This window comes from Alcanivorax sp. (assembly GCF_014762765.1).
In the GTDB taxonomy this organism is placed as follows: Bacteria; Pseudomonadota; Gammaproteobacteria; order Pseudomonadales; family Alcanivoracaceae; genus Alcanivorax.
In genome coordinates this window covers 1-56,525 of the sequence record NZ_JABURH010000100.1, presented here as the reverse complement: position 1 = coordinate 56,525, position 56,525 = coordinate 1, and the positions used below count along the sequence as shown (strand labels likewise).

The 56,525-nt window shown below is 59.0% G+C and carries 52 protein-coding genes and 1 pseudogene (1 of these 53 running past the window's edge); 28 read left to right on the top strand and 25 right to left on the bottom strand.

All coding sequences use genetic code 11. The features are described from left to right. On the bottom strand, positions 1-679 hold the 5' portion of the coding sequence (gene htpX, locus HUJ17_RS05695; protein WP_290509773.1) for a protease HtpX. The gene continues 218 nt to the left of window position 1, outside the view; only the first 679 of its 897 coding nucleotides appear in the window; its start codon is at positions 677-679; its stop codon lies beyond the left edge, outside the window. Positions 680-788: 109 nt separating this feature from the next. Here htpX and HUJ17_RS05690 point away from each other — a divergent pair, with 109 nt between their 5' ends. After that, positions 789-1,721 (top strand): class I SAM-dependent methyltransferase, encoded by a 933-nt coding sequence (locus HUJ17_RS05690; protein WP_290509772.1) that lies wholly within the window; start codon positions 789-791, stop codon positions 1,719-1,721. A 94-nt stretch (positions 1,722-1,815) separates the two neighbouring features. Here HUJ17_RS05690 and HUJ17_RS05685 read toward each other — a convergent pair whose 3' ends face one another. Together HUJ17_RS05685 and HUJ17_RS05680 are read right to left on the bottom strand one after the other, a co-directional pair. Beyond that, the gene (locus HUJ17_RS05685; RefSeq protein ID WP_290509771.1) at positions 1,816-2,331 is read right to left on the bottom strand and encodes a hypothetical protein; all 516 of its coding nucleotides are present in this window, start codon (positions 2,329-2,331) and stop codon (positions 1,816-1,818) included. A gap of 73 nt (positions 2,332-2,404) precedes the next feature. After that, on the bottom strand, positions 2,405-3,634 hold the full coding sequence (locus tag HUJ17_RS05680) for a pyridoxal phosphate-dependent aminotransferase (protein WP_290509770.1): 1,230 nt from the start codon (positions 3,632-3,634) through the stop codon (positions 2,405-2,407). A 105-nt stretch (positions 3,635-3,739) separates the two neighbouring features. Here HUJ17_RS05680 and HUJ17_RS05675 point away from each other — a divergent pair, with 105 nt between their 5' ends. The 5 genes from HUJ17_RS05675 to djlA all read left to right on the top strand — a co-directional run bounded on the left by HUJ17_RS05675 (position 3,740) and on the right by djlA (position 9,063). Further along, positions 3,740-4,408 carry a DNA-3-methyladenine glycosylase I gene (locus tag HUJ17_RS05675; RefSeq protein WP_290509769.1) on the top strand — a complete coding sequence of 223 codons (669 nt, stop codon included), beginning with the start codon at positions 3,740-3,742 and terminating at the stop codon, positions 4,406-4,408. Between the two features lie 93 nt (positions 4,409-4,501). After that, the gene (locus tag HUJ17_RS05670; RefSeq protein ID WP_290509768.1) at positions 4,502-6,415 is read left to right on the top strand and encodes an FTR1 family protein; all 1,914 of its coding nucleotides are present in this window, start codon (positions 4,502-4,504) and stop codon (positions 6,413-6,415) included. Positions 6,416-6,559: 144 nt separating this feature from the next. Beyond that, positions 6,560-7,459 (top strand): NAD(P)-dependent oxidoreductase, encoded by a 900-nt coding sequence (locus tag HUJ17_RS05665; RefSeq protein WP_290509767.1) that lies wholly within the window; start codon positions 6,560-6,562, stop codon positions 7,457-7,459. Further along, the gene (gene hyi, locus HUJ17_RS05660; RefSeq protein ID WP_290509766.1) at positions 7,459-8,241 is read left to right on the top strand and encodes a hydroxypyruvate isomerase; all 783 of its coding nucleotides are present in this window, start codon (positions 7,459-7,461) and stop codon (positions 8,239-8,241) included. Before HUJ17_RS05665 ends, hyi begins: the two co-directional genes overlap by 1 nt. A 3-nt stretch (positions 8,242-8,244) precedes the next feature. Continuing rightward, the gene (djlA, locus tag HUJ17_RS05655) at positions 8,245-9,063 is read left to right on the top strand and encodes a co-chaperone DjlA (protein WP_290509765.1); all 819 of its coding nucleotides are present in this window, start codon (positions 8,245-8,247) and stop codon (positions 9,061-9,063) included. A 72-nt stretch (positions 9,064-9,135) separates the two neighbouring features. Here the strand turns inward: djlA and HUJ17_RS05650 are convergent, their stop codons facing one another. Beyond that, the gene (locus tag HUJ17_RS05650; protein WP_290509764.1) at positions 9,136-10,080 is read right to left on the bottom strand and encodes an oxygenase MpaB family protein; all 945 of its coding nucleotides are present in this window, start codon (positions 10,078-10,080) and stop codon (positions 9,136-9,138) included. A 458-nt stretch (positions 10,081-10,538) separates the two neighbouring features. Between HUJ17_RS05650 and HUJ17_RS05645 the strand changes: the two genes are divergently transcribed. After that, on the top strand, positions 10,539-10,784 hold the full coding sequence (locus HUJ17_RS05645; RefSeq protein WP_290509763.1) for a YdcH family protein: 246 nt from the start codon (positions 10,539-10,541) through the stop codon (positions 10,782-10,784). Between the two features lie 105 nt (positions 10,785-10,889). On the opposite strand, the gene HUJ17_RS05640 is transcribed toward HUJ17_RS05645, so the two are convergent. The 8 genes from HUJ17_RS05640 to HUJ17_RS05605 all read right to left on the bottom strand — a co-directional run bounded on the left by HUJ17_RS05640 (position 10,890) and on the right by HUJ17_RS05605 (position 22,211). Beyond that, complete coding sequence (locus tag HUJ17_RS05640; protein ID WP_290509762.1) at positions 10,890-12,602, bottom strand: ShlB/FhaC/HecB family hemolysin secretion/activation protein; 1,713 nt, start codon at positions 12,600-12,602, stop codon at positions 10,890-10,892. Between the two features lie 87 nt (positions 12,603-12,689). Beyond that, a complete protein-coding gene (locus HUJ17_RS05635; protein ID WP_290509761.1) occupies positions 12,690-13,958 on the bottom strand; it encodes a hypothetical protein in 1,269 nt (422 codons plus the stop codon). 78 nt (positions 13,959-14,036) lie between these two features. Continuing rightward, the gene (locus HUJ17_RS05630) at positions 14,037-15,977 is read right to left on the bottom strand and encodes an acetoacetate--CoA ligase (RefSeq protein WP_290509760.1); all 1,941 of its coding nucleotides are present in this window, start codon (positions 15,975-15,977) and stop codon (positions 14,037-14,039) included. An 89-nt stretch (positions 15,978-16,066) separates the two neighbouring features. Continuing rightward, entirely contained in the window at positions 16,067-18,016 is a 1,950-nt protein-coding gene (locus HUJ17_RS05625) for a biotin carboxylase N-terminal domain-containing protein (protein WP_290509759.1), read from the bottom strand. 93 nt (positions 18,017-18,109) lie between these two features. After that, complete coding sequence (locus HUJ17_RS05620) at positions 18,110-18,883, bottom strand: enoyl-CoA hydratase/isomerase family protein (RefSeq protein ID WP_290509758.1); 774 nt, start codon at positions 18,881-18,883, stop codon at positions 18,110-18,112. A 54-nt stretch (positions 18,884-18,937) separates the two neighbouring features. Next, positions 18,938-20,545: a carboxyl transferase domain-containing protein gene (locus HUJ17_RS05615; protein WP_290509757.1), complete on the bottom strand. Its 1,608-nt coding sequence runs from the start codon at positions 20,543-20,545 to the stop codon at positions 18,938-18,940. Positions 20,546-20,658: 113 nt separating this feature from the next. Beyond that, positions 20,659-21,822, bottom strand: a complete 1,164-nt coding sequence (locus HUJ17_RS05610; protein ID WP_290509756.1) for an isovaleryl-CoA dehydrogenase — start codon at positions 21,820-21,822, stop codon at positions 20,659-20,661. Further along, positions 21,822-22,211, bottom strand: coding sequence for a MerR family DNA-binding transcriptional regulator (locus HUJ17_RS05605; protein WP_103916798.1), 390 nt, complete (start codon positions 22,209-22,211; stop codon positions 21,822-21,824). Before HUJ17_RS05605 ends, HUJ17_RS05610 begins: the two co-directional genes overlap by 1 nt. Before the next feature lie 117 nt (positions 22,212-22,328). Here HUJ17_RS05605 and HUJ17_RS05600 point away from each other — a divergent pair, with 117 nt between their 5' ends. The 4 genes from HUJ17_RS05600 to rraA all read left to right on the top strand — a co-directional run bounded on the left by HUJ17_RS05600 (position 22,329) and on the right by rraA (position 28,143). Next, positions 22,329-24,644 (top strand): MMPL family transporter, encoded by a 2,316-nt coding sequence (locus HUJ17_RS05600; protein ID WP_290509755.1) that lies wholly within the window; start codon positions 22,329-22,331, stop codon positions 24,642-24,644. A 39-nt stretch (positions 24,645-24,683) separates the two neighbouring features. Then, positions 24,684-26,897 (top strand): response regulator, encoded by a 2,214-nt coding sequence (locus HUJ17_RS05595; protein ID WP_290509754.1) that lies wholly within the window; start codon positions 24,684-24,686, stop codon positions 26,895-26,897. Next, entirely contained in the window at positions 26,894-27,589 is a 696-nt protein-coding gene (locus HUJ17_RS05590; protein WP_290509753.1) for an NAD(P)H-binding protein, read from the top strand. Before HUJ17_RS05595 ends, HUJ17_RS05590 begins: the two co-directional genes overlap by 4 nt. A gap of 71 nt (positions 27,590-27,660) precedes the next feature. After that, a complete protein-coding gene (gene rraA, locus HUJ17_RS05585; protein ID WP_290509752.1) occupies positions 27,661-28,143 on the top strand; it encodes a ribonuclease E activity regulator RraA in 483 nt (160 codons plus the stop codon). A gap of 1 nt (position 28,144) precedes the next feature. On the opposite strand, the gene HUJ17_RS05580 is transcribed toward rraA, so the two are convergent. Then, entirely contained in the window at positions 28,145-28,378 is a 234-nt protein-coding gene (locus tag HUJ17_RS05580; protein ID WP_290509751.1) for a DUF6316 family protein, read from the bottom strand. 211 nt (positions 28,379-28,589) lie between these two features. Here HUJ17_RS05580 and HUJ17_RS05575 point away from each other — a divergent pair, with 211 nt between their 5' ends. Continuing rightward, positions 28,590-29,000, top strand: coding sequence for a CBS domain-containing protein (locus HUJ17_RS05575; protein ID WP_290509750.1), 411 nt, complete (start codon positions 28,590-28,592; stop codon positions 28,998-29,000). A gap of 31 nt (positions 29,001-29,031) precedes the next feature. After that, a complete protein-coding gene (locus HUJ17_RS05570) occupies positions 29,032-29,619 on the top strand; it encodes a DUF805 domain-containing protein (protein ID WP_290509749.1) in 588 nt (195 codons plus the stop codon). Positions 29,620-29,687: 68 nt separating this feature from the next. Here HUJ17_RS05570 and HUJ17_RS05565 read toward each other — a convergent pair whose 3' ends face one another. Continuing rightward, positions 29,688-30,668, bottom strand: coding sequence for a malate dehydrogenase (locus HUJ17_RS05565; protein WP_290509748.1), 981 nt, complete (start codon positions 30,666-30,668; stop codon positions 29,688-29,690). Positions 30,669-30,855: 187 nt separating this feature from the next. Here HUJ17_RS05565 and HUJ17_RS05560 point away from each other — a divergent pair, with 187 nt between their 5' ends. Next, entirely contained in the window at positions 30,856-31,941 is a 1,086-nt protein-coding gene (locus HUJ17_RS05560) for a geranylgeranyl reductase family protein (protein ID WP_290509747.1), read from the top strand. Here HUJ17_RS05560 and HUJ17_RS05555 read toward each other — a convergent pair. Together HUJ17_RS05555 and HUJ17_RS05550 are read right to left on the bottom strand one after the other, a co-directional pair. Then, entirely contained in the window at positions 31,924-32,979 is a 1,056-nt protein-coding gene (locus tag HUJ17_RS05555; RefSeq protein ID WP_290509746.1) for an AraC family transcriptional regulator, read from the bottom strand. The two genes, HUJ17_RS05560 and HUJ17_RS05555, sit on opposite strands and share 18 nt — an antisense overlap. Positions 32,980-33,110: 131 nt before the next feature. Continuing rightward, positions 33,111-33,464: a poly(hydroxyalkanoate) granule-associated protein gene (locus HUJ17_RS05550; RefSeq protein WP_290509745.1), complete on the bottom strand. Its 354-nt coding sequence runs from the start codon at positions 33,462-33,464 to the stop codon at positions 33,111-33,113. A 276-nt stretch (positions 33,465-33,740) separates the two neighbouring features. On the opposite strand from HUJ17_RS05550, the gene HUJ17_RS05545 reads away from it, so the two are divergent. From HUJ17_RS05545 to modC, 6 genes are all read left to right on the top strand, one after another. After that, positions 33,741-35,264, top strand: a complete 1,524-nt coding sequence (locus tag HUJ17_RS05545; protein WP_290509744.1) for a carboxylesterase family protein — start codon at positions 33,741-33,743, stop codon at positions 35,262-35,264. Positions 35,265-35,389: 125 nt separating this feature from the next. Continuing rightward, positions 35,390-35,722, top strand: coding sequence for a BolA/IbaG family iron-sulfur metabolism protein (locus tag HUJ17_RS05540; protein WP_290509743.1), 333 nt, complete (start codon positions 35,390-35,392; stop codon positions 35,720-35,722). Further along, entirely contained in the window at positions 35,719-36,669 is a 951-nt protein-coding gene (locus HUJ17_RS05535; RefSeq protein WP_290509742.1) for a rhodanese-related sulfurtransferase, read from the top strand. The genes HUJ17_RS05540 and HUJ17_RS05535 overlap by 4 nt, the downstream gene beginning before the upstream one ends. A gap of 179 nt (positions 36,670-36,848) precedes the next feature. Next, positions 36,849-37,586 (top strand): molybdate ABC transporter substrate-binding protein, encoded by a 738-nt coding sequence (gene modA / locus HUJ17_RS05530; RefSeq protein WP_290509741.1) that lies wholly within the window; start codon positions 36,849-36,851, stop codon positions 37,584-37,586. Next, positions 37,576-38,259 carry a molybdate ABC transporter permease subunit gene (gene modB, locus HUJ17_RS05525; protein ID WP_290509740.1) on the top strand — a complete coding sequence of 228 codons (684 nt, stop codon included), beginning with the start codon at positions 37,576-37,578 and terminating at the stop codon, positions 38,257-38,259. The genes modA and modB overlap by 11 nt, the downstream gene beginning before the upstream one ends. Continuing rightward, positions 38,256-39,305, top strand: coding sequence for a molybdenum ABC transporter ATP-binding protein (gene modC / locus HUJ17_RS05520; RefSeq protein ID WP_290509739.1), 1,050 nt, complete (start codon positions 38,256-38,258; stop codon positions 39,303-39,305). The genes modB and modC overlap by 4 nt, the downstream gene beginning before the upstream one ends. Positions 39,306-39,416: 111 nt before the next feature. On the opposite strand, the gene HUJ17_RS05515 is transcribed toward modC, so the two are convergent. Both HUJ17_RS05515 and HUJ17_RS05510 read right to left on the bottom strand, forming a co-directional pair. Then, the gene (locus HUJ17_RS05515) at positions 39,417-40,526 is read right to left on the bottom strand and encodes a prolipoprotein diacylglyceryl transferase family protein (RefSeq protein WP_290509738.1); all 1,110 of its coding nucleotides are present in this window, start codon (positions 40,524-40,526) and stop codon (positions 39,417-39,419) included. A gap of 127 nt (positions 40,527-40,653) precedes the next feature. Beyond that, entirely contained in the window at positions 40,654-40,911 is a 258-nt protein-coding gene (locus tag HUJ17_RS05510) for a hypothetical protein (RefSeq protein ID WP_290509737.1), read from the bottom strand. Between the two features lie 151 nt (positions 40,912-41,062). Between HUJ17_RS05510 and HUJ17_RS05505 the strand changes: the two genes are divergently transcribed. Together HUJ17_RS05505 and HUJ17_RS05500 are read left to right on the top strand one after the other, a co-directional pair. Beyond that, positions 41,063-42,628: a GMC family oxidoreductase gene (locus HUJ17_RS05505; RefSeq protein ID WP_290509736.1), complete on the top strand. Its 1,566-nt coding sequence runs from the start codon at positions 41,063-41,065 to the stop codon at positions 42,626-42,628. A 117-nt stretch (positions 42,629-42,745) separates the two neighbouring features. Further along, entirely contained in the window at positions 42,746-43,312 is a 567-nt protein-coding gene (locus HUJ17_RS05500) for a hypothetical protein (RefSeq protein ID WP_290509735.1), read from the top strand. Between the two features lie 28 nt (positions 43,313-43,340). On the opposite strand, the gene HUJ17_RS05495 is transcribed toward HUJ17_RS05500, so the two are convergent. After that, a complete protein-coding gene (locus tag HUJ17_RS05495) occupies positions 43,341-43,895 on the bottom strand; it encodes a YecA family protein (protein WP_290509734.1) in 555 nt (184 codons plus the stop codon). Positions 43,896-43,964: 69 nt separating this feature from the next. Beyond that, the gene (locus HUJ17_RS05490; RefSeq protein WP_290509733.1) at positions 43,965-45,053 is read right to left on the bottom strand and encodes a GGDEF domain-containing protein; all 1,089 of its coding nucleotides are present in this window, start codon (positions 45,051-45,053) and stop codon (positions 43,965-43,967) included. A 172-nt stretch (positions 45,054-45,225) separates the two neighbouring features. Here HUJ17_RS05490 and HUJ17_RS05485 point away from each other — a divergent pair, with 172 nt between their 5' ends. The 5 genes from HUJ17_RS05485 (at position 45,226) to HUJ17_RS05465 (ending at position 51,890) form a co-directional block, all read left to right on the top strand. After that, entirely contained in the window at positions 45,226-46,320 is a 1,095-nt protein-coding gene (locus HUJ17_RS05485) for an acyl-CoA dehydrogenase family protein (RefSeq protein WP_290509732.1), read from the top strand. 9 nt (positions 46,321-46,329) lie between these two features. Continuing rightward, complete coding sequence (locus HUJ17_RS05480) at positions 46,330-47,523, top strand: acyl-CoA dehydrogenase family protein (protein WP_290509731.1); 1,194 nt, start codon at positions 46,330-46,332, stop codon at positions 47,521-47,523. 325 nt (positions 47,524-47,848) lie between these two features. Then, complete coding sequence (locus HUJ17_RS05475; RefSeq protein ID WP_290509730.1) at positions 47,849-48,646, top strand: SDR family oxidoreductase; 798 nt, start codon at positions 47,849-47,851, stop codon at positions 48,644-48,646. Then, positions 48,646-49,503 carry a tRNA 2-thiocytidine(32) synthetase TtcA gene (ttcA, locus tag HUJ17_RS05470; RefSeq protein ID WP_290509729.1) on the top strand — a complete coding sequence of 286 codons (858 nt, stop codon included), beginning with the start codon at positions 48,646-48,648 and terminating at the stop codon, positions 49,501-49,503. Before HUJ17_RS05475 ends, ttcA begins: the two co-directional genes overlap by 1 nt. A 227-nt stretch (positions 49,504-49,730) precedes the next feature. Then, positions 49,731-51,890: a malate synthase G gene (locus tag HUJ17_RS05465; protein WP_290509728.1), complete on the top strand. Its 2,160-nt coding sequence runs from the start codon at positions 49,731-49,733 to the stop codon at positions 51,888-51,890. A gap of 334 nt (positions 51,891-52,224) precedes the next feature. Here HUJ17_RS05465 and HUJ17_RS05460 read toward each other — a convergent pair whose 3' ends face one another. Continuing rightward, entirely contained in the window at positions 52,225-52,998 is a 774-nt protein-coding gene (locus HUJ17_RS05460) for a hypothetical protein (protein ID WP_290509727.1), read from the bottom strand. Positions 52,999-53,105: 107 nt separating this feature from the next. Here HUJ17_RS05460 and HUJ17_RS05455 point away from each other — a divergent pair, with 107 nt between their 5' ends. Beyond that, complete coding sequence (locus tag HUJ17_RS05455) at positions 53,106-53,774, top strand: methyltransferase domain-containing protein (RefSeq protein ID WP_290509726.1); 669 nt, start codon at positions 53,106-53,108, stop codon at positions 53,772-53,774. Between the two features lie 182 nt (positions 53,775-53,956). Here HUJ17_RS05455 and HUJ17_RS05450 read toward each other — a convergent pair whose 3' ends face one another. From HUJ17_RS05450 to HUJ17_RS05435, 4 genes and pseudogenes are all read right to left on the bottom strand, one after another. Continuing rightward, a complete protein-coding gene (locus tag HUJ17_RS05450; RefSeq protein ID WP_290509725.1) occupies positions 53,957-54,454 on the bottom strand; it encodes a hypothetical protein in 498 nt (165 codons plus the stop codon). Continuing rightward, complete coding sequence (locus tag HUJ17_RS05445) at positions 54,454-54,879, bottom strand: GNAT family N-acetyltransferase (RefSeq protein ID WP_290509724.1); 426 nt, start codon at positions 54,877-54,879, stop codon at positions 54,454-54,456. The genes HUJ17_RS05450 and HUJ17_RS05445 overlap by 1 nt, the downstream gene beginning before the upstream one ends. A 10-nt stretch (positions 54,880-54,889) precedes the next feature. Then, complete coding sequence (locus HUJ17_RS05440; RefSeq protein WP_290509723.1) at positions 54,890-56,023, bottom strand: cupin domain-containing protein; 1,134 nt, start codon at positions 56,021-56,023, stop codon at positions 54,890-54,892. Then, positions 56,023-56,525: pseudogene (locus HUJ17_RS05435) on the bottom strand (lyase family protein); the annotation flags it as partial. The gene HUJ17_RS05440 and the pseudogene HUJ17_RS05435, both read right to left, overlap by 1 nt.

The following is a 56,525-nucleotide window of genomic DNA, read 5'->3' as shown; positions in this document are numbered from 1 at the left end:
GGTATTCCCGAAAGCGCGAGAACCACATGACAATGGCGCTGGCAGCGATACCGAAGATGATCTCCGCCACGATCACCACAATGTAGTAACCGAAACCCAGACCGCCACCGCCGTCACGGCGCATGAAGCTGTCCACCACATAGCCCACCACGCGGGCGGCAAAGATGACGAAGGTGTTCACCACGCCTTGTACCAGGCTCAGGGTAACCATGTCGCCATTGGCCACATGGCCGATTTCATGGGCCAATACCGCGCGCACTTCTTCCGGGCGGAAGCGGGACAGCAGACCCTGGGAAACCGCTACCAGAGCGTCATTCTTGTTCCACCCGGTGGCAAAGGCATTGGATTGCTGGGCCGGGAAAATACCCACTTCCGGCATTTTGATGCCAGCCTTGTCAGACAGCTCTTTAACGGTCTGCAGCAGCCAACGCTCAGCGTCATTGCCGGGTTGCTCGATGATCTTCACCCGCGCAGACCATTTGGCCATGGGCTTGGAGATCAACAGGGAAATCAGCGAGCCGGCAAAACCGAATACGGCACTGAAAATCAGCAGGCTGGTCAGGTCCAGCCCGGAACCGCTGGCGGCAAAATAGGAATTCACCCCGAGCAGGCTCAGGGTAATGCTGGCGACCACAATCACCGCCAGGTTGGTCAGTAGATAAAGCGCAATGCGCATCATCGTCGGTTGTCTCCACGTTTCATCGGAAAACTTGATTATGGGGGCGAGGGGCGTGAAGGCAAGGTATACTGCGCGGCAAAATTTACCCGCCACATGCACTCCCGGTCCTATGCAACCCTCCGAACTGTCAGACCTGCTTTCCCCTTATCTGGTTCCCCGCACGCAACCACGCCACCGCCTTTTCCACGGCCGGGGAAAAACTGTGCCGGCCCTGGAGTGGCTGACCATCGACAGCTTTGCGCCGGTACTGGTGGCCACGGTATTCCGTGCCCAGGACGAGGCCATGCTGAAAGCGCTGGAGGCCTGCCTGACAAAATCACTGGTCGCCCTGGGCTGTGACACTCTGGTCGTCCAGCATCGATATGACGGCAGAGCGGAGAATGTGCTGGTGTGTGGGGAACTGCCCGCTTCGCCGCTGGCGCAGGAGGATGGGCTGGTCTACAAGCTGGATTTCCAGCGCGGACAGAATCTGGGTTTTTTTGCCGATATGGCGCAAGGGCGGCGCTGGATTCGTGAGCGCGCCGAGGGCAAGAAAGTCCTCAACCTGTTCAGCTTTACCTGCAGTTTTTCCGTGGCGGCCCTGGCCGGTGGAGCCGAATCCGTGGTGAATATTGATCTCTCCGACCCCGCGCTCAGACTGGGACAGCAGAATCATGGGCTCAACGGATTCGAGAATGCCAAGGTGCATTACCTGCCACACAACATCTTCCGCAGCTGGAAAAAACTCCACAGCCTGGGCCGTTACGACATTATCGTGATTGATCCCCCCAGCGCCCAGAAGGGCAGTTTCATGGTGGAGAAGGATTACCCCAAAGTGTTGAGGAAACTGCACAGGCTGTTGGCCCCGCAAGCGGAGATCCTGGCCTGTGTGAATGCCCCCTGGCTGGACTATGAATGGCTGGAAACCTGTATCGAGGAGAATCTGCCGGGGGCGGAACGGGCAGGACGGTTACCGGGAGCTCCGGGCTTCGACGAAGCGGAGGAACCGGCCTTGAAGACTGTGCATTATCATTACCGGCGCCCGGCAGAACTTGATAGTTGAGGCCAGATCGCTGGCTACTGTATTCGCAATAGCCTCCGTAGGGTGCAGTCCGTCTTCGGCTCAGTGCACCCTACGCATCGGCAAAGGAAGGGGATTAAAGGCCGTCTTCGGTGACGAAGTGCTGGCTGCCATCCTGTTTGATTAGATCGGCAAACTCTTCGGCCTGTACCGGCTCCGGGTTCCGTGATAACAGATAACGTACCACAGCCGTTGTTCGCACCGAATCCTGCGCACGGATGGCCTGCAGGAACTGTTCGGCAAGAGTTGCCTTCTCGTGTTTTACGGTGGCGGGGAGGGCCGGGTCGGTGTTGTCGAAGCGTAGTTCACTGATGGCAGTCAGTAGCACAAAAGTTTTGTTAGTCAGTACTGCCTGCTCAATACCTTCCTGAAAGATTGTCGCCTCATAACGCAGCAGCCCTTCTTCCGCCAGCCACAGCATGGCGCCCAGGCAGGCCATATGACGGCTGCTGTGCAATCCCACATCGTCCATCTCCGTGGGTCCGATAATGTCTTCAACGTACAGCGCGCCAGGGCGAGGGAAGCTCATATAGGCCTGCATTAGAATGCGGGCAACGTCGTGACTGAAGTCGTCGATGTGCAGGTGTGACATGGGCGGCTCTCAGGCAACGGTGGGCGCGGCGCCTAGAGACGCGCCCACCAGTCGGTTCGGGCATGAATCCCTGTTATTTTTTTCTTGCCCGATCAAGATAACGGGCAATGCGGCCGATGGAATCTTCAAGATCATCCACCCGAGGCAGGAAGACCACGCGGAAGTGATCCGGGTCTGGCCAGTTGAAGGCGGTGCCCTGGACGATCAAGACCTTTTCTTCGCGCAGTAAATCCAAGGCAAAGGCTTCATCATCCTCGAAGGGAAAGACCTTCGGGTCCAGTTTCGGGAACAGATACAGGGCAGATTTGGGTTTCACACAACTGACCCCGGGAATGGAATCGAGCATTTCCCAGGCCAGATCACGCTGGCGCCCCAGGCGCCCGGTGGGCAGCACCAAATCACCAATGCTCTGATACCCACCCAGAGCCGTCTGAATGGCATGCTGGCTGGGCACGTTGGCGCACAGGCGCATGCTGGCCAGCATATCCAGGCCTTCGATATAACTTTCTGCACGGTGTTTTGCGCCTGAGATCACCATCCAGCCAGCACGGAAACCGGCGGCGCGATAATTTTTTGACAGGCCGTTGAACGTTATAAACAGAAGATCGTCGGCCATGGAGGCGATAGAGGTGTGCTCTTCGCCGTCGTAGAGGATCTTGTCGTAGATCTCGTCGGCGAACACGATCAGGTTGTTCTCCCGGGCAATCTGCAACAACTCCTGCAACATGGCCGGTTCATAGTTGGCGCCTGTGGGGTTGTTCGGGTTGATGATCACCAGGGCCTTGGTGTTCTTGTTCACCTTGGCACGGATATCTTCCAGTGACGGTTGCCAGTCTTGCTGTTCATCACACAAATAGTGAACCGGGGTGCCACCGGACATGCGAACGGCAGCGGTCCAGAGAGGGTAATCCGGGGCCGGCAACAGCACTTCGTCGCCGCTGTTGAGCAGGGCCTGCATGGACATGACAATCAGCTCGGAGACGCCGTTGCCGATGATCACATCGTCTACGGTGACGCCTTCAATGCCCTTGGTTTGGGTATACTGCATGACCGCTTTTCGTGCCGGGAACAGGCCCTTGGAGTGGCAGTAACCGGTGGATTCCGGCAGGTTGCTGATCACGTCCTGAAGCAGCTCTTCCGGTGCCTCGAAGCCGAACGGGGCCGGATTGCCAATGTTCAGCTTGATCACTCGATGGCCTTCGTCTTCCAGGCGGTGAGCTTCACGCAGCACCGGGCCGCGGATGTCGTAACATACGCCGCGCAGTTTGTCGGATTTGTTGACGTGGTATTGGTCGATTGTCATGCCGGTCCTGTTCAATTGGATAGCGCAAGCCACCGATTCTACAATGTCGCTAAATTACTGTATATCAAGGGAACCTCTGGCTTCCTGACTTTACCGGAGCACACTGTGACCCCATTCAAGGATTTGTTGGCCCTGGCGGTGAACCGCAAAGGCTCTCTGCAGGCCGTCAAGGGGCAGCTGCCCACCGTGGCGGATGCAGATATGCTGCGCAGCCGCGATGATGCTTTCTATCTTTCCGCCCTGACCCGACGCATTTTCCGGGCCGGGCTCAAGCATTCCCTGGTGGACAACAAGTGGCCGGCTTTCGAGGAAGCGTTTTTCGGCTTTGACCCGGAAAAGTTGGTGCTGATGCCGGACACCATGCTGGACGAGCGTATGCAAGACACCCGTTTGATCCGGCACTGGGGGAAAATGAAAGCCATTCGGCACAATGCTCAGCTGGTGCTCGATCTTGCCGAGGAGTACGGCAGCGTAGGCAACTGGCTGGCGGACTGGCCGGCCGATGACACCGTGGGCATGTGGCTGCTGCTCAAGAAGCGCGGTAAGCAACTGGGAGGCAACTCCGGGGCGGCTTTTCTGCGCATGGTGGGGCGTGACACCTGGTACCCAACGGGGGATGTTATCGCTGCCCTGAAGGCCCAGAACATCATCGACAAGCCACCGGCCAGCCAGCGCGACCAGCGGGCTGCCCAGGCCGCGTTCAACGTCTGGCAAAAAGAGAGTGGTTGGCCCCAGGCGCATATCAGCAAGGTGCTGGCATTTACCGTCGGCTGAAACGTCGCATTTCTATTGCTATGCGGTCCTTGATGGCGCGCTGCATATAAATGATAATGACTCTCCTTTTCAAAATGAACCGGATTCATTTTCATGACTGCAGTTCCCGCTCCGGGGCGCCTCGCCGCCGTTCTGACTTCACTTATCTTCCTTTGCCTGCCCGCCTTTGCCAGCAACCAGACCGCCCTGGTGCAGTTGGTGGAATACGTGGGCGCGGATTACATCAATGCGGTAGAGGGTGGCGTTATCGTCAGCCCGGAAGAATATGCCGAGATGGAGGAGTTCACGAGCCTGTTGGCGGAAGGGGTAGCACAGCTGCCGGATGCTGAGGGAAAACAAGGCCTGCAGGATCAGGCAGAAGCCCTGCAGCAGGCGGTGACCGACAAGGCCGGGGAACCGCGTATCAAGACGCTGGCTCAGTCTATCCGTGCCACTCTGGTCACCGTTTATGGTATCCCGGTGTCACCAAAAGTGGTGCCGGATCTGGAGCGAGCGGCCGAGCTGTATCAAAACCAGTGCGCCGCCTGTCATGGTGCCGAGGGGCGCGGCGATGGGCCTGCTGGCGCGGCAATGGAACCGGCGCCCACCGATTTTACCGAAGTGGCCCGCTACAACGGCCGCTCCTTACTGGGTCTGCATACCACCATCACTCAGGGCGTTGATGGCACCGGCATGGCGGCTTACGGGGATACCCTCAGAGATGAGGATCGCTGGGCTCTGGCGTTCTACGTGGGCGCAAAAGCGGTCAGCGATGAGATGGCCGAAACCGGGAAGGCGGCTTTCAACACGATTCCAGGCATGAAGACCTCCCTGACCCTGGACACCCTGGTGGCCCAAGCCCCGGAAGATGTGCTGAAAGAGCAGGGCGAGCAGGCCTATGCAGCCCTGGGCTATCTGCGCCGGGAGCCGTCGGCACTGTTCAACGAAAACCGCTTTATTGCCTTGAGTGATGAGCGTTTGAAGGAAGCCGGGCTGGCGTACCGCAACGGTGATCGGCAGGCCGCCCGCAGCGCGGCTTTGTCCGCCTATCTGGACGGTTTCGAGATGATTGAGCAGCAGCTGGCGGCGGTGGATGGTGATCTCATGCGTCGTGCCGAGGCGGATTTCATGGCCGTGCGGGAAGCCATTGATCGCAGCCACCAGGCAGATATTGTCAGCGAGCGGGTGGCGACTGCGCGCGCCTCCCTGGCTGAAGCAACGGATGCGTTGTCCGGTGACGGCCTGAGTCCGGCGGCAACCTTTTCTGCCAGCTTTTTCATTCTGTTTCGCGAGGGGCTCGAAGCACTGCTGGTGGTGGCAGCCCTGCTTACCTTTACCCGTAAGGCCAATGCGATCAGCGCCACCCGCCATATTCATCTGGGCTGGATCGCTGCTCTGGTGGCCGGTGGCCTGACCTGGTACGCGGCCAGCTCCCTGATTACCTTTAGTGGCGCCTCCCGGGAAATGACCGAAGGGGTGGCCGGGGTGGTCGCGGCGCTGATCCTGTTCTACGTGGGGTTCTGGATGCACAGCAACAGCCACAGTCAGAAATGGCTGGGGTATATCCGCAACAAGGTGGACGATGCCCTGGGCAGCGGCACCATCTGGGTGTTGACGTTTGTATCCTTTATTTCGGTGTATCGGGAAATCTTCGAAACCATCCTGTTCTACCAGGCCCTCTGGAGTCAGGTGACTGCGGCGACCCAGGCCTTCCTGTTTTATGGTATCGGTGCAGCTGTGGCAGCCCTGGCGGTGGTCTGCTTCCTGTTTTTCCGCATTGGTATGAAGCTGCCCCTGAGCCTGTTCTTCCGGGTGACCAGTCTGGTGCTGCTGGTGCTCTCGGTGGTGCTGCTGGGCCGAGGCATTGCCGCCCTGCAGGAAGCAGGCGTATTGAATGCCTATTACCTGGGCGTGCCTACCATCGAGTGGCTGGGTTTCTTTCCCACGGTACAGGGCGTGCTTGCACAGGCTGTGGCAGTAGTGTTGGGTGTGGTGTTGTGGGTGCGGGGTAGCAAGCAACAGGCCTGACCCCCAGGCCTGTATGGGTGTGTAATCCGGCCTAATCAGCAATAATTGCCGCCAGTATCACTCAAGAGCGTCGGTTGAGGCGCTCGTGAGATTTTTCCTGTCGCGTGCATCTTTGACGGTGCGCTGTGTGAAAGTGGTATCCACATGTCACAACCCTCAATCAGTTTTCTCGGTGTCGGTCTGATGGGCGCCCCCATGGTGGCGCGCCTGCTGGATGCCGGCTTTTCCCTGACGCTCTGGAACCGTACCCCGGCAAAGGCGGAAGCTTTTGCTGGCAGAGTGCGCCTGGCTGCCAGTCCGGCGGAGGCTGTCGCTGACGCGGATGTGGTGATCACCATGCTTGAGAGTGGCCAGGTGGTGGAGCAGGTGCTTTACCAGAGTGGTGCAGTCAGCCAGCTTCGTCAGGGAGCCCTGGTGATCGACATGAGTTCTATCGAGCCTGGGGTTGCCCGTGGCCATGCGGCGCGCATCGAAGCACTGGGCGGTGATTACCTGGATGCCCCGGTGTCCGGTGGCACCCGTGGCGCAGAGGCCGGCACGCTGTCCATCATGGTGGGCGGCGGTGATGAGGCGTTTGTGCGTGCTGCAGAGGTATTCCAGCCCATGGGAGCGGTAACGCATATCGGCCCGGTGGGTAGTGGCCAGTTGGCCAAGCTCGCCAATCAGGCCATTGTCGGTATCACTATCGGGGCGGTATCTGAAGCCCTGTTGCTGGCGGCAAAAGGCGGGGCAAGGCCGGAAAAAGTCCGTGAGGCACTGCTGGGTGGTTTTGCCGGCAGCAAGATTCTCGAACAGCATGGCGAGCGCATGCTGCAGCGTAATTTCGAGCCCGGAGCGCCGGCGCGGATTCAGCTCAAGGACCTACGCATGATTCTTGATGAAGCTCGTAGTGAAGGCCTGACGTTACCGCTCAGCCAAAGGGTGTTCGAGGAATACCGGGCCTTGCTTGCCAGCGGTAATGGCGAGGTGGACCACAGTGGCTTGTTGCTGGAACTGGAGCGGCTCAATGGCGTCCGACTTGGCAGCGCTGACGAGGAACACTGATGCCAAGATTTGCCGCCAACCTGTCCATGCTGTTCACCGAGTTGCCGTTTCTGGATCGCTTTGCTGCCGCGGCCGACGCGGGTTTCCAGGGGGTGGAGTTCCTGTTTCCCTATGACTGGCCGGCGGCGACACTGGCGGAAAAACTGAAACAACATAATCTGACCCAGGTGCTGTTCAATCTGCCGCCCGGCGACTGGCAGGCCGGTGAGCGGGGCATTGCCTGCCTGCCGGACCGGGTGGAGGAGTTTCGCGAAGGGGTATTTCAGGCCCTGGAGTATGCGCAAGAACTGGATTGCCAGCGGATTAATTGCCTGGCCGGGATTCGTCCGGACTCATTGCCTTATGAGGTGGGGTTTCAGACCCTGATGGAAAACATGCGCTTTGCCGCTGATCTGCTGGCAGCGAAGGGAATCACCCTGACGGTAGAAGCGATCAACTCGAAAGTGGATATGCCGGGTTTCTTTCTTGATACTTCCCTGACTGCCATGGCGGCTATCGACGCAGCGGGACGGGACAATATCCGCCTGCAGTTCGATTTGTACCATATGCAAATCATGGAGGGGGACCTGTGCCGTTCCCTTTCACGACTTTGTCCCCATATAGGACACATTCAGTTTGCCGATAACCCGGGGCGCCATGAACCGGGTACCGGCGAAATTCATTTTGATACGGTGTTTGCCCACATTGATAGCCTGAATTATGAGGGCTGGGTCAGTGCGGAGTATCGTCCGCAACAGGACACCGAGACCAGCCTTGGCTGGTTCAGACCACGGATTAGCTGATCAATGATGCAACTTAACTGGGGCGGCAAGATTATTCTCGGCTTGCTCGGGATGCTGGTGGGCGGGCCCGTTGGCCTTGGGGTCGGGGTGTTGATCGGACACATGCTCGACAAGGGCGCGGCCCAGGTGCAGAACGTTCGCCCGCAACAGGCGGAAGTTCAGAAAGCCCTGTTTGATACGGTGTTTTCCATCATGGGGCACCTGGCCAAGGCGGATGGTCGGGTCAGTGAGGATGAAATTGCCCAGGCCCGGGCGGTGATGGATCGCATGCAGCTCAACGAGGAGCAGCGTCGCGAAGCCATTGCCCTGTTCAACCGTGGCAAGGAAGCTGACTTTCCGCTGGATGCCACTGTGGCGGATTTCGCCAACACCGTTAAACATCGCAAGCAACTGATTCTGGTGTTGCTGGAGATTCTTTTGCAGGTAGCCCTGGCCGACGGCCAGATTCATCAGGCGGAAGAAGAGGTGCTGGTACGGGTCGCAGAAGGTTTGGGAGTGCCAAGGGCCCAGTTCCAGCAGATTCTCAACATGCTGCTGGCCCAGGCCCAGTTCTCTGGTGCTGGCGGTGCATATCGAGCCGGGCAGGGGGCTGCTGGCCCATCGCGGCCTTCGCTGGGGCAGGCCTATCAGGTGCTGGGTGTCAGTGAGTCGGCGTCCAATCAGGAGATCAAGAAGGCCTACCGCAAGCTGATGAGTGAACATCACCCGGACAAGCTGGCGGCGAAAGGGGTGCCGGAAGAGATGATCCGTATGGCTACCGAGAAGACTGCGGAAATCAGCAAGGCCTATGAAATGGTCAAAGACAATCGCGGTTTTAAATAGCTTCTGCAATCCCCCAAAGCCGCACCAACGGGTGCGGCTTTTGGCGTGCAGTCTGTTGCTTGTTATCTATGCTCAGTAACTCACGCTGGGCAACCGATCCACTTTCGGAATTGACCAGCCGCTGTTAACCAGGTCACTTTCCCCCGTCCACCATCGATTCAGCAATCGGGTAGCCAGGTCTGCGCGGGCTCGGCCGTTCAGTCGCTGACTAGCTTCATGGTAAGCGGGTTGATAGCGCAATCGTGGTGGCAGTCGTCGGGTTATCTCCATCAACTTGCTTAGATGTCTCTGGTAGGCCCGATGGCTGTCCAGCCCGGTTGGCGGCAAGCGGAATGTCTGTCTCAGGTGTTCGGGAACCTGGAAGGCGGCCAATGGCAGATACTGGCCGTAGGGCAGTCTTCCAGGGTAACCCTGTTCACGGATCAGCTCGTGGCCAAGTCGGCGGCGCCGATCACTTACCGGCCCGGAGTGATTAAGACGACGTTGCCACCAGCGGCGATGAGCGTGCCAGTCTGTAGGCCGTCGTTCTTCAGGGATACCCATTACCTGCGCCAGCAGCATGGTTTCCTCGAACAACCGCTCCTGATGGGCGGAATTCAGCGGTTCAATCACCTCTTGATAGACCGTCAGACAGGAATCCATCCAGGCTGTCAGCGCATACAGCAGTGTTTCGCTGTCATCCACGTCGAACAGGGTCTTGCGTCGCATGCGCGGACTGTCCAGTGTCAGCAAGGCTTGGTCCAGGTTGCCGAAGACCAGCTTCAGCATGAACACCTGGGTGTGCTGTAATCGCTGCACCAGATCATGGGAATCCACCAGCAGCTGCGACAGACGGCTATCCGCCAGTGCCAGCAGTATCACTCGACCGTGTGCCAGGCAGGTAAGGTTTTCGCGCATCAACTGCCAGCAGATGGAGCCGGGGCCGAACAGTCCTGCATCAGGTTGATGGCATTGTTCGCTGGCCTGAGTCAGGCCGGTCTGGATATGGTCGCGGGTCAGTAATTGCGGTAACGCCATGTGCACGCCTCCTTTGTGCAGTGAGGGTTCCGACTACCACCGAGCTGCCCGGTGACAACGTAGCGCTCAGGCGAGACTCTGAATAACTCCTTGCGAACCCTTAAGGTCGCGCCTTTATGCTTTGCGAGTGCTTCCGGGTCTTCCTGGCTGGCCCGCACTCGTTGTTGCGTGTTGAAGGTGAAATGTCGATGGACATACCTCGATTACCCTTAAGGGGGCACCTTCAAAATCGCGCCCTCTGTGCTCTGCCAGTATCGGTTGCGAGCCAGTGGGGAAGGCTGAGCATCCAAGGAGTTATTTAGAGGCTCCCTTTCATCTTACGGGCCTGCCTGATTGAATCTAATCAGAAAATGTGGTGATTTAATGATGTATGGGAACAGTGACGCAGCTTTTTGTGTCGGAGAGTTAGACGTAGCCCTCAGCGGGTTACTCAACGTTACCGCAAAGGAGAAATGTCCATGTTGGGAGAGAATCACAGCATCCACCATGAATTCCCTGATCAGCGCCAGAAAATTGACGAGCTGGTCAGTTACGATCCCGGTTTCCGGGCTCTGGTGGTGGATCATGACAAACTGGACAAACAAATACGGGGCCTGGAAATGCGTGAGAGCCCGATTGCCGATCTGGATATGGAGCGTTTAAAAAAAGAAAGGATTCGATTGAAAGACGAGGTGTACCATCGTCTCAATAATGGGGCGGGCTAAGCTGAATATTTTGCAGATGAGGTAAACCGTCCCTAGTTGCGAGTCACGAGGTACGAGTTCCGAAAAAAAGCAGCTTTTCGCTCCTTGTAACCCGCTTCTCGCAACCTAAAAATCCACCCTTCCTGTAACGATGAACTGCACATCGTCCACTTGATCCTGATCCACCAGCGGGGTTGCCACATCCAGGTGCAGTACTCGGTCCACGCGGAACTTGCTGGGGCTGAGGCGCAGTCCCAGCCCAGCATTGGCCAGGGTACTACCGCGGGGCTGGCCCTGCTCCCAGGCTTGCCCGGCATCCACATAAACGGCGCCACCCACATAGGCCAGATTGAAAATCTGCCAGTTGGTAAAACGGCGCCGTTCCACGGAAAATACCCAACGGCGGTCGCCACGCTGGTAGTTGGTGGGGTAACCGCGCAGGTTGTCGTTGCCGCCAATGGTTAATTGCTCGTCCTGGCGCAGATTACTGCCGGCAGTCAGGTTGAGGCGTGCGAACCAGCGGTTATTCTGGTTGAGAAAATAGTAATAACTGAGGCCGCCACCATAGATTGTGCTAATAAAATCCTCATCCTGATAACGTCCGCTTGCAGACAGACTGCTACGAAACAGATGATGCTGGCGTATAAAACGGGTGTCGCTGGTGCTCAGGTTGAAAATGACGGATTCCGCATTGCTGCCGAAGGACTTACTGGCATGGCCTACGCGCACAAAATGATACCAGCCCAGACGAATATCCTCCTGGCGCTGGGCGCGGTTAAGGTTTGAAGCGACTAAATGCTCGTTCTCCTGATATTCCCAGGATAGCCAGGGATAAACGCGACGTTCGTTGTCGGGCAGTGAAGTGGTTTCTCCTGGCACATCGCTGAAGCGTTCTTCCTCGTCGGTCATGCCAAATCGCCAGCGGGTAACGCTATTGCCATTGACCCCTGGAGACCAGCCGACAAAGGCTTGGTAGCGGTTGTCTTCAAGGCGATAGCGGTTCACCGTCTGATCGTTCACCTCAATGCGCTCAAGAAGATTCTCACGCTGCACATCGATACCTGCAGACCAGCGGCTGTCCAGCTGATAGAAAGGACGAAGCAGGCCGCCGGAAAGTGATTCTCCGTCGCTGGCATTGGTGTAGCTGAGGTTCAGCTGCATTCGTGAGGGAAGAAGCGGGTTCCGATAGCTGAAGAAGTGGCCACTGCGGTCTGCATCATCAAAGTAACCGGTGGCAACTCGCTGGCCCGTACCGAGCAAGTTGCTTTCGGTAAAGCCGGCACTGGTGCTGTCATCGCCACCAGAGCGAGATGCGGAAGCAGATGGTGAAAATGTCCACACATCCCGGACCACTACCAGTAGGTCTATACGATCTGCACAAACCTGGTGCGGTACGATCATGGCGTCTACAAGGTAGTCGTTACCCCGTAACAACCGTTCATTCTCCCTGAGGTGATCCCGATCCAGCGGCTCACCACTGTTCAGGATCATCTGCTTTTGCAAGGTGGTTTTACGCGTTTCGATATGCAGAAAATTCGCAGCACGATAAAGCCAGTTATCTTCTGCCGGATCCTCTTCATTGAAGATGGGGAGTACAGTGAAGTGAATCTTGCCGACGGGACGCCCTTGGTATTGGCTAAAATCCACTTTCTGTCGGGTCTCGACAAATTCAAACAGCGCAGGATCGCCGTAATCGTAGACCAGCTCGCAGTTTTCATCAGAAACGGAGGACGCCCACCCGGAGAAGGGCCAGAACAACAAGGTAACCGCCAGCCAGGAAGCACGAAACCCGGAGTGGGTGAGTGGTTGCCGCTGCGTATCGGAACACAGTACCTGCATGAACGAACGCCTGACCGGGTGAGCTTTCACTCTACAAACCCGATGGCAGTAATGACAAGTGTTCCGTCGTTGGTACCCTTGCTCATGTTATTGCAACGTCATGCGGGTACGCGGGGTGTCCAGTTGCTGGCTTGCATATTGGTCGGGTGTGAGCCCCTGGCTATCCTTGCTGTAGAACAGCCGCGTAACAAAATAAAACTCCTGGCCGTATGGGATATCTGTCAACGAAAAGCCCACATTGGGAAGTTGGCCTGGAAAACGCTCAGGCTCGTTGGCTAATGACGCATCATCTTGGTAAAGGAGGCGGGCAGGGGTATTAAATCCTTTCAGGAAAGCCAGCTGGGCGAGCAAATCAAAACCGCGACCTGTACTGAACCAGATCCAGTTGTCTCCTCTGAGGGGCTGATTGAGCATGGCTTTTTCCGCATCCGAGAGTCGGCCATCAGTGATAGCCATATGATTGCCGGTCCAGCTGGTCATCAGTTGGCTGTCATAGAGCCCGTTACCGTCCAGAGAGATATCCAGTGCCGGGCGTTTCACTACGGTTTCAGCGATACCGGGTAGGGTAAAACGACTATGGATCTCCATCTGTCTGGGCATCACCAGGAAATAATTATTGATTCGCAGCACGGGGACCTTGGCCACCGTCACAGAAGTCGAGGCGTAAACCAGTGCCGCGAGGGGGCCATTGATTACCTGTTTGACCTTGGGGTCCAGATTGTTGTTGTTCAATGTGACTCGATTGTTTTCGCCGAACAGGCCGGCACTGAGCCGTAATTTCAGGGTGTCGAGGATGCTCTGGCGCTCACCGTTTTCGCCCTCAAAGCCACGAAAGTAAAAGTCGCTCCACTTGAACAGGTTGCCGTCTGCCATGCTCAGGGCATAGTCGGTGCTTTTGATGGTCATCGACTGCGGATCGAACTGTACGTAGCGATCGGTATTCTGCAGGTAGGCGTTCTTTACCAGATAGAAAAAGCGCGTTTCTCCGGCCTGTTCCACGGCCAGTTCGGCTGCCACCTGTTCGGTAACCGGGCCATCAAGCGGCTGACCGCCATCTTCAAAACGCAGTAACAGCCGGTCCTCGGCATCGATACGGGCCGGATCTCCCACCAGGTCGGTGCTATCGTCCTGTTCAAAATAGGGGTAACCCTGTTCGGACCATTGCACCCACTGGTGTGGCACTGGTGCCAGGCGGCCATCCTGCATGGTGAAGAATGAATACAGTCCGCTCTGTTTTCCATGCAGTGCTTTGAAGCTTTCGCCGGTGAGTGTAATGATCTGGGCGTGCATGGCGCCGGACAATGCCGACAGCAACAGAGCAGCCGTTATCATCGGCAAGCATTTATTATTCTTCATCTTTTACATCACTTGGCCGGTACAACCTTACATGATGCGCCTTTATGCCGGGCCGTCAATGGCCCGGTAAACGGGTGGTCAATTTGCCAGCTCAGGAAGGTTGGAGAAGTGCTCCAGGGCTTGCGGATTGGCCAGGGCATTGCGGTTGGTCACCGGGCGCCCGTGGATCACTTCGCGAACCGCCAGTTCCACAATCTTGCCGCTCACTGTGCGTGGGATTTCCGGCACCTCGGCAATGACTGCCGGCACATGGCGGGGCGTGGCGCCTTCGCGAATGGCCTTGCGGATTCGTGCTTGTAACGCCTCGTCGAGACTGACGCCATCGGCAAGCACCACAAACAGCACCACGCGCACATCGCCTTGCCATTCCTGACCGACCACAATGGCCTCGCGGATTTCATCAAGCGTTTCCACCTGGCGGTAGATTTCTGCGGTGCCGATGCGCACGCCGCCCGGGTTGAGTACCGCATCGGAACGGCCGTGAATGATCAGCCCGGTATGCTGTTCATGGGGAACCAGTTGGGCGTAGTCGCCATGGGCCCAGACGCCGTCGAAACGGGCAAAGTAGGCCCGGTGGAAGCGGCTGCCATCCGGGTCGTTCCAGAATGCTACCGGGCAGGAAGGGAAGGGCTGTCGGCACACCAGTTCGCCCTTGCTGTCTGCCAGCGGCTCACCGTTGTCGTCAAACACGTCCACATCCATGCCCAGCCCGGCGCACTGCAGTTCACCGCGATAGACCGGCAGCAGCGGATTGCCCAGTGCAAAGCAGGAAATGATGTCGGTTCCCCCGGAAATGGAGCTGACCAGCAGATTCGGCTTTACCTGCTGGTACAGGTAGTCATAGCTCTCATGGAGCAAGGGAGAGCCGGTGGAGAAGAGCGTTCGCAGGGTAGCAAGATCATGGCTTTCACAGGGTCTGAGGCCGGACTTCTCTACGGCCTGGATAAACTTGGCGCTGGTGCCGAAATGGGTGATGCCTTCGCCATCCACAAGATCGAACAAGCGGGCGGTGTTCGGGTAGGCCGGGTTGCCGTCGTAAAGCACCAGGGTGGCCCCGGTATGCAGGCCACAGATCAGCCAGTTCCACATCATCCAGCCGCAGGTGGTGAAATAGAACAGGGTGTCCTCGGGGCCCACATCCCCGTGCAACTGCAGTTCCTTGGTCTGTTGCAGCAGGGTGCCACCGGCACCGTGCACGATGCACTTGGGTTGGCCGGTGGTTCCGGAGGAGTAAAGAATGAATAGCGGGTGATTGAACGGCAGTGCAGCAAAATCCGGGGCCGGCCCGGCGCTGTCCAGCCAGGTTTGCCAGATCAATGCCCGTCTTACCGGGGTACTGGTGCCTTTGCCGGGCACTACCACCAGCAGCTCCGGTTTCAAAGCATCGTGCAGGGCATCAATGCGATCCCCAAGATCGATCCACTTGCCGTTGTAGTGGTAACCGTCACAGGCCACCAGCACGGCAGGTTCGATCTGCCCGAAGCGATCGAGTACGCCGGACACGCCGAAGTCCGGCGAGCAGGATGACCATACCGCGCCGATCCAGGCCGCGCCCAGGGCGGCGATCACCGTCTCAATCCGGTTGGGCATGTAGCCGGCGACCCGGTCGCCGGGTTTCACACCGGCGGCGAGCAACTGGGCGGCTACCTTGCCGGCGGCCACACGCAGGTCGGCGTAACTGACTTCATGGCGGGTGCCGTCCTCCAGCACGCTGATCAGGGCAGGGTGGGTGTCGTTGCGGTGCAGCAGATTTTCCGCGTAGTTCAGGCGAGCCTGGGGAAACCAGTGGGTGTCCTGGAAACGATCACGACGGGTGAGCACGGTATCGCCGGGCTCGCCCACCACAGCACAGAAGTCCCACACCTGTTGCCAGAACGCCTCCGGCTGCTCCACTGACCAGGCATGCAGGGCATTGTAGTCGGCCAGCGGCTGGCCGCTGTGGTGGCGGGCCTGTTCCCAGAACCTGGCCAGTCGGCTGTGCTGTTGCGCGTCACCCGGTTGCCAAAGCGGTGCGGACATTCTGTTCTCCCAAGTGTCTGGTGTCCGGCAGCAAGTGTCCGGTGGTTTTCATCAGGTTGCTCATTGCGCGGGCCCACAGGCCGCGGCTGTCAGTCGTCAGCGGCCTCTTCAAATTCCACCAGCAAGGTGCCTTCGCTGACGCTGTCTCCGGTTGCCACATGAAAGTCATGCACGGTCCCCGGCACCGTTGCGCGCAGGGTGTGCTCCATTTTCATGGCTTCCAGTGTAATGACTGCATCGCCAGCAGCAACGGCATCGCCCGCGGACACATGCAGGGCAACGATGGTGCCACTCATGGGCGCGATGAAGCCGGCTGCATCGTCATGTTGGGCACTGTCGCGGCTGGGATTGAGAGTGATTTCATGGGCCTGTCCGGCCACGAACAACAGCAGGGTGCTGTCATCTTTGCGGGCATGGCGTGCGCGCAAACCGTTGGTGCCCCAATGCAGGTTGATGGTCTGGGCATCCCGTGTCGCAACAAGGGGCGCCTGTTTGTCGCCCACGGAGGCAACGCCGTCCTGTTCGCGGACGGTGATCAGGTCGCCATCCACCTGAAGCAGGGTTTGCCGAAAACGCCGGCCCATGGGTCGCCAGCCTTGCAGACTTTGCCAGGGGGAGTCGTTGATGCTGTCGGCAGCGATTACCTGGCTGGCGGCCAGGGCCAGCAGCGCCAGTTCGGTCACCGTGGCCTCGAGCAGGTGTGGGCGGTGTTCCAGAAGACGGGTATCCAGGTCGCCATCGGCAAAGGCATCGTCGTTGAGCACCCGGTGCAGGAAGGGGGCATTGTGGTGGATGCCTTTCAGCTCCAGGGCGTCCAGAGCCGTGATCAGTTTCCGGCGGGCCTCATGGCGGGACCCACCATGGCAGATCAACTTGGCGATCATGGGATCGTAGTGATCGTCCACCCGGTCGCCATGCTCATATCCGGCATCCACCCGGGCCACCTCATGGGGCCAGCGCAGATGGCTGAGCAGGCCGGAAGAGGGCAGGAAGCCCTGTTCCGGGTTCTCCGCATAGAGACGCACTTCCATGGCGTGGCCGTGACGTTCGATCTGGTGCTGCGCTTTGGGCAGTGGATCGCCGGCGGCGACGGCCAGCTGCCAGGCGACCAGGTCTTCGCCGGTGATCATTTCCGTCACCGGGTGTTCTACCTGCAGGCGAGTGTTCATTTCCATAAAGTAGAACTGGCCATCGGGACCGTAGAGGAACTCGACGGTACCCGCACCGCGGTAATCAATGGCCTTGGCGGCCTGGACCGCGGCGTCACCAAAGGCGTTCCGGGTGGCCTCGTCCAGCCCCGGCGCCGGGGCCTCCTCGATGATTTTCTGGTGGCGACGCTGTACCGAACAGTCCCGCTCGAACAGATGCACCGCGTTACCGTGATTGTCAGCGAATACCTGGACCTCCACGTGGCGGGCTGTTGGCAGATAGCGCTCCAGCAGCACCCGGTCATCGCCAAAGGCGCCGCTGGCTTCGCGGCGTGCCGCTGCCAGCGCTTCGTTGAATTCGCTGGCGCTATTGACCACTCGCATGCCCTTGCCACCACCGCCGGCTACGGCCTTTATCAGAAGTGGAAAACCCACCTGTTCGCTGGCGCGAACCAGGTCATCATCACTGGCGCCTTCCTCATCGAAACCGGGCAATACCGGCACGCCGCTGTTCGCCATCAATTGCCGGGCGGCGGCCTTGTCGCCCATGACCTCAATGGCTCGGGCATTGGGGCCGACAAAAATGATACCCGCGTTTTCACAGGCGGCAGCAAAGGCGGTGTTCTCGGAAAGGAATCCGTACCCCGGGTGAATGGCATCGGCGCCGGTTTCTCTGGCGGCGGCGATGACCTTGTCGATCACCAGATAGCTCTCCCGCGCCGGCGCCGGACCCAGGCAGACTGCCTGATCTGCCTCACGGACATGGGGCAGAGAGGCATCCACATCGGAGTAGACCGCCACGGTAGCGATGCCTTGCTGGCGGCAGGTGCGGATAATGCGCCGGGCGATTTCGCCTCGGTTGGCGATCAGGAGTTTTTTTATCGTTGCCATGGTGTTGCCTTTGTCCTGCCGTAGGAGCGTCGCTGGCGGCGCGATTTCGTCGTGGCTTATCGCGCCGCCAGCGACGCTCCTACGGGTAGTGGATCAGATCCAGTTGGGTGTTCGTTTTTCCAGAAAGGCACTCAGCCCTTCCTGGCCTTCTTCTCCGGTTCGCAGCCGGGCGATCAGGTCGGCGGTGTCGTCGAGCATGGCCTGATCAATGGGGCCGTGGCTGACGCGGGCGATCAGGTTGCGGGCTTCGATCTGTGCTTGGGGGGCGGCGGCGAGCAGGGCGTTGATCAGGGAATCCACGCTGTCGTTCAGCTCGCTTTCCGGAACGACCTCATGGGCAATGCCCAGCGCTACGGCCCGCTCGGCGGGGATCACTTCCGCCGTCATGAAATAACGATTGGCCTGCCGGGCGCCCATAGCCCGCACCACATAGGGGCTGATCACCGCTGGCACGATGCCCAGCTTCACTTCGCTGAGGCAGAAGCGGGCATTGTCGGCGGCCACCGCCATGTCGGCGGCGCAGATCAGGCCCAGAGCACCGCCAAAGGCTGCGCCCTGAACCCGGGCGATAACAGGCTTGGGGCACTGGTCGATAGACTGCATCAGCCGCGCCAGTTTCAGTGCATCGTCCCGGTTTTGTTGCGCATCCAGTTTTCCCATGGCGCGCATCCAGTTGAGGTCGGCGCCCGCGGAAAAATGTTTGCCGGCGGCCTGCAACACCACCACGCGGACACCGTCATCGCTGCCGGCTTGCTCAAAAGCTTCCGTCAGCGAGGCAATGATGCGGTCATCGAAGGCGTTGCGTTTTTCCGGGTTGTCCAGAGTGATTCTGGCCACCGAACCTTCTGTTTGTATTGTTACGCTCATATCCTGCTCCAGGTTTTTGAGCGTCGGACGTCAGACGTCGGACGTCCGACCCAATCACATCCGAAACACGCCATACCGTGTCTCTTCAATCGGCGCATTCAAGCTGGCAGAAATGGCCAGGCCGAGCACATCGCGGGTGTCGGCGGGATCGATCACGCCGTCGTCCCACAGCCGTGCGCTGGCGTACCAGGGTTGCGCCATTTCTTCGTAGCGCTCGGTCATATCTGCCTGGAAGGCGGCAGCTTCCTCGTCACTCCATTGCTGACCTTTCTTCTTCAACGAGGCCTGCTTTACCTGAGTCAGCACGCTGGCGGCCTGTTCCCCGCCCATTACGCCAATACGGGCATTGGGCCACATGAACATGAAGCGCGGATCGTAGGAGCGTCCACACATGCCATAGTTACCGGCGCCGAAGCTGCCACCGGTGATCACGGTGAATTTGGGCACGCTGGCACAGGCCACAGCGTTGACCATCTTGGCGCCGTGTTTGGCGATGCCTTCGGACTCGTATTTCTTGCCCACCATGAAGCCGGTGATGTTCTGCAGGAACAGCAGCGGAATCTTTCGCTGGTTACACAGTTCGATGAAGTGCGCGCCTTTCTGGGCAGACTCGGAATAAAGCACCCCATCGTTGGCAAGAAGGCCCACCGGATAGCCGTGGATATGGGCAAAGCCGCACACCAGGGTAGTGCCATAGCGGGCCTTGAATTCATCCAGTTCGGAGCCGTCCACGATGCGCGCAATCAGTTCCCGTGCCGGCATGGGCTGGCGGGTCGTGGTGGGAATGACGCCGTAAAGCTCGTTGGGATCGTAAGCTGGCGGCCGTACCGGCTGACGGTTGACCTGATCGGGCTTGTGCCAGTTCAGGTGGGCAATGGAGCGGCGGGCCAGTTCCAGGGCGTGGGGTTCGTCTTCGGCCAGATGATCGGCCACCCCGGATTGTTCACAGTGCAGGTTGGCGCCGCCCAGCTCCTCGGCGGTGACTACCTCGCCGGTGGCCGCTTTCACCAGCGGCGGGCCGGCCAGGAAGATGGTGGCCTGTTCCTTGACCATGATCACTTCGTCGGCCATGGCCGGCACGTAGGCGCCGCCAGCGGTGCAGGAGCCCAGTACCACACTGATCTGGGGAATGCCGCGGGCGGACATGTTGGCCATGTTGAAGAAGATGCGGCCAAAGTGTTCGCGATCCGGGAAGACCTCATCCTGACGGGGCAGGTTGGCACCGCCGGAATCCACCAGATAGACACAGGGAAGCCGGTTTTCGGCGGCAATGGCCTGGGCCCGCAGGTGTTTTTTCACGGTCAGCGGGTAGTAGCTGCCGCCTTTTACCGAGGGATCGTTAGCGACGATCATGCATTCCACGCCGTGGATCTGACCGATGCCGCCCACACAGCCCGCCGCCGGCACGTCTTCCCCATAGACCCCTTCGGCGGCCAGGGCGGAAATCTCCAGAAACGGGGAGCCCGGGTCCAGCAGCAGGTTGATACGTTCACGGACCGGCAGCTTGCCGCGCTCGCGCAGGCGCTGTTCGGCGGCTTCGCCACCGCCGTGGGCGATGTGGTCCAGTTTTTCCTGCAGCTGCTGGCGCAGTGTCAGGTTGTGTTCCCGATTGGCCTGAAATTCCGGGCTGGCAGGATTGATCTGGCTATTGATCTTGGGCATAGGAGTCTCGCAAAAACCGTTTCTTACCACAGAGGTCACAGAGCACACAGAGATAAGGTTTTCCTCAGTGAACTCTGTGCCCTCTGTGGTGAAAATTTCTTTTGCTGGCTTGGTCAGGCGGTTTCGTTAAACAGCTCGCGGCCGATCAGCATGCGACGGATTTCACTGGTGCCGGCGCCGATTTCATAGAGCTTGGCGTCGCGCAGCAGGCGACCGGTGTTGTAGTCGTTGATGTAGCCGTTACCGCCCAGGGTCTGGATCGCTTCCAGTGCCATCTTGGTGGCATTTTCGGCGCAGTAGAGGATCACGCCGGCGGCATCCTTGCGGTTGGTCTCGCCGCGGTCACAGGCCTGAGCCACATGGTAGAGATAGCTGCGGCTGGTATTGAGCATCACGTACATGTCGGCGATCTTGCCCTGTATCAGCTGGAACTCGCCGATGGCCTGACCAAACTGTTTGCGCTCGTGGATGTAGGGCACCACTTCGTCCATACAGGCCTGCATCACGCCTACCGGGCCCCCGGAAAGAATGGTGCGCTCGTAATCCAGGCCGCTCATCAGCACTTTCACACCCTCGTTTTCCTTGCCGAGGATGTTTTCGGCGGGGACTTCGCAGTCTTCGAACACCAGCTCGCAGGTGTTGGAGCCACGCATGCCCAGTTTGTCCAGCTTTTGAGCGCGGGAGAAGCCGGGGAAATCACGCTCGACGATGAACGCTGTGATGCCTCGGGGGCCTGCATTGCTGTCAGTCTTGGCGTAGATCACATAGGTATGGGCGTCAGGGCCGTTGGTAATCCACATCTTGTTGCCATTGAGGATGTAGCGGTCGCCTTTCTTTTCGGCGCGCAGCTTCATGCTGACCACATCGGACCCGGCACCGGGCTCGCTCATGGCCAGGGCACCGATATGGTCACCGCTGATCAGTTTGGGCAGATACCGGGCTTTCTGCTCGTCGGTACCGTTGATAACAATCTGGTTGACGCACAGGTTGGAGTGGGCGCCGTAGGAGAGACCGATAGACGCAGAAGCCCGGGAAATTTCCTCTACCACAATGGTGTGGGCCAGGTAGCCCATGTTGGCGCCGCCGTATTCTTCGTCAGCGGTAATACCCAGCAGGCCCAGATCGCCCATTTTTTTCCACAACGGCAGGGGGAACTCATTGCTGCGGTCGATTTCGGCGGCCAGGGGGGCAATTTCTTTCTGGGCAAAGGCACGGGCCGTATCACGGAGCGCATCGATAGTTTCGCCCAGATGAAAATTGAAAGTGCTGTTGAACATTATTGTGTCTCCAGATCGTGAAGGGCGTCCAGGCAGCGCTGCTCGGCGTCATCGAGTTCCCGCTGCATGACCTGAATATCCCGAAGTTGTTGTTCCAATTGTGCTCGGCGCTGGTGAATCTTTCCCTGCAGGGCGAGAAGCTGACTGCGGTTATCGCCCTGGGGCTGGTACATGCGGATCAACTCTTTGGATTCGGCCAGGGAAAATCCCAGTCGCTTACCGCGCAGTATCAGTTTCAGGGTGACCCGATCGGCGGGGGTGTAGACCCGAGTCTGGCCCCGTCGTTGCGGAGTCACCAGGCCCTGGTCTTCGTAAAAGCGGATGGTGCGGGTGGTGACATCAAATTCCCGGGCCAGCTCGCCGATGCTGTAGGTCTGTTTTTTACTCATGGAAAAAGAATAGGGGAAGTTTACGTTAACGTAAAGTTGTTGATTTTGGCCTGTTCGGTCCGTGACACGGTGTTTACCTCTGCCTAGACTTCCGTCCCAGATCAATGGGGGTAACGAATGAAAGACGCTTGGAGTCGCTGGGTGGTCGCCCATCCGGTGTGGGTGCTGCTGGTCTGTACCGGCCTGTGCCTTGCCATGGCTGCGGGTATGAGCCATTTCCACAACAACAACGATCCGCGCATTTTCTTCACGGAAGAGAACCCGGATTTCAAACGCTTTGTCTCCCTGGAAGACAGCTTCACGGCCAACGAAATGGTGTTGTTCGTCGTGCACCCGAAGAATGACCGGGTGTTTGAGCCGCAGGCCCTGGCGGCGATCGAAGCCCTGACCGACGATGCCTGGACGCTGCCACATTCCACCCGGGTGGATTCGCTGACCAATTTTCAGCACACGGAAGTGGAGGGCGATGACCTCTTCGTGGCGCCGCTGGTGGAAGACGCCCTGTCCATGTCGGCGGAGGATATCGACCAAGCCCGGGAGATTGCCCTCGACGAACCCGCACTGGTTGGCCGACTGATTTCGGACAAGGGGCATGTGGCCGGGGTAGTGGCAACAGTGACCATGAGCGAGGGCAATACCGAGGCCCCGGAAATCACCGCCGCCGCCCGGGAAATGGCCCGGGCCTATGGTGAGCAATACCCGGATATCGAATTCATGGTGACCGGCACTGTAGTGTTCTCCCAGGCCTCTGCCGAAGCCACGGAACAGTCCATGGTGACCACGCTGCCTTTGGCCTTTTTGGTGATGCTGTTGTGTCTCTGGCTGATCCTGCGTAGTGCCATGTTTGTGGCGGTAACCGTGGTGGTGATCGCTTTCTCCATTGCTTCGGCAATGGGCGTGGCCATGTGGCTGGGTATCGAGTTTTCGCCCATCGTGGGTATGGCGCCGGCCATGATCCTGACACTGGCGGTGGCGGACTCCGTGCATCTGCTCGCCAGTTATCGCCATGAGCGCCTGCAGGGCATTGCCAAAACACCGGCCCTGCTGGAAAGCCTGCGAATCAATCTGCAGCCAATCTGGTTGACCAGCCTGACCACGGCAATCGGCTTTGCCATCCTCAATTTTTCCGAGTCACAACCGTTCCGGGCACTGGGGAATGTGGTGCTGATCGGCGTCTTGCTGGCCTTTGTGTTCTCTGTGCTACTTCTGCCGGCGCTTGTGATGCTGTTGCCGCATCGCATTGAACCCGGCAGACAGCGTGATTATTCCCCCTGGATGAGCGCTCTGGCCGGCCATCTCAGCCGCCATTACAAGCGCTGGCTGGCAGGCATGTCGGTTGTCGTCGTGGTGCTGACGGCGAGCGTGGGGCTTAACCGTACCAATGATGTCTTCAACGAATACTTTGACGAGACGTTCGAGGTAAGGCGGGTCAACGATTTTGCCATGTCGGAAATGACCGGGATGCACCGCATTGATTATGCGGTGCCTTCCGGAGAATCCGGCGGCACCATGGAGCCGGAGTATCTGCAGCATCTTGATAATCTGATGACATGGCTGGAGCAGCAAGATGAAGTGGTCTACGCCACCTCCTATACCAATGTGATCAAACGCCTTAACCGTGACCTGCACGGTGGTGATCCCGCTTACTATCGCATTCCGGATTCCCGGGAATTGATTTCCCAATACACCCTGCTGTATGAGTTGTCGCTGCCCCAGGGGCTTGGCCTGGAAGATCAGCTGGATATCGACAAGCGCCAGGCGCGGGCCATCGTGGTGCTGGAAAACATAGGTTCCAAGCCGGTACTGGATTTCAACGACCGGGTAGAGCTGTGGATGCAGGATAACTGGCCAGCGGCCATGCAGACCAAAGGGACAGGTATGGATATCCTGTTCGGTCGGGTCACCATGCGTAATATCGAAAGTATGTTGGGCGGTGCCCTGATTGCGCTGGTCAGCGTCTCATTGCTTCTGATTCTGGCTCTGCGTTCGGTTCGCTACGGACTGCTGTCGCTGATTCCCAATCTCCTGCCGGCTGCCATGGCGTTCGGTCTCTGGGGGTTGATCAATGGTGAGATCGGCCTGGCCGTGTCGGTGGTGGCCTGCATGACACTGGGGATCGTGGTGGATGATACGGTGCATTTCCTCAGCAAGTATGTGCGTGCCAAGCGGGAGCTGGGGTTGAATACCGAGAAAGCGGTGGATTATGCCTTCCGCACCGTGGGGGTGGCCCTGGTCGCTACCTCTGTGGTGCTGGTGGCCAATTTCGCAATTATTGGCACCAGCCACTTCTATCCCAATGCCAGCATGGGGCTGCTATCGGCGATCACCATTGCCATGGCGCTGTTTGTGGACTTTTTCTTCTTTGTGCCGTTACTGATTGCACTGGATCGTGCGCGGCGGAGTAGCCAGCCCGGAAAAGCAGTGCTAACGTAGCGCCACATTGTCCGGAAACGTTCCACGGAACAAGACACGGTGACATACAAGAAAGATCGCAAGGTTCTCAAGCGCGTCGATTACGGGGCCGCCAAGAATTCCCTGATGGGGGTTTTGGCGGCCCTTCTGATTTATGCCCTGGTTTTTGCCTGGGGGCAGGTTTATCAGAGTTTCGAACTGGAAGCGCTCATCGGAGGCGGGGCCGTTCTGGCCGTCACCGCCTATCGGTTATGGCTGGTTGCCCGATTCGATGCCCTCTATGGCTCGGGGCCGGCACGCTGGCGCAAGCTGTTTGGCGCCGGTCTGGCCATGCATGCCCTGCTGTGGGGGATACTCCCCGCCTGGCTGGCCTGGCGGCTGGGTTCCGGCTTCAATTTCTTCGCGGTACTGCTTTATAACGTCGGCGTGACCACGGCTCTGGGCAGCTCCTGGATGGCCGGGCTGCGGGTGCGTCAGGCCTATATCGTGCTGATGTTCCTGCCCACCGTGTTGGTACTGCTGATCACCGGGTCCCTGCACGACTGGGTGATCGCGATCATGATCAGCATTTATGCTTTCTACCTGTTCCGACTCTACCGCGGCCAGTATGAAACCTTCTGGCATGCCATGACGCGGGAGCGGCGCGGACGCGGTGAAAGCAGCAGCCAGCAGCCGGTGCGAAGCAGTACGGAGGTGCAGCTCAGCCTCGTGTACCGGCTTGCCCATGAACTGCGTACGCCAATGAATTCCCTCATGGGCATGATGTCATTGCTGGAAGACACCCGCCTGGATGACGAGCAGAAAGATTACCTTCAGGTGGCCGGTCGCAGCGGCAAGCTGTTGCTGTCGTTGATTGATGATGTGCTCGATTATTCCCGCATCCTGTCGCGCCGAATCACTCTCAATTCCGAATTTTTCGATTTCCGCACCGCCATTGAACAGGCCCTGGAAGCCTTTGGCCCTATGGCACAGAACACCGGGCTGGAGCTGACCTGTGTCATCGACCGGTTGCTGCCCAAGCGCATCCGCGGTGACCGTGAGCGCCTTATGCAGGTGCTCAACAATCTGTTCAGTAATGCCATCAAGTTCAGCGATAACGGGGAAATCCGCCTGGATGTGGATTTCACCGTGGAAAGCGAAAGCAGTGGCGTACTGCGGGTAAGGCTCAGTGACGAGGGCGTGGGCATGGACCCGGAAACCCTGCGTCATCTGTTCCAGGATCGGTTTATCGATGAAGGGCAGGATGTCTACAGCAGCCGCCATACCGGTTTCGGCTTGCTGGTCTGCAAGGGGCTGATTGACGCCATGGGTGGCACACTGGGGGCAGAGAGTGTGCCCGGTGAAGGGTCGACCTTCTGGTTTACGGTGCCGGTGCAGATGCAACCGGACATGCGCGAATCCCAGGATCTGGTGCGGGCGCTGGATGGCGCAGAGGCCGTGGTTGTGGGAGCGGCTTCCGGCACCGTGGCCTGTTTGCAGGAAGAACTGGAAACCCTGGATTGTCAGTGTTCGTCGGCCCAGGGTTACGACCATGCCCTGCAGGCCCTGCGGGCCGGTCACCGGGAACATAGCGATTTTGATCTGCTGCTGGTAGACACCTGGACGCGGCCGGAACTGGCCCTGAATCTGTGCCGTAATGTCCTGGAGGACCCGTCCCTGCGGCCGGTGCGACTGATTCTTCTGGCCACCATCGAAGAGCGTGGTACCCCGGCGGTCCAGAAACTGATCGATAAACATGATCTGGTGGTGCTGGTGCGCCCGGCCCACCGTCGCAGTTTGCGCAGCGCTCTGGCCCGACTGGTGGGGCTGCAGCGCCAGCAGCCGGTGGGTGATGCCCCTATGCAGACCCGTGAGGAGCGCCTGCGACGCAAGCAATTCCGGTTGATGCTGGTGGAAGATAACGAGGTCAACCAACTGGTGACCCGCGGCATGCTCAGCAAGCTGGGCTATCAGGTGAAAACCGTCAGTAATGGTGAGACTGCCTTGGCCCTGGTGGACCAGGAGGGCTTCGATTTGATTCTGATGGATTGCATGATGCCGGAAATGGACGGCTTTGAGGTAACCCGCCAGCTCCGTGAGCGAGAAAAACAGAACGATGGGCTGCGTACGCCGGTGGTTGCAATCACTGCCAACACAGCAGAAGGGGTACAGGCGCGCTGCCTGGCGGCGGGAATGGATGATTTTTTGGCGAAACCAGTGCACCTGGACGCACTGGAGACGGTTTTGCGGCGCTGGTTGCCAGCGGAGCCGGACCAGGATGAGGATGCAGAATGACAAGAAAAGCCTTGCTGCTGGGGGCAACAGGACTGGTGGGCAGCGATTGCCTCACCAATCTGCTGGAAAGCGACGAATATGAACAGGTGCGGGTACTGTGTCGGCGGCCCCTCTCCGTGGAGCATCCCAAGCTGGATGTGCAAGTGGTTGACCTGGATGACATGGAAGCCTATCAGCCACATTTTCAGGTGGATGATGTGTTCTGTTGCCTGGGTACCACCATGAAGAAGGCCGGGTCCAGGCAGGCGTTCCGCCATGTGGATCATGATCTGGTGGTGCTGGCCGGGCAAATGGCTCTGCGTGCCGGTGTGCAGCGCTTTTTGGTGGTGTCAGCGATCAATGCCAACGCCCGCTCTCCGTTTTTCTATTCCCGGGTAAAGGGGCAGGCGGAAAGAGCGCTGATCAAGCTGGAGTTGCCATTATTGGCGATCCTGCAGCCATCCCTGTTGCGTGGCCAGCGTGAAGACCGGCGCCCGGCGGAAGACTGGGGCAATATCTTCAATCGGGTCATCGAGCCGCTGACTCGCTGGACCGATGCCCACTGGTTGCCAGTGGACAGCCACAAAGTGGCGGATGCCATGGTGGGCATGGCGCTGGAAGGGCCGCAGACCGGCCTTTATAAATTACGCTATCGGGACTTTCTGGTGTTTGCCGGCAAGTTCCGCAATCAACGAGAAGCGAAAGGCGAGTAGGGCAAACGGATGGAGTGGGGATGCCTGTCTCGTCCGCAATAACGTATTCGCCTCTGTATTAAGGAGTCAGTATGACCTTTGTGACCTGTGATCTGTGTGACGACAACGCAGACAGTGTTTCTGTGGTAACCGGCTATAACTGGTTCAGCTACGGCGGACGCAGTGCCTTTGGCGGTGAAATTGTCACGGTGAAATGTTTCGAGGACAACAGTCGAGTCAAGGAACACCTGGGTACCGACGGTAAGGGCAAGGTGCTGGTGGTTGACGGTGGTGGGAGTCTCCGCAATGCCTTGATCGGCGACATGATCGCCGAAAACGCGGTCAAGAATGGCTGGGAAGGGGTGATCATCTACGGTGCCTGCCGGGATGTGGACGAACTGGCCAAACTGGATCTTGGCGTTATCACGCTGGGCTGTGTACCGATCAAATCTGTGCGCCGCGGCGAAGGCCAACTCGATATTGATGTGACCTTCGGTGGCGTTACCTTTAAATCCGGCGAATATGTCTACGCTGATAACAACGGCATTATTACTGCCCCTAAGGCTTTACTGTAATCTATTGACGGATAACCGGGTTGCCGGGTGCCCTGGCCGGTTTCAGGCCGAAGCTCTCTTTGGCCTGAATGTCTCTCAGGTAAAGCATCAGGCCATTTTCTGCTTCTTCGCGGCTGATAAAGGGGCCTTCGACAGTATTTTCCCTTGTAGCGAAGTACCACTGACTGCCTTCGGTGAAAAAGCGGTCACTACGAAACCTGGTGCAGGTTGTTAGATCCTCTTTTCTTCGGTTCATTGCGCATCCCCATAGGCTTATATTTTTCCTGCAAAATTACTCTTATAGGAGTTGCTTTGGCCACAGCCGTTCGTCTTATGCTTATATGGAGTGGAATGCAGTGGTCTTATAGCTTTTTTCTGCTATAAAGGAGGCTGGTTGCGCCAGCCGATGACGTGAGCGTCAGGCAGAGGAACCCGGCCCGTTGGTCGCCAATAACAGGGAAGGCATTATGCTCAAGTCCATTAAAGTGGCGGACTATATGACCCGCCGCCTGATTACTATCACACCGGAAATGTCGGTTAACGAAGCCATTCGTGTGTTTCTGGAACACAAGATTTCCGGTGCGCCTGTGGTTGATGAAAACGGCCGTCTGGTGGGTGTCTTCTCTGAATCCGACTGCCTGAAAGGCGCTCTGGAAGCCAGCTACCATGGCACGGAAATCGGGCCGGTGAAGGAATACATGAGTGTGGACCTGCAGACCGTGACTGGGGAAACCTCCATTCTGGATGTGGCGGAAGTGTTTCTGGCAGATCATCGCCGGCGCTTGCCGGTGCTGGAAGGTGGTCGCCTGGTGGGCCAAATCAGCCGCCGTGATCTGTTGCGCGCCATGGATGATTTCAGTCGCCGGCACACCCTGTAATTTATTGGCAGCGATCCCAAGGGGGGGAACCATGAATCAGCCTTATCAGGCTCCATCGGCGGAGCTGTCCGCAAATGTTGACGAAAGTTATCAGCCAAAGTTCCTGGCAGCATCGGGCCGTATCGGTCGTATGCGTTATGTAGTCTATGCCTTTGGTTTGACCATGCTGTCCTACCTGGCGATTGCTGTCGTGGGTGGCATTCTGGCAGCGATTATGGGTGGCTTTGACAGCGCTTCTGCCAATTCCGGGGCCACCATGTTTCTGGGTTTCCTGGCCATGGTGGTGATGCTGTTTATCCTGGTGATGACGGTGATCTATGCAATCCGAAGGTTGAATGACATCAACGCCAGCGGTTGGTTTGTGTTGCTATTTCTGGTTCCCATCGTGAACCTGATAATGGGGTTGTTGTTGATCTTCATGCCTGGCACCAAGGGGGCGAACAAGTTCGGACCCAAGCCGGTGGCAAACAGCGGTGGGGTGATAGCGGCTTTTGTTGTGGTTGCGGTGCTGTTCGTAGGTTATATCGGTGTGCTGATGGCAGTGGCTGTGCCGGCCTACAATCAATATGTGGAGCGGGCTCAGGCGGCTTCTGAAATGCAGTATGACTACGACTACTGAGCAAATCTGCGTTATCCGGCCATAAAAAAAGGGGCTCCGAAGAGCCCCTTTTTCATGCCTGCGAAACCTTACGGCAGCAGGTGGGAAACGGCGTCACGTTCTTCCGCCAGTTCCTTCTCGGTGGCTTCCATCTTGCCACGGGAGAAATCGTTCACTTCCAGACCCTGAACGATGCTCCAGTCGCCATCCTTGCAGGTGCAGGGGAAGGAGTAGATCAGGCCTTCCTGGATGCCGTAGGAGCCGTCGCTGTAGATGCCCATGGATACCCAGTCACCGTCGGCAGTGCCGAGGGCCCAGGAACGCATGTGGTCAACAGCGGCAGAAGCGGCGGAAGCGGCAGAAGACGCACCACGAGCCTTGATGATGGCGGCACCGCGCTGCTGTACTTCCGGGATGTAGGTGCCTTCGTACCAGTCTTGCTCAACCTGGTCGATGGCGACCTTGCCGTCCACTTCGCAGTGATGCAGGTCCGGGTACTGGGTAGAGGAATGGTTGCCCCAGATGGTCATCTTGGTGATGTCGTTGACCGTCTTGCCCAGTTTGTTGGCCAGCTGCGCCATGCCACGGTTGTGGTCCAGGCGGGTCATGGCAGTAAACTGACGGGGGTCGATGTCCGGCGCATTGCGCTGGGCGATCAGGGCATTGGTATTGGCCGGGTTGCCGACAACCAGGACCTTGATGTCCTTGCTGGCGTTGTCGTTGATGGCTTTGCCCTGGGCAGAGAAGATTGCTGCATTGGCTTCCAGCAGATCTTTACGCTCCATGCCCGGACCACGCGGACGAGCACCAACCAGCAGGGCGTAGTTGGCGTCCTTGAAGGCCACGTTGGCATCGTCGGTGCCAACAATGCCGGCGACCAGCGGGAAAGCACCATCTTCCAGTTCCATGATAACGCCCTTCAGGGCTTCCATGGCCGGGGTGATTTCCAGCAGTTGCAGGATAACGGGCTGGTCTTTGCCGAGCATGTCGCCGGAGGCGATACGGAACAGCAGGGAATAGCTGATTTGGCCAGCGGCGCCGGTAACGGCTACGCGTACGGGTGCTTTCATTAACAATCTCCTAGCTTGAATTCGGGAGAACTTATGGGGGCTGAAACCAGGGGAGCCACTGAGCAATGGCGAATTCCGCCATGGGTCAGGGGTCCCGGACGGGGCGCATTATAAAGGAAGCACAGGCCTATTCATACTTGGACCGGGGTGCTATCCCGGAGCGGGCTGATTTGACACGAGGCAATGAATGACGAAATGGGATGTGGTTGTGATTGGCGCCGCTCAGGCCGGCTGTGCTGCCGCCTGGGACCTGGCAGCGGCGGGGCAGCGTGTGCTGGTCCTGTCACGGCCTGCCGAACAGGGTAAACCCTGCGCTGGTGGGGTGACGGCGAAGGCCCTGAATCGCTACCGATTTTCCATTGCCCCGGTTGTTCGTGAAGTGGTGTCCACACTGTGGGTTGGTCGCTTTCCTTCTGATAGCCAGGCTTTGCATGCGGCGAGCCCCTTCTGTGTGATGACTGAACGTGCTGAACTTGATGCGTTCTGCCGTCAACAGGCCCAGGAACAGGGAGCCCACTTTGCCGAAACCCGTGGGATTCAGTCCCTGCATCAGAATGGCAGCTCTGTCACCCTGACCACCCGCGAGGGCGACTGCTTCCAGGCCAGCGCACTGATTGCTGCCGATGGCGCCCACAGTCCGGTGCGCAAGCTGTTGGGGGAGCGCCGTTATGCCGGCGCTGTGGCCATCGAGGGATGTGTGCCTCGGGATCAGCTCTCCCGATACCCTGGGATGACACTGGATTTTGCGGCCATCAAAGGAGGGTATGGCTGGCTGTTTCCCAAGGGGGATCATGTCAACGTAGGGCTTTACGTGTGGCGTCAGGGTATTGCTTCGCCGAGCCGTGAGCAGCTCGACCGCTACAGTCGGCAACAGCTGGGTGCCAGCCCCTTGGGGGTACAGGGTTACCCGCTGGGCACCTGGCTGCCTCATGCTCGTCTGTGCCAGGGGAGAATTCTGTTTGCCGGTGATGCGGCCGGTTGCACCGAAGCGTTGCTGGGAGAGGGGATTTATGGTGCTGTTCTCAGCGGCCAGCTGGCCGCCCAGGCGATTCTGGCCGGGCAACTGGCGAGCTATCCCCAGTGGCTGGCGGGCTGGCGCGAAGAGATGGCGACTGTGGAGCAGCTGGCGCGACTCTTTTACCCGTTAATGCCGCTGTCCACCCGCATTTTGCAGCGCAATCTGGGGGAGACCCTGGTGGACGGGTTTGCCCGGGGGCTTACCCTGGGGCAATGCAAGCGCCGCTGGCGCGGCGCGTCAATCGTCGGGAGATAAAGCGCTACCTTGTTGTTCCCGGTAGTGCACCGGGGTGACGCCGAACCAGCGTTTGAAGGCCCGGTTGAAGGCGCTTTGTTCCGAATAGCCCAAATCCAGAGCGATCTGGTTTACCGAGCGGTCGCTGTGCAATAACCAGTCACAGGCCAGGCGGCGACGTTCATCTTCCAGCAGGCTGGAAAAATCCGTGTTCTCTGCACGTAATTGGCGGCGCAAGGTCCAGGGCTTGATACCCAATTGGTCGGCGATAGGTTCCAGTTGCGGTACACCCTGCTGCAGGCGTTTCTGGATCTCCAGGCGCACCTGTTCCAGCAGATTGTCGCGGGCGTGGTACTGGGTGACCGCCCGCTGCATGCGAGAACGTGCCACCTTGTGCATTTCCGGATCCGCATCACGCAGGGGCAGGTCCAGCAAACCGGCGTCCAGTACGATGGCATTCAGGGGCTGTTCGAAGGCTATCTCACAACGGAAGATCCGCTGATATTCCTGCTTATCTCCCTGGGGCGGGTGGCGAAACAGTACCTGGGTGGGCGACATCTCCTTGCCGATTAACCAGCGACCGTAAACGATGGCCCCGGCGAAGTTGGCATCAATACGGGCCGGGTAAGTGGGCAGCGCTTCCAGGTCGCTTTCCCAGATCAGCCACAGGGACTTGTCGCGCCATTCGAAGCGTAACTGGGCGCATTCACTGGTGACTTTGGTGAAGGGAATCATCAGCTCGATGGCATCCCCCAGGGTAGCGCTGGACATGCTGGCATAGCCAAGCTCGCCCATGAACCGCGGGCGGATCCCTTCGCCCATGTGCAGACCGAAAAGCGGATCACCACTTTCCAGCATAGCCTGTTTGAGCAGCTGGTTTTCCACCGTCATGGGAATGCGGGACTGGGGATTTTCCAGATCATCGTTGCTGATACCCAGATCCACCAGGGCGGCACTCAGATCAACGCCGGCACGCAGGGCGGCGTCCAGCAGGAATTCCAGCCAGAAGGGGGCGACGGTTCGTAATTTCAGTGAAGAAGACAGGCTGGCGGACATCATGGCTCGCGTGGTTTTTGTTATCTATAGAGAGGACTAGATAACGAGAGGCGAGCGGGGAAGTCAACGGTTCAGGTGAGACAAAGCGCGGGGAGCAGGGGCGGCGGCGCCGCCCCGGGCTGGTTAAAGAACGATTACTTCGTTTCTTTGGCCAGCTTGTTGACCTTGCGGGTCAGTGAGGCCAGCTTCTTGTTCAGGGCTTCTACCTCGTCGCGGGTAGGCAGACCCAGAGCGGAAGCAACCTTGCCACGCACTTCGTCCAGCTGGGACGGCTGCTTCTTGGCAGCGGTTTTTTTCTGGGGTTTGGTCTGGGCTTTCTGGCGCTTCTCGCCAGTTTTCACCAGAGTCTGGAACAGCTCGTTGCCGTTTTCTTCCAGACGGGTGTAGGCACCACGCACGGCAGTGTTCAGTTTTTCCAAGGCCGCTTTGGCTTCAGTGGTGACTTGTTCATAGCGCTCGTTGAGTTGCTCGATCGTAGCGTTGCTCATAGGGGGCTTCCCTCCGTAGAAAAAATGGATTAGCAAAGCCCTCTGGCGGTGGCTGCGAGGGCGTGAACAAGTGTAAGTCAGGATTCTGACAGTGTTGTTAATGTTGTCTAACAATTAAACATTAGGTTTGGCCTACTCATCAGTAGGTAATTTGCTAAGGTCTACATCCAGCCTGTTAGGTGTGGGCTATGGTGGCATCTATACGGTGATTGCCCGGCGTGAGAGCGCATTGGGCAGGGCAAGGCTGTCGGACAGAAATCAGAAAAGGACCCCTCCATGTCAGCAGTAATTCGTCAGGGACGCTATCAGGGACTGACCGGTAACGGTGTCACCGAATACAGAGGCATCCCGTATGCTTTGCCGCCGCTGGGCGAGCATCGCTTCAAGGCCCCCCGACCGTTGCCGGAGGGTGATAATGCAGTGGCAGCCGACCACTATCCCCAACCCTCCCTGCAGATGAAGAACCCGTTGATGGGAGTTAACGAGTCCAGTGAAGATTGCTTGTACCTGAATATCTGGGTGCCGGAGGGGGAAGGGCCCTTTCCGGTGATGGTCTGGTTCCATGGTGGTGCCTACTTGGCCGGCTCCATTTCCCAGCCGCTGTATAACGGTGCGGAACTGGCCCGTAGCCAGCAGGTGGTGGTGGTGAATGCGGCCTATCGACTGGGGGCCATGGGCTTTGCCGATTTCTCGGAGGTGGCGCCGGAACTTGAAGCCGACAGCAATCTTGGGCTGCGAGATCAACTGGCGGCTCTGGAGTGGGTGCAGGAAAACATCAGCGGTTTTGCCGGTGATGCCGGCCGGGTCACCGTATTCGGAGAATCCGCCGGTGGCTTCAGCGTCTGTGCTCTGTTGGCATGTCCGCGGGCGGCCTCACTGTTCCATGCTGCCATCGTGCAGTCCGGTGCGGCAGATTTTGTTCTGGCTCCGGAACAGGTCCGCAAGGTCACCGATGCCTTTGTGGCCGCTCTGCCCGGTGATGGCAGTGCCGCAGAGAGGCTGCGCGACTGCTCCGACAAAGACTGGATCAAGGCCCAGAATCAGGCGGTAAAAGTGCTGGTTGAGCGCGGCCTGCGCACGACAACACCACAGTTTGCGATGAATTTTCTACCCATGGTGGATGGTGATCTGTTGCCACAGCTACCGATTGAAGCCATTGCCGCTGGCGCTGCCGCGGACAAGCGACTGCTGGCCGGGGTCTGCCAGGATGAATATCACTTTTTCCAGTACGCCGGGGTGTTGGCCGGAACAGTAAAAATGGCATCCCTGCGGGACGTGGATGATCAGGAAATCCTGCGCCGCTTTGAACGGGGGCTGCCGGGCAATGGTGCCCGGGCGTTCGATTATTACCGCACCACGGTCAAGCCGGATCCCCGTCGCAGCCCGCTGGATGTGTTTTCGGCCATGGAATCCGATCGTCTGTTCCGGGTGCCCACAGTCCGTCTGCTGGATGCCCAGAGTCGCCATAGCACGGATTGCTGGGGATTCCAGTTTACCTGGCAGAGCGAGCCCTTCGGCCTGCCGCTGGGAGCCTGCCATGTGGTAGATGTGCCCTTTGTCTTTGGTGTCACCGATACTCCGGCGGGAATGTACTTTACTGGCGGTGGTGATGCCGCCAGGGCCTTGTCCCGTAAGGTGCAGGCTGTCTGGGGGGCGTTTGCCCACGGCGATGGTCCGGGCTGGCAGTGCTGGTCCGCGCAGCGTCAGGTGCGCCAGCTAGGGCCGGGAGAGGAGATGGCAAGTTTACTCGATGAGGCTGCCGAGGCCCTCTGGGAACCGATCATTCCAGTCCCGCAGTGAGCGATAGTGTCTGACTGCCGGACATTTCTCAGGGTCGTCGAAAGCGCGTAGAATACCGCCCCCGCGCGGCTTCAGCGCCGCGTTATACTGATTTTGATCTGCAAAATTCCCGTGTGGTGAGTGCCATGAGCGTAGCAACATTGATCGAGCGCAAGGTTTCCGAGTCCGTCCCTGTGGCACATTTTGTCTTGGAAAACGAAAGCCATAAGCACAGTGTGCCGCCCAATTCGGAAACGCACTTCAAGCTGGTGCTGGTGAGTGATGCCTTTGACGGCATGCTGCCAGTGCGTCGTCACCAGATGCTCTACAAGGTACTGGCCGACGAGCTTGCGGGGCCTGTGCATGCGTTGGCGTTGCACACCTATACTGTGTCGGAGTGGCAGGCCAAGGGCGGTGAAGTCAGTGCATCCCCTGACTGTCTTGGTGGCAGCAAGCACGATCCGGAGTTCAAGGCGTGAGTCAGCATAAAGTGGAAAGATCGGACAGCATTGTCGTTGCTGCCCTGTACAAGTTTGTCCGTCTGGACGATTTCGAGCAGTTGCGAGAGCCACTGCTGGCGCTGATGCTTGCGCAGAATGTGCGTGGCACCCTGTTACTGGCCAATGAGGGGATCAATGGCACCATCGCCGGGCCCCGGGCCGGCATCGATGCGGTGCTTGGCTGGCTCCATGAGGATCCGCGTCTGGCAGATCTGGAGCACAAGGAGTCCTTCCACGACGAGCATCCCTTCCTGCGCACCAAGGTCAAGCTCAAGAAGGAAATCGTCACCATGGGCGTGGAGGGGATCGACCCGAACCGCACCGTGGGGACCTACCTGAGCCCGGAAGAATGGAACGCGGTGATCAGCGATCCGGAAACCATCCTGATCGACACTCGGAACGATTACGAAGTGGAAGTGGGCACCTTCAAGGGCGCCATCAATCCGGAAACCCGCACCTTCCGGGAATTCCCCGATTATGTGAAGGACACTCTGGACCCGGCCAAACACAAGAAAGTGGCAATGTTCTGCACCGGCGGGATTCGTTGTGAAAAATCCACCGCTTACCTGAAAGAGCAGGGCTTTGAAGAGGTCTATCACCTGAAGGGCGGCATCCTCAAATACCTGGAGGAAATGCCCAGGGAAGACTCCCTGTGGGAAGGCGAATGTTTTGTCTTCGACGAACGGGTGACCGTTGACCACGATCTCAACCCTGGTGAGTTTGACCAGTGCCACGCCTGTCGTCGGCCCATCAGCGATGAGGAAAAGGCATCGGAAAAATTCCAGCTGGGCGTGTCCTGCCCCAAGTGCTACGACGAATCGTCGCCGGAACAGAAGGCGCGTTTTGCCGAACGCCAGAAGCAGATCGAGCTGGCCCGCGCCCGTGGCCGCCAGCATCGCGGCCAGAACCCCCGCAAGCCGTCCTGAGTGATCCAGTTTCGAGACACGAGTGACGAGTAGCGAAGAGCAAAAAGCTTGTTTTCGTTACTCACTACTCGTACCTCGCTTCTGTTGTAGGAGACCAGTTTCCGGTACGGATCACCAATAGTGCCGCCCGGCGTGATGACATAGACTGGGCCCTGCCAGGTCATCGTCGTGGAGCCTCCATGAAGTGTTTGTTTGCCAGCCTGCTGTTGGTGGTTGCCGCCATCGCGGCTGCTGAGCCCGTGCAGGTTGCTGTCGCTGCCAATTTTTTCTCTCCGCTGAAACAATTGGTCACGCAGTATCGCCAGCACAATCCCCAGGCGGATATTCAGATCACCGTGGGTTCCAGCGGAAAACTGGCGGCGCAGATTAGACAGGGGGCGCCCTACGATATTTTCCTTGCCGCAGATGCTCGACGGCCGCAAGAGCTGGCGTCGGAAGGGCTGATTCTGGCGGGCACTGTGCGCACCTATGCCATTGGCAGGCTGGTGCTGTGGTCTCCGGGCGCCGGCGAAGTACTCGATGGCCAATCGCTGATAGCCGGTATGGTCACACCAGTAGCTATGGCTAACCCGCGTACCGCGCCCTATGGGGAGGCCGCTCAGGCAGTTATGGAACGATTTCCGCTGCCGGATTCGGTGGTTCTGGTAAAGGCGGAGAACGTAGGGCAGAGCTATCATTTTGCCCACAGCGGCGCCGCCGAGGCCGCCTTTGTGGCACTGAGTCAGATACGAGGCCAGGGGGGGCGACAATGGCGTATCCCCGATGCGTATTATCCGCCCATTCTTCAGCAGGCAGGTTTGCTGACAGATTCTCCCTCAATACACCATTTCTATGATTTTCTGTTTTCTGCCGAGGCCCAGGGAATGATTCGCAAGCTGGGTTACCGTACCGATGAGGTCGCCGATAATGTTGAATGATGGCGACTGGCTGGCCCTGTGGGTCAGCATCAAACTTGCGCTGGTCACCACCGTCATCCTGCTGATGCTATGTACGCCGCTGGCCTGGTGGCTGGCCCGACGCCGCTTGCCCGGACAGGCGCTGCTGGAAGCCTTGCTGGCGCTCCCGCTGGTACTGCCGCCATCGGTACTGGGTTTTTATCTGCTGATCGTGCTGGGCCCGAATGGTCCGGGCGGCTGGTTCGCGCAATGGGAGGATGCACGCTCCCTGGCGTTCAGCTTTACCGGTCTGGTGATTGGCTCGCTGGTCTATTCGCTGCCGTTCGTCCTGCAACCCCTCAAGAATGCCTTCGCAGCCATTGAGCCCCGCCAGCTGGATATGGCAGCGGTGTCCGGTGCACGACCCATGGACCGCTTCTTTTCGTTGGTGATTCCACAGGCCCGCCAGGGTTATGCCACTGCGGCCATTCTTGGTATTGCCCATACCCTGGGAGAATTCGGTGTGGTGCTGATGATCGGCGGCAGCCTGGCCGGTGAAACCCGGGTGGCCTCTGTGGCGCTTTATGAGCATGTGGAGGCGGGGGATTACGCCAATGCCCACCGGCTGGCCGCCGTGTTGCTGGTGGCCTCGGTGCTGATGCTGTGGGCCCTGTTTCGCTGGCAGCGCAAACAGACCGCGGGGGTGCTGCCATGAGCCTGGCATTCTCCCTGTCCGGACAGGTGGGGCAGTGCCGCCTGCAGGTGCAGGCACAGCTCGCGGCCACGGGAGTGACAGTGCTGTTCGGCCCTTCCGGTTCCGGTAAAAGCACGCTGCTGCGTATGCTCGCGGGCCTTCAGGATTGCGATGGCGAGGTTCGCTTCGGTGAGCAGTTATGGCAAACCGATGAGGTCAAGCTGCCGCCCTGGGAGCGCCCCCTGGGCATGATGTTTCAGGAGCCGACCCTGTTCCGCCATTTGAGTGTACGCGGCAATCTGACCTACGTGATGAAGCGCCGGGGAAAGGCAGGGGACCTGAACAGGGTGGTCAACCAAACGCGAATCGAAGCTTTGCTGGATCGCTCAGTGGCGACACTGTCCGGTGGCGAGGCTCAACGGGTGGCACTGGCTCGAGCGCTACTGGCTGGGCCGGAACTGCTGTTACTGGATGAACCCCTGTCAGGCCTGGATCACGGTCACAAGCAGGAACTGCTGGGCATGGTCAGTGAGATTGCCAGGCGGGTGCCGGTGATCTACGTCACTCATGATCTGGATGAGTTACTGACCCTGTCGCGGCAGGTCTGGCTGATGGAGCAGGGCCGTATCGTGGCCAGTGGCAAGGCCCATGAGGAGCTGTCCCGGCTGGATGGTCCGCTGGCCCAGCGGGGCGATGCCACCGCCTTGCTGTACGGCGAGCTGGGGGATTACGACAGCCAGGATCATTTGCAGGCGGTGACCGTTGCGCAGCAGACCTTCTGGCTGCCGGCGGCACAGCCGGTGGCGGGCGATGAACCGGTGCGCCTCCGTATTGCCGCCCGGGATGTGAGTCTGTGTCGCCAGACGCCGCAGGATTCCAGCATCCTCAATATCCATCCGGTGCAGGTGGTCGGCCTGCGCGAAGTCGGCCCGGGCCAGGCCATGGTGCAGCTGGCCCTGGGCGATCAACGCCTGCTGGCCCGCATCTCCAGCCGCTCCGCCCGGGAGCTGGAAGTATTTCCAGGTGCCCAGCTCTACGCACAGGTGAAGGCGGTGGCGTTGGGGTGATGCTTTGCCGGGCTTGTGCAAAAGACCTGTTTCACCACAGAGGGCACAGAGTTCACTGAGGAAAGCGTTTTTCTCCGTGTCCTCTGTGCCCTCTGTGGTGAAATATGGGTTTTATGCCACAGCTTTGCCTTCTCCCTTGCACCCTTCCTTTTCACACCCCGCCTGGCTGCGCCAGTCTGCGGCCAGGCCGAAGCGGAGTTCGCCGGTGGTGATGGTGCTGGTGCCGGAGAAGAAGAACATGACCAGGGTGATGACCTGCAGGCTGAGGATGACGCCCGGTGACCACAGGGCGCCCAGCCCGGCAGCCAGATCCGGGGCAAGGGCGGCATGGGCAGGTAACGCCAGGCTGATGGCAACGCCATAGAGCGCGGCCAGTAGTGCCATCAGTTGGTAGACGGAGAACAGCTTGCTGCCGCCCCGATAATCTGCCCGCAGTGTCTCGGAATACACCCGCCACAACTGGCTGCCCACCAGGCTCAGGGCAAAGGCCAGGGCAAATTGCCGATGGAAAAACAGGGCGCTGCAGAGCAGGGCCAGGGCGGTATAAATGACGCAGGTGACTGCCTGGATGGGGATCACCTTTACCGCCTCCATTTCCCCGGCAAAGGCAATCTTCTTGGTCTTGCCGATAAACACATGATTAAGGGTACAGAACAGGCGCTGGGCCCACCGTGGTGAGCGATTTAGTGCCTTGCCGTAACAGCAGCCGAAGCTGATACACGCCAGCCGGCCGATGCCTTCACCCAGCACATAGGCAATGGACATGGCCGCCAGCATGGGCAGAATCGGCAGGGCCGTGTCCCACCAGCTCTGGCTGGCCAGGTCAGCCAGCCAGAGAAAAAGCGGGGCGATGATAATGCCCACAAAGCTGGCGCCGCCCACGGTAAAACCATGGCGGTTTTTTTCCACCACAGTGGCAATTATCTTGGCCGCAGGCAGGCAAATGGTCAGCACTCCCAGCGTTAGCAGCAGGGCAGTACCAAGGGCTACGCCAGCGGAGGCGGTGAGCAGAATGAAGGCGGCAACCCCGAGCCCGCCTGCAATGCCGGTAAATAACCCATAGAAAGTCAGGTTCAGGCCTTGCCAGGAGCCATCGCTGTTTTTCTTCAGGGGTAACGAGGCGACGAATTGCCAGCGTTCTTGCGGCAGGTGATGGAAGAGAAAGCGAAAGCTCACCCCGAAGACCAGGGTGCACCCTAACAAAAACAGATCCGCAGCCATCTGCTAGCTCCTCAACGGTGGCGTCAATTGTCAGGATGGTTATGGATCGGTGCGGAGGAATGACAGGGGGGTTACGATTGTGTGAAAGAAGAGGGGGCTAACCTGGCAGGTATGCTGCTTGCTTTTACTAGTCCCGATTGCGCAGAAAACACTCTGCGGCTTGCACGATCAGTTCAGTGACGGAGCGGTCCTCCATCAGAGCCTGCATTTTCAGGCGTTTGTGCAGATCGGCGGGGATATCGGCTGTGAGGCGGCGGTAGCCGTCGCGAACGGCTCCCGGGCGCTGCGGCTTCGCGGCTTTCTTCGGAACAGGTTTACGCGCGGCGCCATTGCGCTTGCGAGGGCGTTGCTGCTCTTCAATAGTAACGAAATCGATCTGTTCCATGGGTGCTGCAATGAGGCCGGCGAAGACAGTCGCCAGATTACTGGAAAGTGCTGCAAATAGACAGGATTGACAGTTAATTTTATAGTGCAAAACCTTGATTAAAAAAGCGTTGTCGCAAGGGTGACGATAAAAACAGGGGTTGGGGGAGATAATGGAAAATGTGGATGTCCTGATCATCGGCAGCGGCTTCGGCGGCTCGGTGATGGCCTGCCGGATGGCGGAGAAGGGAAGCCGGGTGGTGGTGCTGGAAAGGGGGCGGCGTTGGTTGCCGGATGATTACCCTTCGGTATCTCAGCGCGACTGGTTCTGGGATGAAGACGAACCGGAAAAACAGAACGGTTGGATCGATTTCCGCTACTTTGGCGACATGAGTATTGCTATGGGGGCCGGGGTGGGCGGCGGCTCGCTGATCTACGCGAATGTCAGTATCGAGGCCAAGCCGGAGGCCTTTGCCCAAGGGTGGCCAGAGGCGATCGACTACACCACGCTCAAGCCCCATTATGATACCACTGGGGTCATGCTCAACGTGCAGGAGCTGCCGGGAAATCAATGGACGCCGCGAACCCATCTGATGAAGGAGGGAGCCGACGCCGTCGGCGCCGGTGACCGGTTTCATGTTGTGCCTCAAGCGATCACCTTTGACCCTGACTGGAACACGCAACGGGATGATCCTTACTCCTATGGCCACAGCAAGACCTGGGTGAATCCGCAAGGCAAAACCCAGGGCACCTGCGTACATTGTGGTAACTGCGATCTGGGCTGCCCGGTGCAGGCCAAGAACACCCTGGATCTGAATTACCTGGCGGCGGCGGAAAATGCCGGTGCGGATGTTCGCCCCCTCCATCATGTGCGGACCATTCGTGCCGTGGATGGCGGCTATGAAGTTTTGGCCCGGGACCTGGACGGCCACTGCTGGCGCCGCTTCAAGGCAGAAAAAGTGATCGTGGCTGCCGGCTCAATGGGTTCCACGGAATTGCTGTTGCGCTGCCGGGATCAGTACAAAACTCTGCCAAAACTTAGCCGCAAGCTTGGCCATAATTGGTCCTGCAATGGTGACTTTGCCACCATGGCGTTTTATGACGAACGCCAGATTTCCCCCACTCGTGGGCCGACCATTACCAGCGCCATTGATTACCTGGATGGGGCAGATGGTGGAGCCCGTTATTTTGTGGAAGATGGGGGCGTGCCGGATATTCTCGGCAGCTGGATGGAGCGACTGGGCAAGGATCCACGTTTTGCCAGCACCCGGCTGGGTGACGCCATGCTCAAGTACGGAGAGAGTAGTGACCCCTTTGCCAAGATGATGCCCTGGTTCGGGCAGGCCATGGACGATCCCGGCGGCCGTTTCTACCTGGGCCGCCGCTGGTACTGGCCCTGGAAGAAAGACCGCTTGAAACTGGATTGGGACTATCGCAAGGCAGAAAAGGCGGTCCAGGGGCTGGCAGACCGTCATCTGGCGCTGACCGCTGCCACGGGCGGCGATCCGATGACGCCGGCGACCTGGGACTGGTTCAAGGACCTGGTAACCCCGCACCCACTGGGCGGCTGCAATATGGCGGATTCTGTGGAGCAGGGCGTGGTAGACCACCGGGGAGAGGTGTTCAACTATCCCAATCTGTTTGTGATTGATGGTGCCATGGTGCCCCGTGCATTGGGCCTGAATCCGTCGCGCACCATTGCTGCGCTGGCTGAATACGCCGCCAGTGAAATGGCGTGATGGCTGCTTCAAGCTGCATGCGTCACGCAACACAGGTCAACAGGCTTTGAGCAACCGTGCTGCCCATGGTCGAGTGCGCTACATTGGTAGTGAACGAGAATGAGAGAGGAATTCACAATGGCCGATGCCCGTTTTCATATTGTCTTTGCCGGTCAGCTGGTGAAAGGGTCGGACCCGGTTACGGTGAAGGCCAATTTGGGAAAAATTTTCAAAATGGATGCGGCCCGGGTGGAGAAACTGTTCTCCGGGCAACCGGTGGTGCTGAAGAAGGATGCGGACCAGGCCACCGCCATGAAATTTCGCGCGGTGTTGAAACAGGCCGGTGCCGAGTGCGAATTGCGGCCGGTAGCAGATCCTGTTCAGCCGCCATCGACACCGTCAGCTCCGGCACCGGAGCCCAGTACGGCTTCTCCGGACCCTGAAAGTCAGCAGCAGTCAGAGCAGACGTCAGGAGATCTGGAAACGGTGGGCACCATCCGCACCGGGGGCACCGGTTTTTCCGGGGCGTTCTCTGTGGCAGAAGTGGGGGCGGATATGGATAACAGCGATAAGATCGCCCCCCCGCCGGCGCCGGATGTCAGTCATTTGAGCATGGCCCAGGCCGGGGAAGTGCTGGGGCAGAAAAAAGAGGAAAAAACGCCGGTGTCACCGGATATCAGTCATCTGTCTTTGCAGGAGGACTGACCCGCACCGGTTTGTGCCTGAAGCCAGGCTAATCCGCCGGGGTGGAGGCGTCACCCTGATCCGGGCCATGAAATGCCAGGTACAGCTCTTCCAGTATTTCTGGAATGCTCAGGGCCATTTGCCGCACCACCTGGGTGTTTTCCCACAGCGTGTCCAGGGCTTCGTCATCGTCCAGGCCGGAGATCAGAATGAAGGGCAGCAGCAGTTGCGCCATTTGTTCTTCATCATCCTGATACCAGTTTTCCTCATCGACGAAAACCCCGGTCATGAAGCCGGCACACCAGCTTGCCAGATCCTGGCCGTCCTCTTCCTGGTATGGGTCCAGCAGGCAGGGCAGGTTGATGGCGTCGCCACCGAGCAACTGGGTGACCAGCCGCTCGCGCAGCCGGTTGAGGGCATCGCTGACTTCCCCGGGAACCGGCATCTCCAGCTCCGCAGCATAATCCACTGACTCCACCTCTGGCCCCACGGCCAGGGCACAGAGCATGCCATGGATTTCCGTCCAGGTAGGGGCGTCTTCGCCTTGCTCCTGGAAGTATTGTCGAACAGTATTTTTCAGGCTGGGGTTGGTGATATCTGACATGGAGTCCTCCGCTGGCGGCAAGCATACCGGGAGTTGTTCAGTGGCTCCAGGCATTCCCGGCATTATGGCTCAGGGCAGTTTTGCTATCCGGTCTCGTCCCCGGGATTTGGCTTCATACAAGGCGGCATCCGCCCGTTTGGTTAATTGGTCAGCGGTTTCTCCTTCCTGAAAAGCGGTAAGCCCTGCAGAGAAGGTGGTATGCAGTTCTGGCGCAAACTCGTAGTTTTGGTCTGAGAACTGGCTGCGCAAGCGCTCAAGAGCGGCCTCGCTGGCAACCTCGGAGGCATGAGGAAACAGCACTACGAATTCTTCGCCACCATAGCGGGCCAGCAGGTCCGACTTGCGCAGGCTCTGGCTGGCGATACGGGCAAACCGGCTTAGGACCTCATCACCGCTGTGATGGCCGTAGTTATCGTTGACCTGCTTGAAGTGGTCCAGGTCGATAATTGCCAAGTACAGAGGCGTGTGATTGCGATTGGCGAGGGAGAGTTCTTCTTCCAGCCGCTCCAGAAAATGGCGGCGATTATACAGCCCGGTGAGATCATCACGTACGGCAATAGCCTCCAGACGTGAATGAGCATCACGCAAATTTTCCCGTTGATCCCGGACCCTGTTTTGCAGGTTGTGGATATAACCACCCATATAAATGAACCAACAGAGGATAAGGGCGAGGATGATCCAATGCCCGATCAGAAACGAAAAGATCGCTTGTTGAGGCGTCTCCTGCCATTCATAAACCTGCAGAGCGGTAAAGCAGAAAAGGGTAAACCCGGCCATGGCCATTTGCCTGCGGCGATCCAGGGCAAAAATGCCGAAGGTCATCACCATGAAGTAGATACTCAACATGGCACCGCGTAACTCGCGAGTGTAGTGGAGAATCACGGTGGTCAGGATGATCCCCGTGGCCATTTGCAGGATCGTCAGGCTCGGATCACCAAGCCGTTCGCTGAGGCCGCTACGGATCAGCAGGAAAAACACCAGATTGATAGCGAATAACACCGAGAAAATCGCCAAGTGTGGTGTATCCGGGGCAAAGGCGCTGAGTTCAACGCCGATAATGGTGCCAGCCCATAGCAGGCAGTAGGAGTAAATGGCCATGATCTGGCGGCGGAGGCGGATGGCGCGCTCCGGCGGCTCAGCGGGGATCAGGGTAAACACGTAAAAGATAGGATCCTGTTGGTTGCCTGATGGCTTTTTATTCGACTTTACCGTTTTTCTCATCGTAGGTCACAGGGATGTCATTGTGAGAGGTAGACAAGGGCTGACAGACTGTCTCGAGTAAAACAATCGTTTGATTGGTTGTGTTAACCCGACGTTCCGAGGCCCGACCATGTCGACCCCACTGTTTGATCTCACGCTGACGGAAGAGCAGCGTATTACCCGCGAGAGCATGCGCCGTCTTGCCCGCGATACCCTGTCGTCCCAGGCCAGAGCCGCTGATGACGCTGTGGCTGCAGACCCGGCGCTGCTGGATGCCATTAGTGGTTTTGGGCTGGCGTTGATGCCAATGCCGGAAGCGCTGGGTGGTGCTGGCATGCCCCGTTCACCACTGTCCAATGCGTTGGCGGTGGAAGACCTGGCCCAGGGGGATATGTCCCATACTCTGGCTGCGTTGCAGCCCATGGCGGCGGTAAATGCGCTGATGGATTTTGGTGACGAGCAGCAACAGGAGCGTTGGCTGCCGGCCCTGGCAGCGGAAAACTTTGCTGGTGCGGCTGTGGCGCTCAACGAACCCCGCGCCACCTTCGAACCTGGTGCGCCGGCTACCACTGCCAATAAAGCAGGGGATGGTTATACGCTGAATGGCGTGAAAAGTCTGGTTCCCATGGCGGCTCAATGCCAGTGGTTCGTGGTGACCGCTGCCCTTGATGGCGACGTGGCGGCGTTTGTGGTGCCCGCGGATGCGGAAGGCCTGAGCATTGAACCCGAGCCCTACATGGGGCTTCGCAGTGCCAATATGGCCTCGCTGACCCTGGAAAACGTTCTGGTCCCGGCCCGGGAAAAGTTGCCGAACTTCGATCTGAATCGAATGCTGGACCTGAGTCGCATTGGCCAATGCGCCCTGGCGGTGGGCTGCTGCCAGGCGCTGATGGAATACAGCATTCCCTATGTGAAAGAGCGTAAAGCGTTTGGTGAGCCCATCGCCTGGCGTCAGTCCGTGGCCTTTATGGTGGCCAATATGGGCATCGAGATTGAAGGCATGCGCCTGATGATGTTGCGTGCCGCCAGCCGCGCTGAGCAGGGACTGGATTTCCACAGGGAGGCCTATCTGGCCCAGCTGCAGTGCATGGAAAAAGCCATGGAGATTGGTACCAACGGTATCCAGCTGTTCGGTGGTGCCGGCTTTGTGCGCGATTACCCGCTGGAAATGTGGTACCGCAACCTGCGCGGCATCGCCGTGTTGCACGGCAGCCTGATGGTATAGGAGAGAGACATGATCAACCTGGAAATCCCGGCCAAGCTCCAACAGGTCCAGCAGATGGCCCAGCAACTGGCGGCGGGTGTCTTTCGTCCCATTGCCCGTAAATACGACGCCATCGAGCACTGCGACACCCCGGAAGAACTGAAACCGGTTGCACAGATGATGGCGGCCATGCCTCGTGGCAGCGGCGGCAAGGGCGGTGGCGACGAGATCAAAAATGGCAGCAACATGACCGGCATCCTGGCGGTGGAAGCCATGTGCTGGGGGGACGTGGGACTCATGCTCTCGATCCCGGGCTCGGGGCTTGGCAATGCGGCCGTCATGGCGGTGGGGACCCCGGAACAGAAGGAAAAATACGGCAAACTCTACTGTGCCATGGCCATCACTGAGCCGGGTGCCGGCTCGGATTCCGCCGCCGTCAGCACCACCGCCGAACTGGACGGGGACGAGTGGGTGCTCAATGGCGAGAAAATCTACTGCACCGCCGGCCAGCGCTGCGACGCGGTGGTGGTCTGGGCGACACTGGATAAATCCCTGGGCAAGGCGGCGATCAAATCCTTTATTGTCCCCCGCGATAACCCGGGCCTGCAGCTGGTGCGGGTAGAAGACAAGATGGGGCTGCGGGTGTCCGATACCGCGGCCCTGTCTTTCAACAACTGCCGCATTCCCAAGGACCATATTCTCGGTTCTGCGGAGATCGGTGACACCGAGGAAGCCCGCAAGAAGGCATTCGGTGGGGTCATGCAGACCTTCGATAACACCCGCCCGCAAGTGGCTGCCATGGCCCTGGGTGTGGCCCGTGCTGCGCTGGAAATCACCCGGGAATTATTTGAAAAAGAAGGGGTTGCCGCTGATTTCTCGAAACAACCTTATAATTCTACGGCCCGGGAGCTGGAGCTTTATCGCTTGGAAGCCGACCTGGAAGCGGCCCGGCTGATGACCCTCAAGGCCGCCTGGATGGCCGACAATGGCCAGCCCAATTCCAAGGAGGCTTCCATGTGCAAGGCTAAAGCCGGGCGCATGGGCAACGAGGTAACGCTCAAGTGTGTGGCCCTGTGCGGCGAGCTGGGTTATTCCGAGCGGACTTTGCTGGAAAAGCTGGCCCGGGATTCCAAGATCATCGACATCTTCGAGGGTACACAGCAGATCCAGCAGTTGATCGTCGCACGGCACCTGCTGGGGCTGTCCTCCAAAGAGCTGAAATAATTAGCGACAAGGCTGCTGTAGGAACGGAGCGTAGCGGAGTAACACACGTAGTTCCGTGCGGCCCGAAGGGTGAGTGCAGCGAATAACGCCTCTCGAGGCGCGAACCGCGCTTGCACGGAAATCGTCCGCAGGGCGATCAGGCGTTTCAGGGCTCGCCAGTTGTATGCAGGTTAGTCTGTAAGCTAAAGCATGCCACGGCCGGTTCGCGCCTCGAGAGGCGCTCCTACAGCGGCTGTGTAGTTGGCGTATTTGGCGTTTCAGTCTTTGGATTTCCTGTCCATAGCATTACCCTTGCGGTGTCTTTTCACTTCAAGGAGCGTGTTAGATGGCCGAAACGCTGGCTGGCAAGGTGGTATGGATTACCGGAGCATCCTCCGGCATTGGCGAGGCAGTGGCGAAGGAATATGCCCGCCGCGGCGCAACGCTGGTGCTTTCTGCCCGCCGGGAAGCGGAGCTGCAACGGGTCCGCGAGGGGCTGGTCAACGGCGATGATCATCTGGTCCTGCCGCTGGACCTGGCGGATAGCGGCGCCATGCCTGCGGCGGTGGAGGCCGTACGTAACCGCTTTGATCGCCTTGATCAGGTGATCCATAACGGCGGCATTTCACAGCGTTCCCTGGTGGCTGATACCGATCTTGAGGTGGATCGGCGCATCATGGAGGTGAATTTCTTCGGGGCGGTGGCACTGACCAAGGCGGTGCTGCCCTGGCTGAAAGAGCAGGGCAGTGGCCGGTTTGTGGTGGTCACCTCACTGGTGGGTGAATTGCCCACGCCCCTGCGCAGCGCCTACAGCGCCAGCAAGCATGCCTTGCATGGGTTCTTCGAATCCCTGCGCGCGGAAGAGTACGATGCCGGAATCCGGGTGACCCTGGTGATGCCCGGCTTTATCCGTACCAATGTCTCGCTCAATGCGCTCACCGCGGATGGTTCCGCCCAGGGCAGCATGGACGAGGCCCAGGAAGCCGGTATTCCCCCTGAAGAATGCGCCGAACGGCTGGTGAAGGCCGTGCAGCGTGGCCGTGATCAGGTTATCATCGCCGGCCGCGAAGGGGCGGGCGTCTACCTGAAACGCTGGAGCCCCGCGCTGTACCGCCGATTGATCCGCAAAATGAAGGTGACGTAATGTCTGTGGATGCCCTGGACGCCAAACAACGGACCCGCCTCAACAAGTTGCAGAAGAAGCTGCGGCGTGAGGTCGGTCGTGCCATTGCCGATTTCAACATGATCGGTGAGGGCGACAAGGTGATGGTGTGCCTGTCCGGCGGCAAGGATTCCTACACCATGCTGGAAATCCTGCGCAATCTGCAGCATTCGGCACCGGTGAATTTCGAGCTGGTGGCGGTGAACCTGGACCAGAAGCAGCCAGGCTTCCCGGAGCATGTACTGCCCGAATACCTGGAAAAGGAAGGGGTGGCCTACCACATCCTGGAAAAGGACACCTATTCCATCGTCAAGGAGAAGGTCCCCGAGGGCAAAACCACCTGTGGTCTGTGTTCCCGCCTGCGCCGGGGCAGCCTGTACGGCTTTGCCGAGGAAATCGGCGCCAACAAGATCGCCCTGGGCCATCACCGCGATGACATCATTGAAACCCTGTTCCTGAACATGTTCTACGGCGGCAAGATGAAAGCCATGCCGCCCAAGCTGCGCAGCGACGATAACCGCAATATCGTCATTCGCCCGCTGGCCTACTGCCGCGAAAAGGACATCATCGAGTTCTCCAACTTCAAGGATTTCCCGATCATCCCCTGTAACCTTTGCGGCTCCCAGGAAAACCTGCAACGACAGGTGATCAAGGAGATGCTCAACAAGTGGGACCGGGACCAGCCCGGGCGCATCGAGAACATCTTTGCCGCGATCCAGAATATTGCCCCCTCCCAATTGGCCGATACCCGTCTGTTTGATTTCGAGAACCTGGAAGACGGCCAGCAGCAGGGCGGCGAGCAGGCCCATCGACTGGATGTGGTCAACCTGTTCGGTTGATTAAAAAAGCAACGATTTCCCCTGATTTGCCACTAAACATGATTCACGGCCACGTTTCCGGTAAAATGCCCGCGCCTTTTTGCGGGGCTGTCCATCGGATGGCCATGTAACCGTTTCCCCGGGCTTCTGCGACTTCCTCCGAGCTCACTGACGTGAGATCGGCCCTTGGGTTTTCGCTGAATGTCCCGATTAACCAAGACTCTCTCGACCAGAAGGGTAGGAGCACCATGACCGATCGTATTCAGAAGGGTAGCCTCGAAATCGCTGCCGAACTCCATGATCTGGTAGTCAACGAGATTGCGCCGGGCACCGGCGTGGACCCGGAACACTTCTGGGCCGAGCTGGAAAGCATCCTCAAGGACCTGGCGCCCAAGAACAAGGCGCTGCTGGAAAAGCGTGAAACCATCCAGGCGCAACTGGATGAGTGGTACAAGGCCCGTAAAGGCCAGGCCATCGACATGGCCGAGTACAAGCAGTTCCTGACCGAGATCGGCTACCTGTTGCCGGAAGGCGACGACTTCAAGGTCACCACCGAGAATGTGGATGACGAGATCGGCACCATCGCCGGGCCGCAGCTGGTGGTACCGGTGAAGAATGCCCGCTTCGCCCTGAACGCGGCCAATGCCCGCTGGGGCAGCCTGTACGATGCCCTGTACGGCACCGACGTGATTTCCGATGAAGGCGGCGCCGAGAAAGGCGGTGCCTACAACCCCAAGCGTGGCGCCAAGGTGATCGCCTGGGCCCGCGACTTCCTGGATAACTATTTCCCCCTGGCCAGCGGCTCCCACAAGGACAGCACTGGCTACGCCATCGTCGATGGCAAGCTGGAAGTGTCTCTGGGCGGTGACAAGAGCGGCCTGAAAGACGAGTCCCAGCTGCAGGGCTACGTGGGCGATGCGGCGGCTCCGTCCGGCATCCTGCTCAAGCACAACAACCTGCATGCGGAAATCCAGATCGACGCCAGCCACCCGATTGGTGCTGAAGACGCGGCGAACATGAAGGATGTGCTGCTGGAATCCGCCATCACCACCATCCAGGACTGCGAAGACTCCGTGGCTGCCGTGGATGCGGAAGACAAGGTCGAGGTGTACCGCAACTGGGCGGGCCTGATGAAGGGCGACCTGCAGGAGTCCTTCGAGAAGGGCGGCAAGACCATGACCCGCGCCATGAACCCGGATCGCGAGTACACCGCCCTGGACGGCTCCACCCTGACCCTGCACGGTCGCTCCCTGCTGCTGGTCCGTAACGTGGGCCACCTGATGACCAACCCGGCCATCCTGATGAACGGGGAAGAGACTCCGGAAGGCATCATGGACGGCATGGTGACCGTACTGGCGGGTCTGCATGACCTGAAGAAGCTCAACACACTGAGCAACAGCCGCACCGGTTCCATGTACATCGTGAAGCCCAAGATGCACGGCCCGGAAGAAGTGGCTTTCGCTGTTGAGCTGTTCGAGCGTGTAGAAAAAGCCTTAGGTTTGGCTGCTAACACCTTGAAAATTGGCATTATGGACGAAGAGCGCCGCACCACCGTCAACCTGAAGGAGTGTATCCGTCAGGCCAAGGAGCGTGTGATCTTCATCAACACCGGCTTCCTGGATCGTACCGGTGACGAAATGCACACTTCCATGGAAGCGGGCCCCATGGCGCGCAAGGGCGACATGAAAGCCCTGCCGTGGATCAACGCCTACGAAGACTGGAACGTGGATATCGGCCTGGAGTGCGGCCTGCCGGGCCACGCCCAGATCGGCAAGGGCATGTGGCCCAAGCCGGACGAGATGGCCGAGATGATGGCCACCAAGGCTGGTCACCCGAAAGCCGGCGCCAACTGCGCCTGGGTGCCGTCCCCGACCGCCGCTACCCTGCACGTGACCCACTACCACGAAGTGAACGTGGCCCAGGTGCAGAAAGAGCTGGCCAACCGCAAGCGTGCCTCCCTGGACGACATCCTCACCGTGCCGCTGCTCACCCGTGAGCTGTCCGCCGAGGAGATCCAGCAGGAGCTGGATAACAACGCCCAGGGTATTCTGGGTTACATGGTACGCTGGATCGACCAGGGCGTCGGTTGTTCCAAGGTGCCGGACATCAATGATGTGGGCCTGATGGAAGACCGCGCCACCCTGCGTATCTCCAGCCAGCACGTGACCAACTGGCTGCACCACGGCATCACCAACCAGGAACAGGTGATGGAAACCCTGAAGCGCATGGCCGAAGTGGTCGATCGTCAGAACGCCAACGATCCGCTGTACGTGCCCATGGCCAAGGACTTCGACAACTCCGTCGCCTTCCAGGCAGCGGTAGAGCTGGTGTTCGAGGGCTGCTCCCAGCCCAGCGGCTACACCGAGCCGGTTCTGCACCGTCGTCGCCGTGAGCTGAAAGCCCAGTAAGACAAAAAGCCCCGCACCGCGGGGCTTTTTTTCGCTACAAGCTACGCTTCGCTGGAAATGCCTTCTACGAAGCGACTGTAGGAGCGGCGCTTGAGCCGCGAACCGCGCGGAGCGCGGAATCGCCTGTAGGGCGATCAAGCATTGCAGTCTCAGGCAAACGCAGTAACACGCTTCCAGTCACGTTTCCCACAACGTTATCGGGGACCATGTAGGCGCCGCACACAGTGTAGAAACCTGTCGAGCTCTGGGAGCCCTGATCGCCCTACGGGCGACTTCCTTGCTGCGCAAGGTTCGCGGCTCAAGCGCCGCTCCTACAGCGGCTTCGAGTGAGACGCTATTCCTTTTCCACCATTACCTCCAGCGGCAGATTGACCTGCTGGCTGCTGCTCTGCACCCCGCCAAAACCATGCTGGTCCTGTTGGCGGTCTACGCGGATGCTGCCCATGGGTTGCCAGACACCCGGCTGTAGCCGCAGGGTGGTGCCGCTGGATTGGGTGTATGCCACGCCCTGGCCGCCCGGTTGGTCGTAGCGCTGGCGGATCTGCAGGACGACGCTGCCATCCGGGGTCAGTTGCGGCACCACCTGAATCCCCTGTTGCAGCTCGGCAAACACGGTGCCGTAATAGCCGCCGCCGAGGGCGAGCAGGGTGCCCTGGCTGATATGGGCGGGGTAACCGCTGAGGGTGCGGATCCGGTAATGGTCCTGCTGGCTTGTTTGCCGCTGACTTTGTTCAATGCGGATATCACCGGATACGCCGCCGGGAATGTGGCCTTCAATACGGGTGTCCACACCGTTGCGTTGTTCGCTGCTGCTGCCCTGACGACGAAGATGAACAACCAGGGCGCTGGGTTTTGCCTCCAGGCTGCCCAGCGCACCTTCCAGTTCGGCCATATTGCTGTCGGTGGTGCGGATGATCAACTTGCCCTGATAAGCACGCACGCTGCCGCCAGGCGCCAGTAGCGGCTGGATAACCGGCAGTAGGGCCGCTGCATCCGGGCGGGGCAATACATGTATGCGCATGGAGTCTGCCAGGCTCTGGCCGAACATCGCCAGCAGCAGGCTGAGCAGCAGAACGAGATTTCGGCAGCGCTGTATTCGTTGCATCATGGTCGGCTCCGACATGCTTTTTCTCACTCTAACATGGCTGCTTCATTGCGCATCTTTACAGGATCACAGGCATAATGGCCGCCGCCTGAAGTTGTCCCAGAGTTGCCATGTTTGCCAATAGCCGTAGCGTTACCTCTAACCAAAGCGGAATCCACGATGATCTTGAGAGGGTGGTCCGTCGACACCTGCAAAGCCCCTGGCGGGCGCCAATTGCGGACCATGATGTTCAGGCGTTTGCGCAACTGCAGCAATGGCGAATGGAGCAGGGGGCAGAGCGGCCGTTGATGCTGGATTCCGGTTGCGGCACCGGGCGTTCTTCCTTGTTGCTGGCCAGCCAGCACCCCGAGGCGTTGGTGGTAGGGGTGGACCAGTCTGCTGTGCGGTTGCAGCGGGCGGAGCGGCGATTTGATGCTTTGCCGGACAATTTGCGGTTGTTGCGAGCAGATTGCGCTGGCCTGTGGCGGTTGATGGTCGGGGAGGGCTGGCTGTTGGCCCGTCATCAGATTCTCTATCCCAACCCCTGGCCGAAAAGCGCCCATCTGAAGCGTCGCTGGCACGGCCACCCGGTCTGGCCCACGGTGTTGTCGCTGGGCGGCGAGCTGGAAATTCGCAGTAACTGGCCACTGTATCTGCAGGAAGTGCAGGCGGCACTGGCGATCACTGGTATCAGGGCGGAGCTGTCAGAGCTGCCGATGCAGAGCGAGCCGTTGACGGATTTCGAGGAAAAATACCAGGCCAGCGGTCAGGTGAACTGGCGGTTGACAGCGCGTCTGTGAGGCTATGGTTTTTACCACAGAGGGCACAGAGTTCACTGAGGAAATGATACTTTATCTCTGTGTGCTCTGTGCCTTTGTGGAAAATAATGATTTCCGGTCGAAGGCCGTAATCCACCACCCTCACAAGATATGAAGCCCGGCAAGATGTCTCTGGTGGATTATGCCCTTTGGGCTAATCCACCCTACAGACGGAGCTCTCTCAACTCTGTTGAGGTTGCGGCTCGCTCCCATTGCTCCTGAAACTGCCGGGCCAGGCGCGGTGCCCGGGGCAGGCGGTGGGCGCACAGGTCGAGGCGGCTGGGGCGTGGCCAGCCCGGAGCTTCGAATAACCCGGTACCATCGCCGATGGCAAAGCAGAGCTGGCCGTCCCGGTCATCCTCCTGGCTCTGGCGAAGCTGGATGCGCGACGGCAGTCGGCGGGCCAGATGGATCAGGCGGTGCCCGTTGCGTACGGCGTTGTCCTCGCTGTCGTACTGAATGCGGATATCCACTTTGGCACTGCTCAAGGCCAAGAGCTTGAGGGTGTCACAGAGGTCGCGGTTGGCGGTCAGACCATCCAGCGCCGGTATCCGCAGCCACAGACTGCGCCGGCAGGCCGCGATCAGCGTGGCCAGCGCAGCGCTGGCCTCACGGAATTCCGGGTGGAGCAGGGTGTCGTCGTCGCCGATGACAAAGGGCATCAGACCAGGGGTTTGAACATCTGGCGATGGGGAATGTTGGCATCCATGAAGATGCCGCCGGAAACCGCAAAACCGGCCGCTTCGTAGAAGCTGGTGGCGTGGGTCTGGGCGTGCAGAAAGATTTCTTCCATGCCCTTGGCGCGGGCGGCTTCTTCCGCAGCCACCAGCAGGGAACTGCCGACACCATTGTTGCGTTGCTCGGAGAGCACACACAGGCGGCTGATCTGGCCACTTGGCAGCAGGCGAATGCAGCCTACCGGGTTCTGTTCCCGGTCCAGTGCCAGAAAGTGGATGGCCTTGTCATCTTCGCCATCCCATTCCAGCTCTTCGGGAACATGCTGTTCACTGATGAAGACCTTCTGGCGAAGGGCTCGCAGGGCGGTTTCGTTTTCGTCCCAGCGGGTCTCGATAATGCTGATAGCCATAGGGGTCTCGTTATAGTGGGGCGAAGAAGCCCTGTTCAATCCAGTCATGTAGCAATTCACTCCCGGCTGGCTGCAGCACGGCATCCAGCGCTTCACGGGTATAACAGCGCTGGCGGGCCAGCAGCTGTACCAGTGGTCGTTGTTGTTCTGTCAGTGAGTGTGGCTCACCGTTCAGCCAGGCAATGTTGCCCTGCAAAATCAGGCGCACACTACCATGGCGCACCAGGGCGATCGACGGATCGCGCTGGCGAATATGGGCATCATCGACGGCAAATTCAAGTCCATCCAGCCGGGGGGTGGACAGCCAGCGATAAACTGCCCGTTCGATGGCGGCCGGATTGAGCAGATCCAGGGCGCCGCGAATCAGTTGCTGACGGTCGCCATCGGCCAGGACTGCCGGGTCCTTGGGCACCTGCCGGTCCGCGTCGGTAAACAGCTCGCTGTCCGCATCGGCCAGGCATTCACCGGCGATTTCCGCCATCAGCATCTGGTAATCCGGGGCCCGGAAACCCACCGACCAAGTGATACAGTCGCTGTCTTCGGCGACCCCATGGTGAGCTACGCCGGGTGGCAGGTAGAGCACATCACCGGGATTGGCCACGAACTCTTCCCGCACAGGCATGTCGGCCAGCAACTTCAGCTCAGGATGCGGCAATTTCGCGGTTTTTTCGTCGCAGGCGTCGCCGATCTGCCAGCGGCGGCTACCGGCGGCCTGAATCAGAAAGACGTCATAGCGGTCGAAATGGGGGCCGACGCTGCCGCCCTTGGCGGCATAGCTCATCATGATGTCTTCCAGCCGCCAGCTGGGCAGGAAGTTGAAGCTATCCAGCAGTAGGGAGACGTCGGTGAGATAGTGGTCCACGGACTGTACCAGCAGGGTCCAGTCCCGCTCGCCCAGCTCGGCAAACACGGTTTCCTCGAACGGCCCCTGTTTTAGCTCCCAGGGGCCGGCATTGGCGCCGCGAATGATGCGGGCTTCTACATTCTCTTCCAGCGCCAGCCCGGCCAGAGTGTCGGCGTCAGGCTCATCCAGGCCGCTGGCGGCGCCGGGCATGAACAGGGGCTTTTTCTGCCAGTAATCACGCAAAAACGCTGCCGGGGTGAGCGGCAGCGTGAAGGTGGGCAGGCCCGAAGCGTCGGTCATCAGATATTGCGCGCTTGCTGGGGCGCATTGCCGATGTAGCTGCCCGGGGTCATGGCCAGCAGGATTTCCTTGGCTTCATCCGGGATCGCCAGATCATTGATGAAGGCGGTCAGGGTTTCCTGGTTGATGCCGTCCTTGCCACGGGTCAGAGCCTTGAGTTTTTCGTAGGGCTTCTCGATACCGTAGCGGCGCATGACCGTCTGGATTGGCTCGGCCAGCACTTCCCAGGCCGCGTCCAGATCCGCATTCAGGCGGGCCGGGTTCACTTCCAGTTTGCCAATACCTTTCAGGCTGGCTTCGAAGGCGATCAGGCTGTGCGCCAGGCCCACGCCCACGTTACGCAGCACGGTGGAATCTGTCAGGTCGCGCTGCCAGCGGGAAACCGGCAACTTGGCCGCCAGATGATCCATGATGGCGTTGGCCAGGCCCAGGTTGCCTTCGGAGTTTTCGAAGTCGATGGGGTTGACCTTGTGCGGCATGGTGGAGGAGCCCACTTCGCCTT

Bases quoted from the DNA above. Each gene is read 5' to 3' on its own strand.
- HUJ17_RS05515 (WP_290509738.1), bottom strand. From the start codon at position 40,526: ATGGCTGCGGATCTGTTTTTGTTAGGGTGCACCCTGGTCTTCGGGGTG.
- rraA (WP_290509752.1), top strand. From the start codon at position 27,661: ATGACCTTTGTGACCTGTGATCTGTGTGACGACAACGCAGACAGTGTT.
- HUJ17_RS05495 (WP_290509734.1), bottom strand. From the start codon at position 43,895: ATGTCAGATATCACCAACCCCAGCCTGAAAAATACTGTTCGACAATAC.
- HUJ17_RS05550 (WP_290509745.1), bottom strand. From the start codon at position 33,464: ATGAGCAACGCTACGATCGAGCAACTCAACGAGCGCTATGAACAAGTC.
- HUJ17_RS05545 (WP_290509744.1), top strand. From the start codon at position 33,741: ATGTCAGCAGTAATTCGTCAGGGACGCTATCAGGGACTGACCGGTAAC.
- HUJ17_RS05630 (WP_290509760.1), bottom strand. From the start codon at position 15,977: ATGTCCGCACCGCTTTGGCAACCGGGTGACGCGCAACAGCACAGCCGA.
- HUJ17_RS05480 (WP_290509731.1), top strand. From the start codon at position 46,330: ATGATCAACCTGGAAATCCCGGCCAAGCTCCAACAGGTCCAGCAGATG.
- HUJ17_RS05650 (WP_290509764.1), bottom strand. From the start codon at position 10,080: ATGGCGTTACCGCAATTACTGACCCGCGACCATATCCAGACCGGCCTG.
- HUJ17_RS05600 (WP_290509755.1), top strand. From the start codon at position 22,329: ATGAAAGACGCTTGGAGTCGCTGGGTGGTCGCCCATCCGGTGTGGGTG.
- HUJ17_RS05455 (WP_290509726.1), top strand. From the start codon at position 53,106: ATGTTTGCCAATAGCCGTAGCGTTACCTCTAACCAAAGCGGAATCCAC.
- HUJ17_RS05485 (WP_290509732.1), top strand. From the start codon at position 45,226: ATGTCGACCCCACTGTTTGATCTCACGCTGACGGAAGAGCAGCGTATT.
- HUJ17_RS05475 (WP_290509730.1), top strand. From the start codon at position 47,849: ATGGCCGAAACGCTGGCTGGCAAGGTGGTATGGATTACCGGAGCATCC.
- HUJ17_RS05605 (WP_103916798.1), bottom strand. From the start codon at position 22,211: ATGAGTAAAAAACAGACCTACAGCATCGGCGAGCTGGCCCGGGAATTT.
- modA (WP_290509741.1), top strand. From the start codon at position 36,849: ATGAAGTGTTTGTTTGCCAGCCTGCTGTTGGTGGTTGCCGCCATCGCG.
- HUJ17_RS05445 (WP_290509724.1), bottom strand. From the start codon at position 54,879: ATGGCTATCAGCATTATCGAGACCCGCTGGGACGAAAACGAAACCGCC.
- HUJ17_RS05450 (WP_290509725.1), bottom strand. From the start codon at position 54,454: ATGCCCTTTGTCATCGGCGACGACGACACCCTGCTCCACCCGGAATTC.
- HUJ17_RS05570 (WP_290509749.1), top strand. From the start codon at position 29,032: ATGAATCAGCCTTATCAGGCTCCATCGGCGGAGCTGTCCGCAAATGTT.
- modB (WP_290509740.1), top strand. From the start codon at position 37,576: ATGTTGAATGATGGCGACTGGCTGGCCCTGTGGGTCAGCATCAAACTT.
- HUJ17_RS05670 (WP_290509768.1), top strand. From the start codon at position 4,502: ATGACTGCAGTTCCCGCTCCGGGGCGCCTCGCCGCCGTTCTGACTTCA.
- HUJ17_RS05665 (WP_290509767.1), top strand. From the start codon at position 6,560: ATGTCACAACCCTCAATCAGTTTTCTCGGTGTCGGTCTGATGGGCGCC.
- HUJ17_RS05565 (WP_290509748.1), bottom strand. From the start codon at position 30,668: ATGAAAGCACCCGTACGCGTAGCCGTTACCGGCGCCGCTGGCCAAATC.
- HUJ17_RS05575 (WP_290509750.1), top strand. From the start codon at position 28,590: ATGCTCAAGTCCATTAAAGTGGCGGACTATATGACCCGCCGCCTGATT.
- HUJ17_RS05555 (WP_290509746.1), bottom strand. From the start codon at position 32,979: ATGATGTCCGCCAGCCTGTCTTCTTCACTGAAATTACGAACCGTCGCC.
- djlA (WP_290509765.1), top strand. From the start codon at position 8,245: ATGATGCAACTTAACTGGGGCGGCAAGATTATTCTCGGCTTGCTCGGG.
- HUJ17_RS05465 (WP_290509728.1), top strand. From the start codon at position 49,731: ATGACCGATCGTATTCAGAAGGGTAGCCTCGAAATCGCTGCCGAACTC.
- HUJ17_RS05510 (WP_290509737.1), bottom strand. From the start codon at position 40,911: ATGGAACAGATCGATTTCGTTACTATTGAAGAGCAGCAACGCCCTCGC.
- HUJ17_RS05560 (WP_290509747.1), top strand. From the start codon at position 30,856: ATGACGAAATGGGATGTGGTTGTGATTGGCGCCGCTCAGGCCGGCTGT.
- HUJ17_RS05615 (WP_290509757.1), bottom strand. From the start codon at position 20,545: ATGCCCAAGATCAATAGCCAGATCAATCCTGCCAGCCCGGAATTTCAG.
- HUJ17_RS05500 (WP_290509735.1), top strand. From the start codon at position 42,746: ATGGCCGATGCCCGTTTTCATATTGTCTTTGCCGGTCAGCTGGTGAAA.
- ttcA (WP_290509729.1), top strand. From the start codon at position 48,646: ATGTCTGTGGATGCCCTGGACGCCAAACAACGGACCCGCCTCAACAAG.
- HUJ17_RS05580 (WP_290509751.1), bottom strand. From the start codon at position 28,378: ATGAACCGAAGAAAAGAGGATCTAACAACCTGCACCAGGTTTCGTAGT.
- HUJ17_RS05690 (WP_290509772.1), top strand. From the start codon at position 789: ATGCAACCCTCCGAACTGTCAGACCTGCTTTCCCCTTATCTGGTTCCC.
- HUJ17_RS05640 (WP_290509762.1), bottom strand. From the start codon at position 12,602: ATGCAGGTACTGTGTTCCGATACGCAGCGGCAACCACTCACCCACTCC.
- HUJ17_RS05635 (WP_290509761.1), bottom strand. From the start codon at position 13,958: ATGAAGAATAATAAATGCTTGCCGATGATAACGGCTGCTCTGTTGCTG.
- HUJ17_RS05590 (WP_290509753.1), top strand. From the start codon at position 26,894: ATGACAAGAAAAGCCTTGCTGCTGGGGGCAACAGGACTGGTGGGCAGC.
- HUJ17_RS05620 (WP_290509758.1), bottom strand. From the start codon at position 18,883: ATGAGCGTAACAATACAAACAGAAGGTTCGGTGGCCAGAATCACTCTG.
- HUJ17_RS05505 (WP_290509736.1), top strand. From the start codon at position 41,063: ATGGAAAATGTGGATGTCCTGATCATCGGCAGCGGCTTCGGCGGCTCG.
- HUJ17_RS05680 (WP_290509770.1), bottom strand. From the start codon at position 3,634: ATGACAATCGACCAATACCACGTCAACAAATCCGACAAACTGCGCGGC.
- HUJ17_RS05685 (WP_290509771.1), bottom strand. From the start codon at position 2,331: ATGTCACACCTGCACATCGACGACTTCAGTCACGACGTTGCCCGCATT.
- hyi (WP_290509766.1), top strand. From the start codon at position 7,459: ATGCCAAGATTTGCCGCCAACCTGTCCATGCTGTTCACCGAGTTGCCG.
- HUJ17_RS05645 (WP_290509763.1), top strand. From the start codon at position 10,539: ATGTTGGGAGAGAATCACAGCATCCACCATGAATTCCCTGATCAGCGC.
- HUJ17_RS05625 (WP_290509759.1), bottom strand. From the start codon at position 18,016: ATGGCAACGATAAAAAAACTCCTGATCGCCAACCGAGGCGAAATCGCC.
- HUJ17_RS05440 (WP_290509723.1), bottom strand. From the start codon at position 56,023: ATGACCGACGCTTCGGGCCTGCCCACCTTCACGCTGCCGCTCACCCCG.
- HUJ17_RS05460 (WP_290509727.1), bottom strand. From the start codon at position 52,998: ATGATGCAACGAATACAGCGCTGCCGAAATCTCGTTCTGCTGCTCAGC.
- modC (WP_290509739.1), top strand. From the start codon at position 38,256: ATGAGCCTGGCATTCTCCCTGTCCGGACAGGTGGGGCAGTGCCGCCTG.
- HUJ17_RS05610 (WP_290509756.1), bottom strand. From the start codon at position 21,822: ATGTTCAACAGCACTTTCAATTTTCATCTGGGCGAAACTATCGATGCG.
- HUJ17_RS05540 (WP_290509743.1), top strand. From the start codon at position 35,390: ATGAGCGTAGCAACATTGATCGAGCGCAAGGTTTCCGAGTCCGTCCCT.